The organism is Corallococcus sp. AS-1-12 (genome assembly GCF_020036995.1).
Classification (GTDB): domain Bacteria; phylum Myxococcota; class Myxococcia; order Myxococcales; family Myxococcaceae; genus Corallococcus.
Genome location: NZ_JAIQDD010000042.1, coordinates 1 through 55,315 on the forward strand (window position 1 = coordinate 1; position 55,315 = coordinate 55,315).

Sequence of the window (55,315 nt, forward strand, 5' to 3'; positions counted from 1 at the left end):
TGCAACTGGCTGAACGGCACCATCACTCCCTTCGGCTTGCCCGTGGACCCCGACGTGTACATCAGGCACGCCAACTGACCGCTCGCGGGCCTCGCGGCCTCCTCCCCGTCGGCCTCCACGTGGGGCTCGTCCAGCCACACGTCCACGCGCGTGCCTTCCGCATGGCCCCTGCGGCCCAGCACCACCTGCGGCGTCGCATCCGCCAGGATCTGCTCGATGTAGCTGCGGGGGTACGCGGGGTCCACCGGCACGTAGCAGCCGCCCGCCTTGAAGATGGCCAGCATCGCTACCAACAACTCCGGCGAGCGCTCACTCAGGACCGCAACGCGCGTCTCCGCTCCCACTCCCAGCGCCCGCAGCCTCCGGGCCACCTGGTTCGCTCGCGCATTCAGTTGCCGGTACGTCAGTTGCCGGTGCCCGCCACCCGCGTCCACTCCGATGCACGCCACCGCGTCCGGCGTCGCTCGCACCTGACGCTCGAACGTCTCCGCCAGGCTCCACGTCTCCTCCAGCGGCAACGACGTGTCATTGAGCTTCTCGTAGAGCCCCTCCTCCTCCTCCGTCAGCAGCCGCACCTCGGGCTGCCCCTCCACCAGCGCCTCCAGCACCCGCTGGTGGTGCTCCACCATCCTCCTCACCGTCTTCTCGCTGAAGAGGTCCGCCGCGTACTCCAGCACCAGCTCCAGCGAGGACCCATCTCCGTAGAACTGCCAGTCCTGCTCGCTTGCTGTCGTCCGCTCTCCCGAGCGCTCACCCTCCGACGTCGGGGAGCGCTGGTGCCTCACGATGATGGCCCCGAAGGCCGTCTGGCTGTTGTCCCGCTGCCGCCTCGGCGCTTGCTCGGACGGGGTCGTCTGGCGCTCCACCGCCGCCTTCGTCCGCCGCAGCACCTCGCCCAGGCTCGGCGCTCCCGACAGGTCCAGTCGCAATGGCAGGATGTCGGCGGAGGTCCCGTTCAGGCCCCCCAATGCCCCCTCTTGTCCGGGGCTCGCCGTTGTCGTCCCGACGCACACGTCCTCTCGGCCCGTGTACCGGTTCAGCACCACCGCGAGGCCCGCCACCAGGCTCGTGAACAGCGTCGTCTGGTGCTCCCAGCCGAGCTCCGCCACACCCCTCACCACCGATGACGGATAGCGGTAGTGCAACGTCGCCGCACGCCAGGTCTGGCTCGACGTCCGCAGGTAGTCGGACGGCAGCTCCAGCCCGTCCGCATACCCGTCCAGCCTGGCCTTCAGCAGCGTCGAAACTCTGGACAAGGAACTCCTCCAACTGTTTGCGCAACGCCGACAGCGACGCCACCACCCGGGCCGGCCCTAGAAGCTCGCCGCCCTCGCGGAAGCGCGCTGCCGGAGCTCCGAATACGGCTCCGCCATGCAGACCAACACCCGCCGGCTGCCTTCGAACGGATCCCTCCCGTGCGACACCAGCATGTTGTCGATCAACAAGACGTCGTCCTTCCGCCACTCGAAGGAGACCTTGTTCCGGTCGAAGGCGGAGCGGATGGGTTCGAGCACGTCGCTCCCGATGGGCGACCCGTCTCCGAAGTACGAGTTGCGCGGCAGCCCGCTCTCCCCGAAGAACGACAGCATCATCTTCTGGGAGCCCGGGTCCAAGGCGGAGAGATGGAACAGGTGGGCCTGGTTGAACCAGATCCTCTCTCCGGTGAGCGGATGGGCCGCGAAGGCCTGGCAGACCTGGATCGTCCTCAGGCCCCCCTCGGTCCACTGGCATTCCATGTCGTGGTCGGCGCAGAACTTCTCGACCTCGGCCTTGCTGCTCGTTCCGAAGACCTCCTGCCAGGGCAGGTCCACGCCCGCACGGTAGTTGCGCACGTACCGGACCTTCTTGCGCTCGAACTCCTCCTGGACTTCGGAGGGGATCATCGCCGTCACCCGGCTCATGTCCGCCAGGGGCGTCCGGCCTCCCCGGCTCGCCGGCTCCACGCAGTTGAACAACAGCCGCATCGGCCAGTCGCGCTGGTAGGCGTTCTCGCAGTGCTGCGGGATGGGCAACTGCTTCGGGTACTCCGTCGCCGTGTAGAGGTTCTGCCCCAGGTCCGTCCGAGGCGTTGACCGGTAGGTGTAGTTGAGGCGCCGGTCGAAGAAGCTGTTGGCGATGCTCTCGAAGCCATTCCTGCTGCCGAAGCCTCGGAAGAGCAGGGCCTTGTGCTCGGTCAGCCGCTGCTCCAGCCCGTCACGGTTGGCCGCGACCCAGTCCTCCAGCAGCATTGACTGCTCGCCGGGCGTGATGACCACGGGCCACGTCGCGTTATCCAGGTTGCCGGTCATTGCGTCCTCCACGGAGTCTCAAGAGGGTCGGGCGGCCTCAAGGTCCGAGGTCGCCACCGCCCAACTGCATCGCGAGCGCGCTGATGGTGGGCGACTGCGAGAACTCCACGATGCTGATCGTCTTCTGGAACTGACTGTCGATCTTGTAGAGCAGCATGAGCGCGGGGAGCGAGTGCCCGCCCAGCGCGAAGAAGTTGTCGTGGACCCCGACCTTGTCGATCTGCAGCACTTCCTTCCAGAGCTCCGCCAACTGCTGCTCCACGGGCGTCCGGGGCTCCGCGTGCGCGCCGGTGTCCGCCGTCCGTTGCAGGTCGGGCTTGGGCAGGGCCTGACGGTTGACCTTGCCATTGGGCGTCAGCGGAAGGCTGTCCAGTTGGACGAACGCCCGGGGCACCATGTAGTCCGGCAGGCGCTCCGCCAGGAACCGCCGCAGGTCGGCCGCGGGGATCTCCTCGTCCGAAACGCAGTACGCGACGAGCTGCGCTTCCGCCGAGCCCACCACCTGGTCGTTCAGCTCGTAGCCGAGGTCGTGGATGATGCCTTCGACCTTCGCGATCTCGATGTCCGCCGAGTCGTCGAGCTCCCGCATCGCCTCTTCCCGGCTGATGTGGCCCATCCGCACGTCCCAGCTATAGGGCAGCGAGTAGTTGTGGTACCGGCGCTCCTTGTTGTGGACGTAGATGCCCACGTCGTTGAGGAGGCAGTTCGTCGACCGCCCGGTGTCCGCCGGCCTGGACCACTCGACCGTCTTCTCGATGTAGTCGTACATCTCCTGCCGGCTGGCGTGGCAGTACCGGTAGAAGTCGACGAAGCGGATGTTCTCGATGACCTTGTCGTCCTTGACGTGGGTCGTGTCGAGCAGGCGGCTCACGGCGTCGTCGATGCGGTGGTAGATCTTCCGCGCATCCACCAGGCTCTTCTCGAAGGCGTCGTTGGCGAAGGTCGACGCGCGGAACAGGGCCGACAGGCGCGTCTCGAACAACTGGCCCTTGGACAACCCCATCACCACGTGCCTGACGCCGAGTTCCTGCGCCAGGTTGATGGCGAACGTGTAGATGGTCTTGAAGCAGCCGTTGCACACGTTGCTGTGGCGCTTCAGGCTGTCGACGAAGATCTCGTTCATGTGGCGGGTGGAGAGGTAGCGGTGCTCCACTCCCAGCCTGGCCACGACCCGGTTGATGTTCTGCTTCGCCTCTTCCGAGATGTAGCCGTTGTCCAACGTGAAGGCGTACACCCGGGCGCCGAGGTCGATCATCCGGCAGAGGGCGTACGTGCTGTCCTTGCCGCCGCTGAGCGCCACGATGCAGTCGTACTTCGCGTGGCCGCGGTCCTTCATCTCGGTGACGATCGCCTTCAGCTCATCCATGGTGCTGAAGTAGTCGTCGACGACGCCGCGATACCTGTCGAAGGCCTCGCAGTGGTTGCAGACGCCCTCGGCGGAGTACGTCGTGTTGGGGAAGTTCGACGCGAGCCCACACCGGGTGCAGTAGGTGAGCTGGGCGGCGGCGGGGTTCTGCGCCGTCTTCGTCGAATCGACGGTGCACTCCTTGACGCCCGGATAGGCGAGGAGCGCGCTCTCGATCTCTCCCAGCTCGATCCGGTATCCCCGCAGCTTGATCTGCAGATCCTTCCGGCCCAGGAAGACGAGGTCGCCGCGCTCGTTCACCCGGCCCAGGTCTCCGCTGACGTACAGGCGCTCCCCCACCACGAACGGACTGGGGATGAAGTGCTCCTCGGTGACCTGGGGCTTGCCCTTGTAGCCCAGCGTCACCCCGGCGCCGCCGATGTAGAGCTCCCCGATCTCCCCCGGCTTGACGGGACGCCGGCGCCCGTCGAGCAGGTAGATGCGGACGTTGTCGATGCCCGTTCCAATCGGCACCGACCCGTGCAGGTCCACCGCGGGGTCGTAGCGGTGGATCATGCACCCCACGACGGTCTCCGTGGGGCCGTACTCGTTGTAGAGCACCGCCCGTCCCTCCAGCCGCTTGTGGACGTCCCCCGCCACCTCCGCCCGGAGGTCCTCTCCTCCCAGGATGAGCACCTTCAGCCGGCTTCGCGACAGGTCCGTGTTCCGCAGCAACGCGAGGTGGGCCGGCGTGAGCTTCACGACGTCGACCTGGTTGTCCTCCAGGACCCGGTGGATGACGGGCACGTCGTCCCCCAGGTCCGGGTACACCTGGATGCAGCGCCCGGAGATCAACGGCACGAAGATGGAGGTGACCGTGAGGTCGAACGACAGCGAGGAGTAGAGGGCGAAGCTTTCGACCGCGTCGGTGACGTACTGCTTCTTCGCCCACCAGACGTAGTTCATCAGCGCGCGGTGCTGGACCATCACGCCCTTGGGCAGCCCCGTCGAGCCCGAGGTGTAGATGCAGTAGACCTGCTGGTCGGGTGCGACCGGGAGCCCCAGGTCGTGGCCCTCCCCCGCATAAAGGGCGGGGTCATCCACGTCGATGACGCGCGCCGAAGCCGACCGCGCCGCGTCCAGGCGGGAGCGCGATTCCCGGTCGGTCAGCACGCACGTGGCGCCGCTGTCCGTCAGGATGTAGTCCACCCGCATGGCGGGCAGTCCCACGTCCACCGGCACGTACGCCGCGCCTGCCTTGAGGATGGCGAGCAGCGAAACCAGACACGCGGGGGTCCGGTTCATCAGCACGGCCACCGTCCCCCCCGGGACCACGCCGCTCGCCACGAGGTGGCGGGCGAGCTGATTGGCCCGGCGGTTGAGCTCGCGGTAGGTGAGGGATTCGGCCCCCGACCTCACGGCGACGGCCTCCGGGAGCCGGTCCGCCTGCTGCTCGAACAACTGGTGCACGCCGACGTCCGACGGGAACTCGGCCTTGACCTGGGGGACCGCCGCATACGCATCACGCATGCGCGCCGGCGGGTTGGATGCGAACGCTCGATTGTCCATCTGCGCGGAGTTCCTTTTGCCGGTGGGTTGCGGAAGGGTCACGAAGCCCGGGTCCTCGCCGCCGCCGCGCTGCCGGGCGCGGCCAGGACCTCGGAGATCCGCCCCGCCAGTCGCAGCGCGTTCTCCCCCTGCAGGACGGTGTAGTGATTGCCCGGCACCTGCACGACGTTCGCCCGCGGCGCCCTCCACCCGCTCGCGCCGTCGTTCGAGGGAAGCGCGGCCCGCTCCGCCGCCTCATAGAGGTAGAGGTCCGTCTTCGGCCCGAGCGTCTGCGGCGTGAAGCCAGCGAACAGCGACAGGTAGTACTTCGCGGTCTCGAGGCGGGCCAGGAGGTACTCCGACGAGCCCTCGGAGAGGGAGATGCCGAAGTGACGCGCCAGCTCCTCCAGCGCCTCGGGCCCCTCCTCCGAGACGAAGACCTCCTCGCTCCAGCCGCGCGACTCGAGGAACGTCCGGGCGGCGTCGACCTCCGGGATGGAGAAGCCGCGGCCCCGCGTCGTGCCCAGGATGTGGGTCGCCGCGATCAACGGCGCCCAGCCACGCTCACCCGCCAGCTTCGGGATGGGCGCTGAATCCACCAGGCCCACGTACTCCACGGCGCAGCCCCGGTGCTCCAGTTCGCGGGCAATCGCCAGCGCGATGAGCCCGCCGGAAGACCACCCGAGGAGCCGGTAGCCGCCGTCGGGCTGGGCCTTGAGGATCGCGTCCGCGTAGAAGCGCGCCAGGGGCTCGATGGCGCTGAACTCACGGGCCCCCTCCGACTGGAGCGCGTACACCCGCGCGTGCTTCCCCATCGCCAGGGCCAGCTCGCGGTAGGCCGTGACCTGCCCGCCCACGGGGTGGACGCAGAACAGGTTCGGCAGCGTCCCGAGGGTGGCGAGCGGCACGATGACGGAGTCCTCCGCGCCGGCCCCGTGCACGACACCCGCGCCGTCCCCTTCCGGCGACTCGGGCGAGAGCGCCTTGTCCACGGTCGCCGCGAAGTCCTTCAGCACCGGCGAGTCGAACAGCGACTGGATGCCCAGGTTGACGCCGAAATGCCGGTGCACCTGCGACAGGACCCGGTGCGCCAGCAGCGAGTGCCCACCGAGGTTGAAGAAGTTGTGCAAGCGGCCCACCTGCGGCGCGGGCATGTCGCCCTGCTTGAGGCACTCGGACCACAGGCCCGACAGGGTCTTCTCCGTCGGCGTCTGGGGGGCGACGTAGTCACCGCCCTCCTCGATGCTCTTGGGCTCCGGCAGCCCCAGCCGGTCGAGCTTGCCGTTGGGCAGCCGCGGCAGGGCCGGCAGGAACAGGTAGAGCGTAGGCACCATGTACGTCGGCAGCCGGGCCGACAGGTACTCCCGCATGTCCTCGATGGACAGGGTGTGCCCCGGCTTCGTGACGATGTACGCGAGCAGTTGGGGCGTCTTCGCGCCCCGGGGCCAGCCGAGCGCCGCCGACTCGAGCACCTCCGGGTGGCCCGCCATGCACTTCTCCACCTGGCGGACGTCCACGCGGTGGCCGCGGATCTTCACCTCGTAGTCCCGGCGCCCCAGGAACTCCAGCGAGCCGTCCTCGAGGACCCGCGCCATGTCGCCGGTGCGGTAGAGGCGGCTGCCGGGCTCGCCGAACGGGTTCGGGATGAACCGCTCGGCCGTCAGCTCTGGCTGCCCCCAGTAGCCCCGCGCCGTCCCCGGGCTCTCGACGTGGAGCTCGCCCATGATGCCCACCGGCAGCGACCGCAGCTCGTCGTCGAGCACCATCGCCCGGGTGTGCTGGATGGGCCGGCCAATGGGCACGAAACCGGAGCTGTGGAACTGCTCGTTCGGGGCGCAGTAGGTGATGTCGTTGACCTCGGTGCAGCCGTAGTTGAGCCACGCCGTGCACGACGGCAGCGTCTCCCGCAGCTTCTCCACCAGCTCCACGGGGCACGGCTCGCCCGCGAGGATGACGTGCCGCAGGGAGCCCAGGCGCTCCGCCACGCCGTGGACGTGGGACAGGATGGACTCCAGGTGCGACGGGAGCGTGAACAGCCGGGTGACGCGCCACCGCTGCAGGTGGCTCACGAAGGCCTCCGCGTCCTTGACCACCGCCCCGTCGATGAACGCCAGGGGCACGCCCGCCAGGAGCCCCGAGAACAGCTCCTTCATCGAGACCGCGAAGGCCGTGGACGTCTTCTGCGCCACGACCTCGTCCTCCCCGAAGGGCACCCGCTTCCACAGGGGGTACAGCCAGTTCAGGATCTGCCGGTGGGGAACGAGCACCCCCTTCGGGAGGCCCGTGGAGCCGGACGTGTACATGACGTACATGAGCTGCTCCGGGTCGGTGGCCTCCAGGAGCTCGCTGACGTCCGTGGACGCGGCCAGGACGTCATCGAGGTACAGCCGCTGCCCGGCCGCCCTGGACAGGCGCTCCCCCAACGCGCGGCCCGACAGCACCAGGTGCGGCCGCGCGTCCGCGACGATGGTGTCGAGGTACTCCTGCGGGTAGCCGGGATCGAGCGGGACGAAGCAGCCCCCGGCCTTGAGGATGCCCAGGAGCGCGACCAGCAGGTCCGGCGAGCGCTCGAACAACAGCCCCACCCGCGTCTCCCGCTTCACCCCGCGCGCCCGCAGGTGGTGGGCGACCTGGTTGGACCTCCGGTCCAGCTCCCGGTAGGTCAGGCTCCCCTCCACGCCCATGCACGCGACCGCGTCCGGCGAGGCCTTCACCCGCTCGTTGAAGAGCGCGATGGGGCTCTTGGACAGGTCGAGCCTGCCGCCCTTCGCCCCGGACGCGCCGCCCTGATGCACGTCCTCGGTCACCAGCGGGAAGTCCGTCAGCCTGCAGTCCGGCTTGTCCACGAGCGTCTGCAGCACCTGCTGCAGGTGCGTGATGAGCCGCTGGACGGTCCGCTCGGAGAACAGGTCCTTCGCGTACTCGACGACCACCTCCAGCGAGCTGCCGTCGCCAGCGAACTGGAGGTCGAGCTCGTTGGGCGTCGTCCGGTCCCCGAACTCGATCTCCCCCGCCCCCAGGTCGCGCCCCAGGTCGCGCGAGGTGACCGTGGGGAAGTTCTGGTGGCGCATCACCACCGGCACCAGCGGAATCTGGCTGCTGTCGCGCTGCTTCTGCAGCGCCGCGAGGATGTGCTCGAACGGCAGCTCGCGGTGCTTCATGCCCTCCAGCATCTGGGCACGCACCCGCTGGAGCACCGTCTCCGCGGTGGGGTTGCCGCGCAGGTCGACCCGGATGGCGAGGATGTTGACGAAGAAGCCGATCAGGTTCTCGAGCTCGAGGTGATCACGCCCCGCCACCGTGGTGCCGACGCACAGGTCCTCGCGGCCCGAGTACCGGTTGAGCAGGATGGCCGTGCTGGCCATCAACGTCATGAACAACGTCGCCTGGTGGCTCTTGCTCACCTCCGACAGGCGGGCGGCGAGCTCGGCCGGGAACGCGTGCCGCACGCTCGCGGCGCGCCAGGCCCTGTTGGGCGGGCGGGCGTAGTCGTACGGAAGCGACAGGCCCTCCTGATAGCCCTCGAGCGTCCTCTTCCAGTAGTCGAGCTGGCCGCCGAGGTCCTGCTTGCGCTGCCACACGGCGTAGTCCGCGTACTGGAGCGGCAGGGGCGGCAGGTTCGGCTGCGAGCCCGTCTCCGCCGCCATGTAGAACTCGTAGAGGTCCCGCAGCAGCAGGTCGATGGACCACCCATCACAGATGAGGTGGTGCATGTTCAGCATGAACACGTGGTGCTCGGGCGTCACCCGCAGCACCGAGACCTTGAGCAGCGGACCCTTCGCGAGGTCGAACACATGGCCCGCGTGGGCCGCCATGCGGGCCGCGACGCCTGACGCCTCGACCTCGATGAGGGGGACTTCGATCCAGAGCGAGTCGGCGATCCGCTGGACGGGGTATCCGCCGCCCTCGGGCACGACGAACGTCGTCCGGAAGGTCTCGTGGCGCGCCACCAGCCCGTTGATGGCGGCGCGCAGCGCGGGCAGCGACAGCCCCTTGCCGCGCATGTGACAGGCGAAGGCGACGTTGTAGCTGGTCCGCTGCTCGACCATGTGCTCGTGGATGAACCAGAGCCGCTCCTGGACGTACGACAGCGGGAGCGCCTCGCCCCGGTCCGTCATGCTGATCAACCCCTGGGTGGGGCCGTTGCGCCCGGCGAGCGCCGCGTCCACCGCGCTCGCGAAGCCCTCCAGCACGGGCGTCTCGAACAGGGTGTTGATGGGCAGCTCCAGGTCGAACTTCTGCCGGATGCGAGAGAACATCTGCGCGGCGAGCAGCGAGTGGCCGCCCAGCTCGAAGAAGTTGTGCGTGACGCCCACCTCCACCGGGGCCCGGCCCTGGCTGAGGACGTCGCTCCATATCTCCGCCAGCGCCTTCTCCGTGGCCGTCCGGGGCGGGACGTACCCTTCGCCCTGCGGCTCCACCTTCGGCTCCGGCAGGCTCAGCCGGTCCACCTTGTCATTGGGCAGCCGTGGCAGCGCCTCCAGGACCTGGAAGAGCGTGGGCACCATGTAGGCCGGCAGCGAGGCCGACAGGTAGTCGCGGATCTCCTGGATGGGAGCCGCCCCCTTCACCCTCGGCACGACGTAGGCGACCAACTGCGGCTGGGTCCCCCCGAGCGGCCAGCCCACCACCGCCACCTCGTGGAGGTCGGGATGCGAGCCGAGGACCTTCTCCACCTGGCGCACGTCCACGCGGTAGCCGCGGATCTTCACCTCGTAGTCCCGGCGCCCGAGGAACTCCAGGGAGCCATCCGGCAGGTAGCGGGCGAGGTCGCCCGTCTTGTAGAGGCGCGAGCCGTCGTTGGCGTGAGGGTTCGCGATGAACCGCTCCGCGGTCAGCTCGGGCAGGCCCCAGTAGCCCCGCGCGAGGCTGAGGCTCTCCACGTACATCTCACCCATCGCGCCGACGGGCACCTTGCGCAGCTCTTCGTCGAGCACGAACACCCGCGTGTTGCGGATGGGCCGCCCGATGGGCACGAAGCCCGTGTTGCTCGTCTGGTCCGCCGGGTCGCAGTACGTGACGTCGTTGATCTCCGTGCAGCCGAAGATGTACCAGGGCGTGACCCACGGCATGGCGGCCCGGACCTTCGCCAGCAGCTCCGTCGGGCAGGGCTCGATGGAGATGTACAGGTGGCGCAGCGAGCGCAGGCGCTCGTAGGCGCCATGGACGCTTGAGAGCAGCTCGGCGAGCTGCGAGGGGAAGGTGTACAGCCGCGTGACGCGCGACTGCTCCAGCTCCCGGATGAAGCCGGCGACGTCGCGGACCGTGGCATCGTCGATGAAGACCTGGGGCACCCCCACCACCAACCCGGCGAACAGCTCCTTCACGGAGATGGCGAACGACGTGGAGGTCTTCTGGGCCACGACCTCGTCCTCGCCGAACGGCACCCGCGCCAGGACCGCGTGCAGCCAGTTGAGGATCTGGCGGTGCGGCACCATGACGCCCTTGGGCAACCCGGCCGAGCCCGACGTGTACATCACGTACGCGAGCTGCTCCGGCGACACCCGCACCCCGGGGTCGTGGGACCCGCGCGCCAGGAGCTGGGCGTCATCCAGGTGGATGCGCTGGTCCACGCCCCAGAGCATGCGCTCGCCGAGCCGCCGGTCCGCCACCACCATCCGGGGCCGGGCGTCCGTCAGGACCTGCTGCACGTAGTCGGAGGGATACTGCGGATCCAGCGGGACGTAGCACCCGCCCGCCTTGAGGATTCCCAGGATGGCGATGAGCTGCTCGGCGGAGCGCTCGAACAGGACCCCCACGGGGACATCCGGCCCGACGCCCAGCGACAGCAGGTGATGCGCGACCTGGTTCGCCCGCCGGTTCAGCTCCGCGTACGTCACGCGCCCCTGGCGGCCGAGACACGCCGCGGCTTCAGGCGTCTTCCCGGCCTGGAGGTTGAACAGGTCCACCACGCTCCTGGACAGGTCCAGCGACATCCCCGTCTCGTTCGAGCGGGAGATGACATCAGCGTCTTCGGAGTCGAGGAGGGCGAAGTCAGACAGTTTGGTGGCCATTCGAGATTCCCAGGAGGTCCTGTTACGAGATGTGGCTCGGAGCTACGCCTTGCCCTTCGTCGAGACGACGACCTTCTCCATCGCGGGAGGGATTGCCCTCAGCTCGACCTGGCCGTAGCCCGTGTTCTTGAACATCCGCTCCAGGTCGGAATAGGCATACGCCTCACCTCCCGGCGTGGTGCCGAGCATCATCATGCTGAACGTGGAGGCGAGCGGCGGCGACGTCCGGTCCTCGTTCGCGATGAACTCGAACGTCAGCACCCGGCCGCCCTCCTTCAGCGCGGCGTGGGCCTTCCGGAGGATCGCCTCACAGCCCGCCTCGTCGAAGTGGTGCAGGAAGTTCGTGAGGAGGATGACGTCCAATCCCTCGCCGAAGTCCACGGTGAAGGCATTCCCGGGGCGGAACTCCACCCGGTCGAGCACCCCGGCCTTCGCCGCGTTCTCCCGCGCGACCTGGAGCACGTTCTCCCAGTCGAGGAACGTCACGTGCGCCTTGGGATTGCGCTGCGCGATGGCCAGGCCGAAGAGGCCGTGGCCGGCGGCGACATCCAGGACCTTGAGCGGCTGGTGGGCCTGGCGGTCCGCCAGCTCCGCGAGGAGGTACGACGGCAGGGCCATCATCGGCGCCATCGCGCGCGCGAACTTCACCCACTGCGGATGGTCCGGCGCCACCACCCCCTGCTCCGGGAGGGTCAGCTCCCCCGTCCGCACCACGGACGCCAGGTCCTTGAAGCCATCCATGATGTACGGAGACAGCAGGAAGTCGATGCTGCCGCCCAGATAGCCGGGCGACTTCTTGTCCAGGAAGAGGCCCATCTCCCGCGTGAGGAAGAAGAGCTCACCGGCGTTCTTGAGGAAGCCGATGGACACGAGGAACCGGCAGAGGATGCGGATGCCACGCGGCGACGCGTTGCAGGCCTTCGCGATCTCCGCCAGGGTCTTTCCCTTCTCACCGACGACGTCGAACACGCCGAGCTCGATGGCGGCCTTGACCGCGGCGGTCCGGTAGTACGCATTGACCGTCGTGTAGAAGAGATCGAAAGAAAACGCGGGGGCTGGATTCTGGGCGTTCATCTGTCAGTCCGGGGTCTTGGCTACGGATCAGGAAGCGACCGCGGTCCCCTGGCCACGGAGGACCCTTCGCGGCTGCTCCTCCAGGCGCAGGAGCCGGTCGTGCAACTGGGGTTCGAAGGAGACGCCGGGCTCGCTGATGTACTGCCAGATGGGCCGCAGGATGGACTCCGCCTTGAGCAGGATCTCCTGAAACTCCCCCTCTGACTGTGACAGGTAGGTGATGGCACCGCCCGCGCCGAACCGCACGGTGGTGCCGTCATAGGACAGCGTGCGGATGGCGATGTTCAGGTCCGCGACCCGGTTGTACCCGAGGTACCCGATCGAGCCGCAGTAGATGCCACGGGGGCTCTTCTCCAGCCGGTCGATGATCTCCATGGTGCGGATCTTCGGAGCCCCGGTGATGGAGCCTCCCGGGAAGACCGCGCGCAGCAGGTCGACGAGGCTGCACTCGGGCGTCAACGTCGACTCGACGGTGCTGACCATCTGGTGGACCGTCTTGAAGCTCTCGATGTCCATCAGCTTGGACACATGCACGCTGCCCGGCACGGACACCCGCCCCAGGTCGTTGCGCATCAGGTCCACGATCATCAGGTTCTCCGCGCGGTCCTTCTCCGACGCGGCCAGGTGGGCGGCGTTCGCGCGGTCGGTCGCGGGGTCCTCGGAGCGCGCGCAGGTCCCCTTGATGGGCTTCGTCTGGACGCGCCCGTCCTCGTCCACCTTCAGGAAGCGCTCCGGCGAGGTGCTGAGGACGCACGTCCGCCCCGTCTTGATGAAGGCGCCGAACGGCGCGGGGTTGCCCCGGCGCATCGCCAGGTACAGCTCCACGGGGTCGAGCTTCAGGTCGAACGAGAAGCCGTTCGTGAGGCAGACCTCGTAGGACTCCCCGTCGACGATCTTCTCCTTGCAGCGCGCGATGGCGGCGAAATAGTCCTCGCGGCCGCGGTCCATGGCGACCGAGATGGACTTGCGCCCCAGGGCCTGGGGCGGACGGACGCCCGGCCCCAGCGACCTCACGGCCTCCGCGGTCTCGTCCATCCAGCCCTGGACGCTCTCGCGCGACTCGGGCTCCGCGACGGCGACCAGCCACACCTCCCGCGTCACGTGGTCGAACGCCAGGAAGCGCTCCACGTGCATCCACAGGGAGTCGGGGATGGTGTTCTTGTGCGTAGTCGCGGCCCCGAACGCGGCCTTCATCTCGTAGGTCATGAAGCCGATGTGGCCGCCCAGGAACTCGAACGGCAGTCCCTCCACGGGGGGCACCACGGTGCGGCTCTCCAGCGTCCGCTCCAGCTCCGCCAGGTGCCGCTCGGCGCCTCGGTCCACCGGCGCCTCGGAGATGCTGTACGTCAGCAGGGCCCTCTCCGGCACGCTGCCCATGAAGGAGAAGCGCGACATGCCCTCCCTCACGGACTGGCTGTCCAACCAGAAGCAGTGCTCCTGGCCGGCGTACAGCCCCAGGAAGAGCGTCTCGGCTTCGAGCGAGGTCGCCAGCCGCCGGGTGAAGGTCTGGAGCTCCCGCTTGCCGTCCTGCGCGCGCCTGGCGTCGCCGGTGCCGGCGGAGACCTGGGGACGGCGGGCCGGGACGTCCTTCCCCGCGTGGCGGTACGCCTCGTCACGGAAGTTGGAGATGAGCTGCATCCCGTGCGCGGTCAGGATCGATTCGGGATGGAACTGCACGCCCCACTTCGGGCGGCTCACATGGCGCAGCCCCATGATGAGGCCACACTCCGTCCGGGCGGTGACGCGCAGGCTCGCGGGGAGCGACTCCGGACGGACCACCAGCGAGTGGTAGCGCACCGCGGAGAAGCTCGGCGGCAGGCCCTTGAACACGCCCGTGCCGTCATGGTGGACGGGGGTCGTCCTGCCGTGGAAGGGGACCGGGGCGTGCGTGATTTCTCCCCCGTAGACGTAGGCCAGCCCCTGATGCCCCAGGCAGACGCCGAGCACCGGGAACGCATCCTGCTCCAGCGCGTCCCGGGAGACATTGAAGTCCTCCGGCCGGGTCACCGAGCCCGGGCCCGGTGAAACCACGATGCACCCGAAGGAGCTCAGGGCCTTGAGCTGCGCCCAGGTGTACTGGTCGTTGCGGACGACCAGCGGCTCGCTCCCGAACGTCTGCGCAACGTAGTCCGCCAGGTTCCAGGTGAACGAATCGTAGTTGTCAATGATGAGGCAACGCATGTGATGAGGCCTCTCCCCAGGCGTCGGCTGCGTGAACCCACAACAGTCACCCTGCTCCGGCTCAGTCCGCGCCCCGGCCCTGGACCCGCGAGCTCAGCCGCGTCGCCGACGGGGAGATCCACGAGGAGAACTGGCCGGGCGTCAGCTCCCGCTGCATCAGCGAGCGGACGTTCGCGAGCTCGCGAGACGTCGGGAAGTACTCCGAGACCTTCGACGCCGAGCCGCGAGGCAGGAGCTTCCCATCGATGTCGAAGGGCAGACCGGCGCACGGGCCGTAGGCCCTGTTGAAGCGCTCGTGGGGCAGGTGCAGTTGGAAGTCGATGCCCAGCGCTCTCAGGCTGGCATTCCAGCGGTCGACCTGCGTCTGGACCTCGGCGACGAACTGCCGCCGCATGATGGCGTTGGTCGCCCACTCCCCGGCGACCTCCGTGGTGGCCACCCGGTCGCCCACCCGGGCGTCGATGGGGACGATCTGCGATTCGCCCCCCGCGAAGTTCCTCGGCCGCCGGAGCCCCGCCCGGAACAGCTCGTGGGAGCGTTCGGAGTCGTCATTGCCGAAGAGGTCGTAGACCTTGGGCGCCCAGTAGTTGAGGTACTTCTGGAAGACGGGGAGGGGGATCGCCCCCGCGGGGAACGTCTCCAGCGTCCCCTCGCGAAGGGTGACCTCGGCGGTCCTGGCCAGCACGCGGTCCAGGCCCACGGCGCCGAAGGAGATGTGGAGGGGCTCCTCGAACATCATGAACCTCGCCGCCCGGGCCAGCGGGGCGAACGAGGACTCGGTCACGGCCTGGATCTGGTACTTGCCCACGCGGTCGGCCAGGAAGCACCACATGAAGTGGGACAGCCAGTCCTCGGTCGGGTAGTTGAACGCCTCCAGCAGGCGGGGGTTCTTGGGATCGCCGCTCATCCGCTCCAGCAGCGCCTCGGCTTCCACGACCCCGTCCTCGCCGAAGTGGGCCAGCAGCAGGTGGACCATGGACCAGGTGTGGCGCCCCTCCTCGAGGAAGAACTGGAAGACGTTCTCCAGGTCCGGGTCGCTCGGCGCCGTCTGCGTCAGCGTCCGGCTCTGCTCGACGGCGGCGTTCTCCACGTCCGCCTGCACGCAGATGTGCTGCAGCAGCAGCGTGCGGTACTCGCCGGGGACCTCCTCCCACACCTTCTTGCCCTGGTGGTCACCGAAGGCGATCGCGTCCTGCCCCGTGGGCACCATGAAGATGCCCCAGCGATACTCGTCGGGACGCATGGCGCTGTACTCGGCCCAGTCCACGCCGTTGACCGACCCGGTGGGCCGGCGGATGCGCATCTGGCGGTCGAGGAACTCGGTGGGGCCCCGCTCGCGCCACCACTTGTAGAACTTCGTCTGGTAGGAGGCGATCTGCCGTGCGAGCAGCGACTGCTCGTCGAGGCCGATGTTGTTGGGCAGTGGCATGGTGTCTCCTACCCGCCCATCGCCGGGGAGAGGGCGCGCTGTGACGCCCTGGCGTCCATGAAGCCAAGAACGTGCTCCGCCAGCGTGGCGGGTTCGTTGAAGACCTGCAGGTGGCCGCCCTGTCCGAGCAGGCGGAGCTCGAGGGACGGGTGCCGCTTCGCGAGCTGGACCGACTCCGAGAAGTGGCTGTAGGTGTCGTCCCGGCAGTGGATGGAGAGCGTCGGAACCGCCTCGAGCGCGGGCGAGACGAACTCCCCGGCGATGCGCCGGTGGTCGTCGTACGCCTTCATGTACCTGGAGAAGACGTGCGTCATCTCCGGGTCGGAGAGGTGGACCATGGTCAGCTTCTCCGCCGCGTTCTTCGGCGTCGCGGGGACCCCGTTGTATTTGTTCAGGATTTTGCCGAGCTTCCCGGCGTGCGCCACGCCATGCCTTGCAATCTCCAGGTAGATGGGCAGCGCGCAGCGATCGAACTCGGACTTGACCAGCGAGTACCCCAGCCCCGCCGGCGCGATCCACGACAGGGTCCGCGGCTTGATGAGCCCATGGGCGGTGGCATGGACGGCCAACTGCGCGGCCTGACACCAGCCGACGAAGTGGAAGGATTCAATGCCCGCCTGCGCGAGGACCTCGGAGAAGTGCCGCGACTGGTCGGCGAGTTCGAAGTCCGTGTCGCGCAAAGGCGTGGCCGGGTCCGGGCACGCCCGTGACTCCCAGATCAAGACACGGAAGCGCCGCGCGAGGAGCCGCGCGAGCCGCGCCACCGTCAGGAAGGTCATCCCATAGGGCGGCAGGAGGACGACCGGCTCCGCGTCCTTCTGGCCAAACTCATAGAGGGTGGACTGGCGTCCGTCGCCGCACCCCACCGTGAGGTAGCGAACCTCCTCCAGCTCGGGTTCGACCATCACCGTCTCAATGCCTGCCAGATAGGACGGCTTCGCGCCCGCGGTGCTCGTGCTCATGATGGGGACTCGCGGTCAGCGGTCGTTCCGCGCCAGGGCATCTCGCAGCGATTTCGGCCGCATGTCCGTCCAGACCTCCTTGAGATAGGCCTGACACGCTTCCTTGCTGCCCCTGGGGCCTACCTGCTTCCAGCCTCCGGGGATGTCGCGGTGCGCGGACCAGAGCGAGTACTGCTCCTCGCCGTTGATCAAGACGACGTAGTCGGCTTCGTCCCCATGGATGCTCATCGTCGTCCCTCCCCCACTTGATCCACGATTACCTCTTAGGCAGATCTATCATGTACTTGACCATGATTGGCGACGAAAGGTCAATATACAGTTCATACGGTCAGTCAAGACCCGCCGGCGGCCCTGCTCCAAATCGTCACGCGGATTTGACGTCCGCGCGTCTGTCTGAACCCGATGACGCAGGCAGACTCGCCGTATGAGGTGTCCATCATGACTTTGCAATGGACATCCGACCTTCGCACCGGCAGATCAGTCCGCTCTGACGTCCATCCCCAGCGGTTGAGAGGTGAAGTGGAATGAAGCAGTTCTTCCGGCTCCAGTTGCGCACCACCAACGTTCCCGCGGCACGCGATTTCTACACGGCGCTGCTCGGCGAGGGCGCGGCCAACGCGGACATCGTGCCGCTCCCCGAGCAGGCGGCGGCCCGCGGCGCCCCCGCCCACTGGCTGGGCTACGTCGGCGTCGAGGACGTGGATCAAGCGGTGCGCGCGTTCACGGAGCGCGGGGCGGTCCAGTTGGGTCCGACCCACCCGGCGCCGGGCGGCGGACGGGTCGCCATCCTGCGGGATCCGGGCGGGGCCATCATCGGCGTGGCGACCGCGCCCGTCCCGGAGCGGGCGCCGCAGCCGGAGGTCGCCTGGCAGCAGCTCTACGCGGCGAACGCGCAACAGGCGGCCACCACCTATTGCGACCTGTTCGGATGGCGGCTCGCGGACCGCCGCGACCTCGGCGGCCTGGGCGTCCACCAGGAGTTCGTCTGCCGCCCTGACGCGGGGAGCACCGGCTCGGTCGTGGACGTGGCGGGGCTCACGGGGGTGCACTCCCACTGGCTGTTCCACTTCCGCGTCGCCGCGCTCGCCCCCGCGCTGGAGGTCGTCCGCAAGGCGGGAGGGACCGTGGTGGGACCCATGGAGCTGCCGAACGGCGATCGCATCGCGGTGTGTGAGGATCCGCAGCGGGCGGCGTTCGCGCTGCGCGAAGGGAATGCTCGCTAGGCGTTGCAATTTTGTCGTGGGACTTCACGGGCCGCACCCTTGATTGGCTTCACGGCGAGTGTTATCCACGAGCGCAATGCAAGAAATTGGCGAAACGGCACTGTGGGTGGCAGGAATGCGCGCGCTCGAGACCGAGCGCCCCAATCCGCTGTTCCGGGATCCCTTCGCCCGCCGTCTTGCCGGTGACTCACTGGTCGAGGAATTGAAGCGGCGCAACGTCGGTGAGAATGCGATGCCGCCCGCCATCGAGGTGCGCACGCGCTGGCTGGATGACCAGATCAACCTGGGGTTGGGACGCGGCATCCGGCAGATCGTCATCCTCGCCGCGGGAATGGATGCCCGCGCCTACCGGCTGGCCTGGCCGGGAGACACGCGGCTCTTCGAGCTCGACCATGGCGCCGTGCTCGAGGACAAGGAGGCCAAGCTCTCCGGCATCACGCCGAAGTGCCAGCGGCACGCCGTGGCGGTGGATCTGGCGGAGGACTGGCCCGCGGCGCTGAAGAAGAGCGGCTTCAATCCCGAGGCGCCCACGCTGTGGCTCATCGAGGGATTGCTCGTCTACCTCACCGAGGAGCAGGTCGCGCTGCTCATGGCCCGGGTCAACGCCTTGAGCGCCCCGGAGAGCGTCGCCCTGATCGACGTGGTGGGCCGCTCCATCCTGGACTCCTCGCGCGTCAAGCTGATGCACAACCTCGCCCGCCAGTTCGGCACCGACGAGCCGGAGGCCCTCCTGCAGCCGATTGGCTGGGCGCCCCACGTCTACACCACCGCTGCCATTGGCAAGCAGTTGGGACGCTGGCCCTTCCCCGTGGCGCCGCGCGGCACCCCTGGCGTGCCCCAGGGATATCTGGTGCATGGGGTCAAACGCTGAGCGGCCGTGTGCTTCGCGAGGTCGGGGGCTCCGCGAAGGACTGTTTTGCCTGATTTACAATATTGTACTGTTTGAGATAGACTATAGCGGCGTGGCTGGGACCTGGGGAGGACCCTGTTGATGGCTGAGCGGCCGAGCGCGATTTCTCCGAGGGATTACAAGACCAAGGAGCTGGTTTGGAATTCGCTCGCCGCCACGCGCAGCAAGCCGCGGCGTGTGCTGCCAGAGGGCGACGTGGTGGGCCATCTGTATCCCCCGGCCAAGGCGGCGCTGCTCACCCACCCGCTGATGAAGAGCCTTCCGCCCGACAAGCTGCGGCTGTTCTTCATCCACTCCGCCTACAAGTTCATGGGGGATATCGCCATCTTCGAGACGGAGACGGTCAACGAGGTGGCGATGAAGATCTCCAACGGGCACACGCCCATCGCCTTCCCTGACGACATCCGCCACGACGCGCTCACCATCATCATCGACGAGGCCTACCACGCCTACGTGGCGCGCGACTTCATGCGGCAGATCGAGCAGCGCACGGGGGTCAAGCCGCTGCCCATGGGCACGGAGACGGACCTGTCCAGGTCGATGGCTTTCGGCAAGCAGCGGCTGCCCGAGTCGCTGCACGGGCTCTGGGAGATCATCGCCGTCTGCCTGGGTGAGAACACGCTCACCAAGGATCTGCTGAACCTGACGGCCGAGAAGACCTTCAACGAGGTGCTGCACCTGGTGATGGAGGACCACGTCCGCGACGAGGGCCGCCACGCGGTCCTCTTCATGAACGTGCTCAAGCTGGTGTGGAGTGAGATGGACGAGAGCGCACGGCTCGCCATCGGCCAGGTGCTGCCCGGGTTCATCCGCGAGTACCTCGACCCGAAGGCGCTGGCGGGCTACGAGCGCGTGGTGCTGGAGCAGCTCGGGCTTCCGGCGGAGCACATCGAGCGGATCCTCTCCGAGACGTACGTGGAGCCGGCGCTGGAGGACTTCCGGGCGCGGTATCCGCTCTCCGGGTACCTCGTCTATGTCCTGATGCAGTGCGACGTCCTGGCGCACGCGCCGACGCGCGAAGCGCTCCGCCGCTTCAAGCTGCTCCCCCAGTGAGTCTGGGAGGCAGCCGGGGGGAGCTGTCAGCCAGCCTGTCTGCCGTCACGTTGACGCTGTACCACCACAACCAACGCGCAAGATGGGTGCCATGGTCAACCGACGGGTCGCTTTCATTGAATTGACGGTCTTCGCGGGCGTGTATCCGTTGGCCTCTGGCTACATGCGTGGCGTGGCCGAGCAGAACGCCGCCATCAAGGCTTCGTGCAGCTTCGAGATCCACTCCATCTGCATCAACGACAATCGGTTCGAGGACCGGCTCAACGCCATCGACGCCGACGTCTACGCGATCTCCTGCTATGTGTGGAACATGGGGTTCGTGAAGCGGTGGCTCCCCACCCTCACCGCCCGAAAGCCCCATGCGCACGTCATCCTGGGCGGCCCGCAGGTGATGAACCACGGGGCGAAGTACCTGGACCCGGGCAACGAGCGGGTGGTGCTCTGCAACGGTGAAGGTGAGTACACCTTCGCGAACTACCTGGCGGAGCTCTGCTCCGAGCAGCCCGACCTGGGCAAGGTCAAGGGGCTGACCTTCTACCGGAACGGAGAGCTCATCACGAGCGCGCCCCAGGAGCGCATCCAGGACCTGAACGCGATCCCGTCTCCGTACCTGGAGGGCTACTTCGACAGCGAGAAGTACGTCTGGGCGCCCATCGAGACGAACCGGGGTTGTCCCTACCAGTGCACCTATTGCTTCTGGGGGGCGGCGACCAACTCGCGCGTCTTCAAGACGGACATGGACCGGGTGAAGGCGGAGATCACCTGGCTCAGCCAGCGCCGGGCGTTCTACATCTTCATCACCGACGCGAACTTCGGGATGCTGACGCGGGACATCGAGATCGCCCAGCACATCGCCGAGTGCAAGCGGAAGTACGGCTACCCGCTCACGGTGTGGTTGAGCGCGGCGAAGAACTCCCCGGACCGCGTGACGCAGATCACGCGCATCCTGAGCCAGGAGGGCTTGATCTCCACCCAGCCCGTCTCGCTCCAGACGATGGACGCGAACACGCTGAAGAGCGTGAAGCGCGGCAACATCAAGGAGAGCGCCTACCTGAACCTCCAGGAGGAGCTGCGGCGCAGCAAGCTCTCCTCGTTCGTGGAGATGATCTGGCCGCTGCCCGGCGAGACGCTGGAGACGTTCAAGGAAGGCATCGGGAAGCTCTGCAGCTATGAGGCCGACGCGATCCTCATCCACCACCTGCTGCTCATCAACAACGTCCCGATGAACAGCCAGCGCGAGGAGTTCAACCTGGAGGTGTCGAACGACGAGGACCCGAACAGCGAGGCCCAGGTCGTCGTCGCGACGAGGGACGTCACCCGCGAGGAGTACAAGGAGGGCGTTCGGTTCGGGTACCACCTCACGAGCCTGTACAGCCTGCGCGCGCTCCAGTTCGTCGGGAAGTACCTCGACAAGCAGGGGCTGCTCGCCTTCAAGGACCTGATCTCCTCGTTCTCCGAGTACTGCAAGCGGTTCCCCGACCACCCCTACACGCAGTACATCAGCAGCATCATCGACGGGAGCAGCCAGTCGAAGTTCAGCGCCAACGGCGGCATCTTCCACGTCACCCTGCACGAGTTCCGCAGGGAGTTCGACCAGTTGCTCGCCGGGTTCATGCAGTCGCTGGGCATGATGAACACCGACCCGCTGGAGTTCCTGTTCGACCTGGACCTGCTCAACCGCCCGCACGTGTACAGCAACACGCCCGTCACCAACGGCGAGGGGTTGCTGAAGCACGTGACGGTGGTGTCGAAGGAGAAGGATGCCCTGGTCGTGCACATCCCGGAGAAGTACGCGCAGCTCGCGTGGGAGATGCTCCGGCTGGACGGCGCCCCCAGCACGCGCATGCGCGTGAAGTACCGCGGGGCGCAGATGCCGTTCATGGCGAACAAGCCGTACGAGGACAACCTGTCCTACTGCGAGGCGAAGCTCCACAAGATGGGGAGCATCCTCCCGGTCTGGGAGCCGGCCCTCCCCTCCATCGCCCCCGTCCGGCGCCCCCAGGTGGCCGTGGCGAGCTGAGCAGCCGCCTGCCGCCGCGAAGAGCGTGTTGTTGCTCGTCATGTGGACGTAGGCGGCCTTCGGATCCAACTGGAGCTCGGCCTGGAGGGATCCGCGTGAAGCGCTTGTCCTTGTCCACCGTGTTCGCGGCGATGCGCGGCGTGCCTTGGTAGCGCGCCTCGTCCACCGCCTTCTCGCTCCAGCCTCCCGTCACCACGTAGTCCGCCGAGCCGCCGGGGGGCAGGAAGTTCATGGGCACCTGCGCGAACTGCTGCGACGCGCCGCCCTGAGCTCGTGCCCCTGGACAACAACGCCACCGAGAGGCCCTGCGCGGGCCGGTGGTGGGCCGAAGGAATCACTACGGCAGCCGCAGCCGCCGGGGCACCGAGGTGGCCGCCATCCGCTATAGCCTGCTGGAGTCGGCGAAGCGCTGCGGCGTCGAGCCCAAGGCCTACCTGCGCGCGGCCGTGAAGGCGGACGGCGAAGTCTCCCTCTGGGCCGAGGCTCGCGCCACGTCGCGCTGAGACGACGCACCCAGCACTGATTCGCAGAACCTCTTCGTCAACCTCGCTCTCGACGGGCTCGGGCGAGGACTTACGGAGATGCCGTGGTCTGGTATTGCCTGACCTTGCGCCACCGATACGCTCCTGAGCAACGAGCGCCAGCGCCAGGAAGGCTCCGCATGCCGCCACGATGGTCGATTCCTCTACTGATCGTGATGCTGGCCGGATGCAGCGGCACCACGAAGTCCGTGCGCCTGCACACGGGCCACGGCGACCCCATCGTCCTCGCCCCACGCACCGGCGATGCCGCGCCGGTGGAGTTGGACGAAGACGACTTCGTTGAAGCCGTAGCAGCACTCGCCCAGCGCGTGCGGACGTCCACACGTCCCCAGGAAACAGCCCGGCGGTTGTTCGAGGTGGAGCCGCGCAGCGGTTCGTACCTGTACGAGCCGCGCAGCCACCGTGTCATCCCGCTGGGACCGGGCGAACACCTGGAGGGCGAACGCCCCTCAACAGAGGTGGAGTTGACGCGCGCATACCTGCGCTGGTGCGGGCGCACGAACCAGCCCGGCGATTGCTTGAGCCTCCTGGTGGAGAGCGCCACTGTCACCGGGGATGGCCGCTACGCCCTGGCCATGGCCCTGGCCCAAGGCGTCGTACGGAACGAGATGATGGACGCCTTCAAGGACATGGCCAACCCCCAGGCCATGATGGCGGCGGTCCTCTGGACATGGACCACGTACTGCATCTTGCTCGCGGTGCCCGAGCCTTTCTCGAAAGGCGTGGCAGCCGTGATGACCGCCTCCCTCATTGCCTACGTAGGGATCGATACCTTCTGGAGCCTCATCGTGGGCTTCAAGCGGTTGGTGGAGGAGGCGGAGCGGGCCACCACGTTTGACGAACTCCGCGAAGCGGGCGAGCGCTACGGCAAGGTCATGGGCCGCAACGCGGCGCGCGCGTTCGCCATGTTGGCGACGGCCGCCCTTGGGAACACGGCGGCGGGGCTGGGGTCGAAGGTGCCAATGCTCCCCGGCGCCGCGCAGGCGGCGGTGCAGGCCGAAGCGCAGATGGGCATCAGGCTCGCGGCGGTCGCGGACGTGGGAACGGTGGCCGTGAGCGCCGAGACCGTCACCATCGCCCTCGCGCCCGGTGCGGTGGCCATGGCGGCCAAAGCCACGGGCGGCAATGCCTCCGCCAAGGCGCGTCCCTCGGGCTACCGGGCCCGGGCCCCGTTCAGTGGATTCAAGAAGGCCATGGGCCCGGCGGGCAAGAACAAGGAGTGGCACCACATCGTCGAGCAGACCCCGGGCAACGTGAAGCGCTTCGGTCCCCAGGCCCTCCACAACACCGAGAACCTCATCCCACTGGACAAGAGCCTACACAACGATGTCAGCGCGTTCTTTTCATCGATTCGACGCGATATCACCGGCTCGCCATTGACCGTACGGCAATGGTTGAGCACGCAGTCCTACGAGGCCCAACGTGACTTCGGGCTTCTGGCCATTGAGAACGTCGGAAAGGGGCTCTGGTGATGAAGTTGCAGGACCTTGTCGAGCAGTTCGCCGAGAACGTGGTCGCGCAGAACGAGGCCATCTTCCGGGGAGACGCCAAGACTGGAAACAAGCACGCCAGGAAGTACGGCGCCGCCGTCGATAAGCTCCTGGCCCACGGCAATGCCGGACGTGACGCGCTCTGCGTACTGCTCAAGCATGAGCGCATGGACGTGCGCGTGATGGCTGCCGCGCATTTGCTCCGCTATCGGACGGCCGAAGCCAAAGCGGTCCTGGAGGAAGCTGCCAAGGGGCAGGGCTTGGTCCCGTTCGGAGCGCAGCAGGCATTGAAACGCTGGGAAGAAGGAACCTGGGCGCTCGATCCGGAGTAGCCTTGCTCGCAGCCGCTGGCCCTGGCGAGTTCGATTCCCGTGCCCTACCGCCACACTCCACTGCCCAGTTCAGGCATGGCGAGCACGAGCCCCACTGGCAGGAACCGCTCCCCCAGGACCGCCGCGTAGCGTACCAGCATCGCGGGGTTCCTCACCGCGAGCGACAGACACTCCCCCCAGCGTCCGGCGTGCAAGGGCTCACGGAAGCTCGCATCCCCCAGTTCGTCCCGCTTGCGCCGCCGGTAGCCTTCCAGCGCTTCGACAATCTCCGCGTGCGTCTTCGCATCCACTTCACGGATGAGCGCGTCTGTCATTTCAAGGATTCGCGAAAGACAGTACACGGGGCTGGCGATGAGCGAGTCCCTTCGAGCCCTGTAGAAATACATGGCCTCGTGTGACACCACCATCCTGCCGGAGGCCAGCAGGCAGCGGAGCAGCATCTCGAAGTCCTCACCCGCCCGGGACGCGGGGTTGTAACGCACGCCACTTGTCACCAGGAACTCACGCCGGAAGAGAGGCTTCAGGATGCCATAGTCATCCATCACCATCTTCAGCGCCGAGACCTCGAACGGACCGTCCATCCGTCCCAACCGCGCGGCGTGTACCGTGAACAACGTGGACTCCGGCTCATGCGTGCCCTCCGGGACCAGGAGCAGGTCATCACAGACGATGTCGGCGCGGCGCTCCTCCGCCAATGCCAACAGCCGCTCCAGCCGGTCCTCCTTCCACCAGTCATCCGCGTCGAGGATGGCGATCCACTCCCCCCTCGCCTGCTCGATGGCCACGTTCCGGCTCCAGGAAGGCCCCTGGTTGCGCGCGTTCTCGAAGACCCGCACCCGGGCGTCGCCATGGCCCCTGGCCACCGCCACCGTGCCGTCCGTCGAGCCGTCGTCCACCACGACGACCTCCACGTCCTCCACCGTCTGCCCCAACGCCGAGTCCAGGGCGGCCCCCAGATAGCGCTCCACATTGAAGGCAGGAATGACCACGGAGACTCGGGGCCTCATTGGATCCATATTCCTCATCTTGCGGGGCTTCCTATTCTGCCTGTCTGATAACGTTCCAGGCCATGGCGAAAATCGTCTTTCTTCCGCTTCCGGAGGCGGGACACATCCACGCAACGTTCGGCCTGGCCAGGCAGCTTGCGTCGCGCGGGCATGAGATTGGTTACATGGCGCCCCCGGACGGCGAGGCCTACCTGCGCCGCCAGCCGTGGCCCTTCACGCCCATCCTCGAGGACGTGCTTCCCCGGGGATATCAGGCGGAGCTGCACTCGCGGCTGGCCGACCCGGACCTCACCTCCTCCGCCCACCGCGAGCTGACGCGGGAGTTCATCCGCAGACGCGGTGAGCGCAACCGGGAGATCCTCTTCGGCTCCGCCTTCGAGTCACGGTTGCGTGACAGCGGGGCCGACCTGCTGCTCGTGGATGCCACGTTCACGCTTCCGGCGCTCGCGGCCCACAAGGTGGGCATCCCCGCGTTCCAGCTCTGCACCAACCTCGCGCTCCATCGCGACGCGGCCGTGCCTCCGCTGACGTCCCACCACATTCCCACGGGCAGCCTGCGCTCGCGGATCCGCATCCGCGCCGCCTGGGAGTGGCTCTACCTGCACACGTTCATGCCCGGCGGGGAACGGATGCGCGCCCCGGTGCGCGAGTTCTACCGCCGCCACCCCGACGCAAGCCCCGGGGACTTCCACGCCCACCTGCAGATTGGCCCGCATCTGAAGGTGCCGACCCTGGTGACGTGCACCCCCGGGTTCGACTTCCCCCGGGCGTCCGGCGGCATCCACTACCTGGGGCCCTGCGTCGACCGCGAGCGCACCGAAGCGCCCCTCCCTCCGGAGATCGCCTCCGGGACGGAGCCCCTCATCCTGTGTTCGCTGGGCAGCCATGGCGACCGCGTCCGCGCGCACCGCCCCTTCTTCCAGGCCGTCATCGACACCGTCGCGCGCCGGCCCCAATGGCGGCTGCTCATGGCGGTGGGCGGACAGGTGGGCTCGGAGGGCTTCGGCCCCCTGCCCCCCAACGTCACCGTGGTGGAGCGGGTGCCCCAGCTCTCCGCCCTGAAACGCGCCTCGGTGATGATCACCCATGGCGGCCTCAACAGCGTCAAGGAATGCATCTGCCTGGGCGTCCCGATGATTGTCCATCCGCTCGTGTTCGATCAGCCGGGCAACGCCGCCCGCGTCGTGCATCACGGACTGGGACTGCGTGGCGACATCCGCCAGGCCTCGGTGCAGTCCCTGAGCGCCCAGCTCGATGCGGTGCTGGGCGACGACGCCTACCGCTCCCGCGTCCAGGCCCTCCAGCGGGACTTCCTGGCCGCCGACGACTCCGGGCTCGGAGCCCGGACCATCGAGCAGCTCCTTCAGCCCTTCGAATCCCGCGCCACCCCGCAGCCCAAGCGAGCCATCCCATGACCCGTCGCGCGACCCTGCTCATGGAGGCGGCGCCGTACGCGAACGCCTCGGGCTACATCAACGCCCTGCTCGCGGAGGAGCTGGCCCGGTTGGGCTACACTCCCGAGGCGCACTTCGGGCAACACCCCGTCGCGGGCGACATCGTCACGCCCCTGGCCACCGCGGACAGGCTCCGGCGCATGCGGGCGGCCGCGAAGGCCGACCTCGCCGTCTACTGCGACCGCGCGCTCGCCATGCGGCTGCCGACCCGCGAACAGGCTCGCAAGACGCTGGTGCTGTTCCACGGGCTGATGGGCGCGCCGTCCACGTGGCTCGAATCCCCGGTCATCGACGGACACTGGGTGCTCTCTCCTTATATGGAGCGCGCGCTGACGTCCCTGCTCGCGCTGCCGGACTGGCGCCGGCGCCAGTGCCTGCACCCCCGGGCGTTCCAGACCGTGTCCCTCCTCACGCCTCCCCTGCCCTGTGTCGATGAAGCCCGGGGCCACCCCGAGCTGAAGGGCGCGGAGCTTCCGCCGCATCTTCGCGAGGCCTTGGAGTCCGGGGACGTCATCGGCCATGCCGTCCAACCCGGCAAGCCGGACTGGGGCGCCGTCACCGCCATCCTGCTCAACCTCAATGCGCTGGCGCAGGAACATGGCCAGCGGCGCCGCTTCCGGCTCGTCATCGAGGCGGAGGACTTCGCGCTCGTGCGCCACGCGTTCGCCCGGGGCGACGGGAGCGCCGAGGCCGCGCGGATGGGCCTGGACGCGCTCGGGCTCACCCTGGAGGACGTGCTCGTCCCGGTGGAGAAGCTCAGCCAGCCGGCCCTGTTCCAGGTGTTCCGCGCTGCCCGCTTCGGCCTGGCCTACAACGGCTTCCCGGAGCCCTTCGGCTTCTACGTGCTCGAATCCGTGTTCAACGGCTGCCCCGTCTACACCAATGGCAGCGGGAACAACCGGTTCGCCCTGCCCCCGGACCACGGCATCCACGTCCACGAGACGCCGGGCATGGCCTGGGGGGATGTGGGCGCGTACGCGGAGGTGGCCTCGCGCATCTTCGCGGACCTGGATGCCCCCGAAAGGCAGGCCGCGGCCTGCCTCCGCGGCCGCGAGCACATCCAGCGGACCTTCACCCGCGCCGCCTTCGCCCGCTCCGTGGAGACGTGCCTCCTGCGGCTGGAGGGCCCCGCCGCCGACCCCATTCCCTTCGAGGCCCTGGAGGTCGCGCCCGGACCGCTCGTGCGCTGCTTGGACGAGGAGGGACAGGTCGTCTCCGACTTCGAGCCCACCGCCCTGGAGCCCGACGCGCTCCAGCTCATGCGGGAGCTGACGGGGTGCCGCGCCGGGGAGGCCGCGGCCAGGCTGCCGCCAGAGAAGACAGACATGTTTCAGGAACTCTTCTCACGCGGGGTGCTGACCCTGCGGGCCCCCGGCTTGTGACATTTCAGGCTACAACCCTTCTCAAACACCGAGAATCGCAGCCGACTTGTTTCTCAGGTTTGACCAAAAATCCTTGACCCGAAACAGTTCACTGGCGGTAAATCCCCCGGAGGAATGGCGACCTTCGTACTCTCACCGCTGGATGACCATGGGCATGTCAATCCGACGTTCGGGATTGCCAGGACCCTGCGGTCGAGGGGGCACCGGGTCGTCTATTGCGGCATTCCGGACCTGGAGACGCTGGTCGAGCCCGAAGGCTTCGAGTTCCTTCCCGTCCTGGAGGAGCTCTGTCCCAAGGGGTTCCAGGCGGAGATGCTGGCCCGCGCCAGCGAGCTGCGTGGACTGAAGCTGCTGCGCTTCCTGCGGGAGGTTCAGCGCCACGAAGATCGCTACCACGCGGCCGTGCTGGCGGGCGCCTTCGACAAGCCATTCGCCCTGCTGCGCCCGGACCTGCTGCTGTGTGACGTGCTGCTGCCGGAGCCGCCGCTGGCCGCGTACGGGGCCGGCGTGCCGTGCCTGCTCCTGAATACGACGCTGCCGCTGCGGCAGGAGGCGGGACAGCCCCCGCTGACGTCGCCGCTGGTGCCTGACGAAGGAGCCGTCTCCCGCGTCCGCCTGCGGCTCGCGTGGTGGCGCGCGACGTACCGCCACCGGCTGGGGCGCTGGTTCCGCTCCCGTTCGGTCACCCACCTGCTGCGGCTGGCCCGGCACCATGGCTTTCCCCGCGAGCGGCTGGACTTCGACGGCATCACGATCAAGCCATGGGGGCCGGAGCTGGTGCTCTGCCCGCGCGAGTTCGCGGAGCTGACGCCCGCGCGGGGAAAGCTGCGCGGCGAGTACCTCTACGCGGGCCCTTCCGTGGACCTGGAGCGACAGGAGCCGGACTTCCCCTGGGAGCGGCTGCGCGACGGCCGGCCGCTCGTGCTCGCGTACCTGGGGACCCTGCCCTACGTGACGGACCTGGACGCGCGCCTCTTCCGCGCCGTGCGCGACGCGGCGGCCCGCAGGCCCGACTGGCAGTTCGTGCTGGGCGTGGGCCGCAAGCTGGATCCGGCCGCCTTCGACGCCAGCGCTCCCAACGTCATCGCCGTGCGGCGCGCGCCCGTCGTGTCGCTCTTGCGGCGGGCCACCGCGATGATCACCCACGGCGGCTTCAACAGCGTGAAGGAGTGCATCAGCCTGGAAGTGCCGATGGTGGTCCTCCCCATCCAGTACGACCAGCCCGGCATCTCCGCCCGCGTGGTGCGCCATGGCCTGGGCGTGCGCGCTTCTCCCGCGAGCGTCACCGCGGAGACCCTGCTGTCCCTCCTGGACGAGGTCGTCACCGTCCCCCGCTACCGCGAGAACCTCCGCCGGTTCCGTGCCCGCTTCGAAGCGGCCGAGCGGGAGCGGCCCGCGGCCGACGTCATCGAGGACTTCCTTCACCCATCACGTCCGGCCGCGCTGTCCGCCGGAGCGCCTTCCCCTTCTTCCGTCCCCACCGCCCGAGCCCTGCCATGAGCCCCCAGCCCGCCGCCTCCACCGACGCCGCCACGACGGTGTTCGAACAGCGTGAGTCCAACGTCCGCCTGTACTGCCATTCCTTCCCGGCGGTCTTCACCCGCGCCAAGGGCTCCACCCTCTTCGACACGCAGGGCAAGCGCTACCTGGACTTCTTCGCGGGCGCGGGCGCGCTCAACTACGGCCACAACCCGGAGCCCATCAAGCGCAAGGTGATGGAATACCTGGAGTCCGACGGCATCGTGCACGCGCTGGATGCGTACACGGCGGCCAAGCGCGACTTCCTGACGCACTTCGAGAAGACGGTGCTCGCCCCGCGCGCACTGGAGCACAAGGTCCAGTTCTGCGGCCCCACGGGCACCAACGCGGTGGAGGCCGCGCTCAAGCTGGCGCGCAAGGTGACGAAGCGCACCGGCCTCTTCGCCTTCACCGGCGCGTACCACGGCATGACGCTGGGCAGCAGCGCGGTGACGTCCAGCCGGGGCGTGCGCGCGGCCGCGGGCGTTCCGCTGGGCCACACCACCTTCATCCCCTACCCGGAGGGGCCCAAGGGCGCCTTCGACTCGCTGGCATTCATGGAGCGGATGCTGGAGGACAACTGCTCGGGCGTGGACGTGCCCGCCGCCGTCATCGTCGAGAGCGCGCAGATGGACGGTGGCATCTACGTGGCCAGCGCCGAGTGGCTGCGCGGCCTGCGCAAGCTGACGGAGAAGCACGGCATCCTGCTCATCGTCGACGACATCCAGGCGGGCTGCGGCCGCTCCGGGCAGTTCTTCTCCTTCGAGCGCGCGGGCATCGTCCCGGACCTGGTGACGCTGTCCAAGTCCATTGGCGGCTACGGCTTCCCCATGTCCCTGTTGCTCATGAAGCCCGCGCTGGATCAGTGGCGGCCGGGCGAGCACACGGGCACCTTCCGCGGCAACCAGGTGGCCTTCGTCGCGGCCACCGCGGCGCTCGACTACTGGGCGCAGGAGGACTTCACGCACGGCCTGACGGCGAAGTCCCAGTTGCTGGGAGAGCTCACGCGCCAGGCGGCCCCGGGGCTGGAGGTGCGCGGACTCGGCATGGCGTACGGCATCGACCTGAACGGCCACGGCGGCCATGAGCGCGGCCAGCGCGTCCAGCAGCGCTGCTTCCAGCGCGGGCTCATCCTGGAGCTGTGTGGCCGCGACGACACGGTCATCAAGCTGCTGCCGCCCCTCACCACCTCCGTGGACGAGCTGCGCGAAGGCACCGCCATCCTGGCGGGGGCCCTCTCGGAAGCCTGAGGCCGCTCTTCTTCGCGCGGTCCCACCCGCGAAGCGCATGGCCAGGGGGCCTTCCTCCCGTGGGAGGCCCCGAGGCTGGCGCCATGTCCGTTCTCACGCGAGCGCGCCGGTCCTCCCGGCGGCTTCGCGCTCCATTCCCCGGCGGCGCGCTCCCAGCGCCCCGGCGCACTTCTTCGCGGTCCCCCCGGAAGGTCCCCAATGGCACCGGCCCCGTCCAGCGGCTCCCTGGAAATCCCCACGCTGATCGACATGCTCCAGCAGCGCGGCGAGCAGCGCTTCGGGGAGGAGGCGTACATCTTCCTGGAGGACGACGGCCCGCTGCCGGTGACCTTCGGGGAGCTGGACCGGCGCGCCCGGGCCGTGGGCGCCCTGCTCCAGCAGCAGTCCGCCGTGGGCGAGCGCGCCATGCTCCTGTACCCGCCGGGGCTGGACTACGTGGCGGGCTTCTTCGGGTGCCTCTACGGCGGCGTCATCGCCGTGCCCGCGTACCCGCCGGATCCCTCGCGCCTGGAGCGCACGCTGCCCCGGCTGATGGCCATCGTGCGCGACTCGCAGGCCACGGTGGTGCTCACGACGTCCTTCATCCTCTCCATGGCGGAGGGGCTGTTCGAGATGGCCCCGGAGCTCGCGAAGCTGCGCTGGGTGGCCACCGACGACGTGGCGGCGGGCATCGAGTCGGCCTGGAGCAAGCCCGGCGTGGGCCCGGACTCGCTGGCCTTCCTGCAGTACACGTCCGGCTCCACTGGCACGCCCAAGGGCGTGATGCTCAGCCACGCCAACCTGATGCACAACCTGGAGGCGGCCCGGCAGAAGATGGGCGGCCACGCGGGAACGCGGTTCGTGTCCTGGCTGCCGCCCTACCACGACATGGGGCTCATCGGCGGCATCCTGTCCCCCATCCGGTGGGGCTGCGAACGCGCCGCCGTGATGATGTCCCCCTTCACGTTCCTCAAGCGGCCCCTGCGCTGGCTGGAGGCCATCTCCGAGTACAAGGCGACGCTGTCGGGCGCGCCCAACTTCGCCTTCGACCTGTGCGTGCGCAAGAGCACGCCCGAGCAGCGGCGGGCGCTGGACCTGAGCACCTGGGAGGTGGCGTTCAGTGGCGCGGAGCCCATCCGCGCGGAGACGCTGGAGCGCTTCGAGGAGGCCTTCGCGCCCTCGGGCTTCCGGCGCGAGGCCTTCTACCCCTGCTACGGGCTGGCGGAGAACACGCTCATCGCCGCGGGCGGCGTGAACGTGGAGGCCCCCATCGAGCGGACGGTGGAGGTGGAGCCCCTGGAGCGCGGGCACGCGGTGGCCTCCAGCGCGCAGGGGCCCGGGACCCGGCGCCTGGTCAGCTCCGGACGCACCCTGGCCGATCAGCGGCTGCTCATCGTGGATCCCGAGTCGCTGACGGCTCGCGCCGACGGCGAGGTCGGGGAGATCTGGCTGAAGAGCCCCAGCGTGGCCAACGGGTACTGGCGGCGGCCGGAGGAGAGCGAGCGCACCTTCCAGGCCCGCGTCGCGGGCACCGGCGAGGGGCCCTTCCTGCGCACCGGAGACCTGGGCTTCGTCCTGGACGGGGAGCTCTTCATCTCCGCGCGGCTCAAGGACCTGGTCATCCTGCACGGGCGCAACCACTACCCGCAGGACCTGGAGGCCAGCGTCGAGCAGAGCCACCCGGCGCTGAGGCCCGGCTGCAACGCCGCCTTCTCCGTGGAGGAGGCGGGCCAGGAGCGGCTGGTCGTGGTGCAGGAGATGGACACGCGCCACGCCTTCGACGTGGAGGAGGTCGTCCAGGCCGTGCGCGCCGCCGTGGCGGAGCGTCACTCGGTGCAGTTGCACGGGCTGGCGCTCATCCCCGCGGGCAGCATCCACAAGACGACCAGCGGGAAGATCCAGCGCCGCGCCACCAAGGCGGCCTGGCTGGAGGGGACGCTGGAGCCCCTGCACCAGTGGCGCGCGGAGGCCGTCACGGAAGCGCCTCCGGCGCCGGTCGCGCCCACGCCCACCCCCGTGGCGCCTCCGGCCGCCGGGGCGACGCGCGTCTCCGCTTCCGTGCGACAACTGGAGGCGTGGATCCTGGACGCGCTCGCGCGGGCCATGAACGTCCCGGTGGAGCGCCTGGACGTGGCCGCGCCCTTCGCCCAGCTCGGCGTGGACTCCGTGGCGGGCGTGCAACTGGCGGGTGAGCTGGAGGCGAAGCTGGGACGCAAGCTGCCTCCCACGCTGGTGTGGGACTTCCCGTCCATCGACGCGCTGGCGCGGCACCTGGCGGACGCGGTCCCGGGAGCGATGGACGCGGGCGCACCGGCCACGCCCCGGGAGCTCGCCGCCGAGGAGCCCATCGCCATCATCGGCCTGGGGTGCCGCTTCCCGGGGGCGGAGAACCCCCAGGCCTTCTGGCGCCTGCTCCTGGAGGGCCAGGACGCCATCCGCGAGGTGCCCGCGGATCGCTGGGACCTGCGCGAGTACTACGATCCGGACCCCACGGCCGAAGGGAAGATGACCACGCGCTGGGGCGGGTTCCTGGAGCAGGTGGACCGCTTCGACCGGAGCTTCTTCGGGCTGTCGCCGCGCGAGGCCTCACGCATGGATCCGCAGCAGCGGCTGCTGCTGGAGGTGGCGTGGGAGGCGCTGGAGGACGCGGGCCTGCCGGCCGAGCGGCTCGCGGGGAGCCGGACGGGCGTGTTCGTCGGCATCTCCACCAGCGACTTCGGCGCGATGCAGCTCAGCCGCCGCGGGCTCGCGGACGCCTACGCGGGGACGGGCGGCGCGCTGAGCATCGCGGCCAACCGCATCTCGTACGTGATGGATCTGCGCGGCCCCAGCATCGCGGTGGACACCGCGTGCTCGTCGTCGCTGGTGGCGACGCACCTGGCGTGCCGCAGCCTGCGCGCCGGTGAGTCCACGGTGGCCCTGGTGGGCGGCGTCAACGTGATGCTGTCCCCCGCGCTCACCGTCAACTTCAGCAAGGCCGGCTTCATGGCGCCGGATGGCCGCTGCAAGGCCTTTGACGCCAGCGCCAACGGCTACGTGCGCGGCGAGGGCGCGGGCGTCATCGTGCTCAAGCCGCTGTCGCGCGCGCTGGCGGACGGCGACACCATCCACGCGGTCATCCGGGGCAGCGCGGTGAACCAGGATGGCCGCTCCAACGGCCTCACCGCGCCCAACCGCTTCGCGCAGGAGGCCGTGCTGCGCGCCGCCTACCGCGACGCGGGCGTGGCGCCGTCCCAGGTCCAGTACGTCGAAGCGCACGGCACCGGCACGTCGCTGGGCGACCCCATCGAGGCGCAGGCCCTGGGCGCCGTGCTGGCCGAGGGCCGGGCGGCGGACGCCCCGTGCGCGCTCGGCTCGGTGAAGAGCAACATCGGCCACCTGGAGGCCGCGGCGGGCATCGCCGGCATCATCAAGGTCGCGCTGTCGCTGCGCCACGGCATGGTGCCGGCCAGCCTCCACTTCCAGACGCCCAACCCGCACATCCCCTTCTCCGAGCTGCCGCTGCGCGTGCAGGACCGGCTGCTGCCGTGGCCCGTGACCGCCGGTCCGCGGCTCGCGGGCGTGAGCTCCTTCGGCTTCGGCGGCACCAACGCCCACGTCGTGCTGCAGGGCCACGAGGCGGGGAGCGCCCGCCGTGAGCCGCCCCCCGCTCGCGCGCAGCTCGTGCCCCTCTCCGCCCGAAGCCCGGAGGCCCTGCGGGCCCTGGCTCGCGGCCACCTCGCGCTGTCTCCCCGGGGGGAGTCGCCCCTGGAGTCGCTCGGGTTCTCCGCGGCCACCCGGCGCGGCCACCAGTCCCACCGCGCGGCCGTGCTGGCCTCCACCTGGGAAGAGCTCCAGGCCCGGCTCCAGGCGCTGGCGGACGGACAGCCCCACCCCGGCGTGCTCACGGGCCCGGCCGTCCCCGGGGCACGTGCGCGCATCGCGTTCGTGTTCTCCGGCCAGGGCCCCCAGTGGTTCGGCATGGCCCGTTCACTGCTGGCCCGGGAGCCCGTGTTCCGCCAGGTCGTGGAGCAGTGCGACGCGCTCCTGAAGCCCCTGGCGGGCTGGTCCATCCTGGAGGAGCTGGCGGCGGAGGAGGGCCGCTCGCGGCTGGCGCAGACGGAGTTCGCGCAGCCGGTGATGTTCTCGCTCCAGGTGGGGCTCGCCGCGCTCTGGCGTTCGCTGGGCGTCGAGCCGGATCAGCTCGCCGGCCACAGCGCCGGCGAGGTGGCCGCCGCGTGCGTCGCGGGGGCCCTGTCGCTGCCCCAGGCCCTGGAGGTCATCCTCCACCGGGGCCGCGTCACGCAGCAGGCCTCCGGGCGGGGTCGCATGGCCCTGCTGGAGATGGCGCCGGACGAGGCCGCGCGAGTGCTCACGGCCTATGAGGGCCGGCTGGCCATCGCCGCCCGCAACGGTCCCACGTCCACCATCGTCTCCGGTGATGTGGACGCGCTCACGGAGCTGCTGGGCGCGCTGGAGCAGCGGCAGGTCCACGCGCGGCTGCTCGCCGTCAACTTCGCGTCGCACTGCCACCACATGGAGCCCGCGCGCGACGCCATGCGCGCGGCGCTCGCCCACCTGCGGCCCACCGCGCCGGGCGTGCCCATGGTGTCCACCGTCACCGCCCTGCCCGTGGAGGGCGCGGTGCTGGACGGCGAATACTGGGCCCGGCAGTTGCGCGAGCCCGTGCGCTTCGCGGACACGATGGAGCGCCTGGTCGATTCGGGCTGCGGCCTCTTCGTGGAGGTGGCGCCCCACCCGCTGCTGCTGGCGGACATCGCCCAGTTGCTGCGCGTGCGCGGCGTCGCCGGCGTGGCCGTGCCCTCCATGCGCCGGGGCGAGGACGAGCGCTCGGTGCTGCTCGGCTCGCTGGGGGCGCTCTACGCCCAGGGCGTGGACGTGCGCTGGAGCGAGCTGTTCGCGAAGGACACGCCGGTCGTGCCGCTGCCCACGTACCCGTGGCAGCGGGAGCGGTGCTGGATTGCCCTGCCCCAGGGGGGCGCGGCCCCGGCCGCCGAAGCCCCCGAGCTGTCCGAGGACTGGTTCTACGGCACGCGCTGGGAGCCCGCGGGCGAGGCCACCGCCGCGCCGGAGTCCGCGCGCTGGCTGCTGTTGGGTGACGCCGGCGGCACGGGCGCCGCGCTCGCGGAGCGCCTGCGCGCGCAGGGCCAGCCCGTGGTGCTCGTGGAGCCGGGCGAAGGTGGCCTGGACATCGCCCATGCGCCGGAAGAGGCGCTGACGCGGGCGCTGGAGCCGGTGCTGGGGCAGGCCCCCGGGACGCCCCTGCGCGTCGTCTACCTGCGCGCGCTGGACGGCGTGCTCCCGGAGAGCTCGGACCTGGACGCGGTGGGCGCGGCGCTGGCGCTGGGCTGCGTGCCGGTGGTGTCCGTGCTGCGGGCCCTGCTGGCGCGGTCCGTGGACGCGCGGCTGTGGCTCGTCACCCGTGGCGCGCAGCCCGTGGGCGAGGGCCCCCATGCGCTGGAGGCCGCGCAGGCCACGCTCTGGGGTCTGAGCAGCACGCTCGCCGCGGAGCACCCCGAGCTCTGGGGGGGGCTGGTGGACCTGGACCCCACCGCGTCCCTGGAGGCGTCCTCGGCGGCGCTGTGCGGGGCGCTCCAGGCCGGTGACGGCGAGGACCGGGTGGCGCTGCGCCAGGGCCGCCGCTTCGTGGAGCGCATGGTGCGCCGCCAGGAGCTGGCTTCGTCGCGCGCGCCGCTTCGCGTGCGGGCGGACGGGACGTACCTGGTCACCGGCGGTCTGGGCGGCCTGGGCGCGCACGTGGCGCGCTGGCTGGTCCAGCAGGGCGCGCGCCGGCTCATCCTCCTGGGCCGCACGCCGCTGCCTCCGCGCTCGAAGTGGAAGCGCCTGGAGCCGGATGCCCCGCAGGCCCGGCAGGTGGGCCTGGTGCGTGAGCTGGAGGCGCTGGGCGCCAGCGTTCACGTCGCCTCCGTGGACGTGGGCGACGCGGCGGCGCTGGGTGGATACCTGGAGTCCTTCCGCGACGAGGGCTGGCCGGAGCTGCGCGGCGTCATCCACGCGGCGGGCGTGCTGCTGCCGCGGGAGATGCCCGTGGCCCGGATGGACGCGCGGCCATTCGACACGCTGCTGCGGCCCAAGGCGCTGGGCGGCTGGCTGCTGCACCGGCTGCTGCGCGACGCGCCGCTGGACTTCTTCGTGTCGTTCTCCTCGGTGTCGGCCTACATCGGTTCGCCGGGCCAGGCGCCCTACTCCGCGGCCAACGCCTTCCTCGCCGCCATGGCCCACCTCCGCCAGTCGGCGGGGCTGCCGGCGCTCACCATCGACTGGGGCACCTTCGCGGAGGCCGGCATGGCCGCGCGGCTGGAGCAGGGCCGGAAGATCACCGGACGCGGCCTGCGGCTGATGGAGCCCGAGCAGGCGCTGCCCGCCATCGCACCGCTGCTGGCGTCCGGCACGCCCCAGGCCGGTGTCATGGACATCCGCTGGTCCGTGCTGCGCCAGGTGCTGGAGACGCGCGGTGAGCGCAAGGTGCTCGCGCGCCTCACGGATGCAGGCTCCGACGCGGCGCTCCCGGGCACGTCCTCCGGCCACCCGCTGCGCGCCACGCTGCTCGCGCTGGACGCGGCGGCGCGCGCCGAAGCGTTGATGGCCTTCCTGCGGGGTGAGGCCGGCGCGGTGCTGGGCATCGCTCCGGAGAAGCTGGACGGAGGGCAGCCCCTGGGCACGCTGGGGTTCGACTCCATCATGTCGGTGGACCTGCGAAACCGCATCCAGGCCCGCCTCCAGGTCACCCTCCCCATCGTCGAGCTGGTCAAGGGTCCCAGCCTCACGGCGCTGACCGCGCGCCTGCTCACGCTGCTCGCCACCGACCCGGGCGCCGCGCAGGGGCCGGGCTCCGGGGCGCCGCCGCTGCGGCGGCTGCCGGACGAAGGGCGGACCCACCCGCTCTCCTACGCGCAGGAGCGCATGTGGTTCATCCAGCAGTTGGAGCCGGGCAACATCGCCCTCAACGTGCCCCTGCTGGCGCGCTTCCGGGGCCTGCTGGAGCCCGAGCCGCTGGGCCGCGTCTTCACGGAGCTCTTGCGCCGTCACGAAGCGCTGCGCACCACGTTCGCCACCGTGGACGGCCGGCCGCTCCAGGTGGTCGCGGAGCCCTTCGACGTCCAGGTGCCCTGCTTCGATCTGCGCTCCCTGCCCCCCGAGGCCCGCGAGGCCGCCGCGCATGAGCGGGTGATGGAGCTGTCGCGCCAGACGTTCGACCTGGAGAAGGGCCCCATCCTCCGGCTGGCCCTCTTCCAGTTGGCGGACGACACGTCGCACGTGCTGATGGTGATGCACCACATCATGACCGACGGCTGGTCCCTGGTGGTGCTCGCGAGCGAGCTGGGCGCGAGCGTGGAGGCCGCCACCGGAGGCCGCGTCGCGCCGCTGCCCGAGCTGCCGGTGCGCTACTCCGACTTCGCCCGCTGGCAGCGGCAGTGGTTGCAGGGGGAGGCGCTGGAGTCGCAGCTCGCGTGGTGGAAGACGCGGCTCGCGGGCGTCCCGGACGTGCTGGAGCTGCCGACGGACCGGCCCCGGCCCACCGTCCCCTCGCGCCGGGGTGAGCGCTACGCACTGCGCCTGCCGCGCCCGCTCACGCAGGGCCTCAAGGCGCTCAGCCAGCAGGAGGGCGCCACGCTCTTCATGACGCTGCTGGCGGGCTTCCAGGTGTTGCTGCACCGCTACTCCGGGCAGGACGACTTCTGCGTGGGCTCGCCCACCGCGGGCCGCAGCCGTTCCGAGCTGGAGGGGCTGGTCGGCTTCTTCCTCAACACGCTGGTGCTGCGCGCCAGCTTCCACCCGGCGCTCACCTTCCGCGAGCTCGTGGCCCAGGTGCGCGAGGTGGCCCTGGGGGCCTACGCCCACCAGGACGTCCCGTTCGACCGGCTGGTGGAGGCGCTCAAGCCCACGCGCACGCTCAGCCACGCGCCGCTCTTCCAGGTGCTCTTCATCCTGCACCGGGCGCATGACGCCTCCATCCTCACGGGCGCGCTCACGGACGTGGAGGACATCCACTTCGGCGCCACGCTGTACGACCTCAACCTCTCCTTCATGGAGGACGAGCACGGCCTGAAGGGCTGGCTGGAGTACAGCACCGACCTCTTCGACGAGGGGACCATCGCCCGCATGGCGGCGCACCTCCAGGTGGTGCTGGAGGGCGCGGTGGCGGACCCGGGCCAGCGCATCACCCACCTGCCGCTGCTCACGCCGCCCGAGCACCAGCAGTTGCTCGTGGACTGGAACGCCACGCGCGTGGACTACCCCACCGCCGCGTGCTTCCCGCGGCTCTTCGAGCAGCAGGCCGCCCGCGTGCCGGACGCCGTGGCGCTGGTCTGCGAGGAGCAACAGCTCACCTACCGCGAGCTGAACGCCCGGGCCAACCGGCTGGCGCACCGGCTGGTGGCCGAAGGCGTGGGCCCGGACATGCCCGTGGGCCTGCTGGCGCCCCGGAGCATCGACTTCGTCACCGCGATGCTGGCCATCCTCAAGGCGGGCGGCACGTACCTGCCCATGGACCCTTCGCACCCGCCGCACCGCATCGCGCAGGTGCTGGAGCAGAGCCTGGCGCCGCGCGTGCTCGTGGCCTCGGAGCTGGCCTCCACGCTGGAGCGCGCGGGTGAGCTGCTGCCGTCCTCCGTGGCGAAGCCCCGGGGGCTCGTGCTGGAGGAGGCGCTCGCCGCTCCGGGCTCCGGAGCGGACCTGCCCGCGCGCGCGGGGCCGGGACACCTGGCGTACATCATCTACACGTCGGGCTCCACGGGCGTGCCCAAGGGCGCGATGCTCGAACACGCGGGCCTGCTCAACCACCTGTACGTCCTCATCCAGGAGATGTCGCTGGGTGAAGGCGACGTGGTGGCCCAGACGGCGTCCCAGTCCTTCGACATCTCCGTCTGGCAGTTCCTCACCGCGCTGATGATGGGAGGCCGGACGCACCTGCTGCTCGACGACGTGGTGCGCAGCCCCCCGCGCCTGCTGCGGGAGATGCAGACGCAGGGGCTCACCATCGTCCAGGTGGTGCCCTCCGTGCTGCGCGTGATGCTGGAGGAAGCCGAGGCGCTGGGCCCTTCGCGTCCGTCACTCCAGGCCCTGCGCTGGATGATCCCCACCGGGGAGGCCCTGCCTCCGGAGGTCAGCCGCAAGTGGTTCTCGCTGTACCCGCGCATCCCGCTGCTCAACGCGTACGGCCCGGCGGAGTGCTCGGATGACGTGACGCTCCACGTGCTGCGCCAGCCGTCCACCACGGTCAACACGCCCATCGGGCGCGTGGTGCCGAACCTCCAGTTGTACCTGCTGGACCGCGCGGGCCAGCCGGTGCCCATGGGCGTGCCCGGTGAAATCCACATCGGCGGCGTGGGCGTGGGCCGCGGCTACCTGAACGACCCCCGTCGCACGGCGGAGAGCTTCGTGCCGGATGCGTTCCGCGGCGTTCCGGGCGCGCGCCTCTACCGGACGGGCGACCTGGGGCGCTTCCTGCGCGACGGCACCATCGAGTTCCTCGGCCGCGTGGACCACCAGGTCAAGGTGCGCGGCTTCCGCATCGAGCTGGGGGAGATTGAACTGGCGCTGGAGCGGCACGCGGCGGTGCTGGAGGCCGTCGTCGTCGCGCGCGAGGACGTGCCCGGCGGCGTGCGGCTGGTGGGCTACGTGGCGCCGCGCGCCGGGCAGACGCTGGACTCCGGCGAGGTGCGCGCGTTCATCAAGGAACGGCTGCCGGAGTACATGGTGCCGCCCGTGCTGGTGGTGCTGGAGGCGCTGCCGCGCTCGCCCAATGGCAAGGTGGACCGCAAGAACCTGCCCGCCCCCACGGCCGGCGCCGTCCGCGAGCGTGAGTTCGTCGCGCCGCGCACGGAGCTGGAGCAGCAGGTCGCCGGGATGTGGGCGGAGGTCCTGCGCGTGGAGCGCGTGGGGCTGCATGACGACTTCTTCGAGCTGGGGGGCCACTCGCTGCTCACCACCCAGGTGCTGTCGCGCATCCGCAAGGCGTTCCAGGTGGAGCTGCCCCTGCGGGAGCTTTTCGATGCGTCCACGGTCGCGGCGCTCGCGGCCCGGCTCGAAGGGGCGGTGCGCGACGCGCGGACGTCGCGCCCGACGCCGCTCACGCCGGTGTCCCGCGAGGGGCGCCTCACGCCGTCCTTCGCCCAGCAGCGGCTGCTCTTCATCGACCAGCTCCAGCCGGAGAGCCCGCTCTACAACATCCCCTCCGCGGTGCTGCTGGAGGGCCCGCTGGACGCGGACGCCCTGACGCGGGCGCTCGCGGAGGTGCGCCGCCGCCATGAGTCGCTGCGCACCACCTTCCACGTGGACGACGCGGGGCCGTTCCTGCGCATCGTCCCTGGCGCGGACCTGGTGCCCGAGCGGCGGGACCTGCGGCACCTGCCCCCTTCCGAGCGCATGTCGGAGGCGCTGCGGCTGGCGTCCCGCGAGGCCCAGCGCCCCTTCGCGCTGGACCAGGGCCCGCTGGTGCGCGCCGCGCTCCTCCAACTGGAGCCCGAATGCCACGTGCTGACCGTGACGATGCACCACATCGTCTCCGACGGCTGGTCCATGGGGCTGCTCGTGCGGGAGGTGGCGGCGCTCTACGAGGCGTTCCGCGCGGGCCAGCCTTCGCCCCTGCCGGAGCTTGCCGTCCACATGGCGGACTTCGCGCACTGGCAGCGGCAGTGGCTGCGGGGCGGCGCGCTGGAGTCCCAGCTCGACTGGTGGCGCCAGGAGCTCAAGGGCGTGCCCCAGTCGCTGGAGCTGCCGACCGACCGGCCCCGGCCCGCGACCCAGTCCTTCCGGGGCGCGGCCATGCCCATCCACTACCCGCGCGCGCTGTCGGAGTCCGTGCGGGCCTTCAGCCAGCGCGAGGGCGTGACGCCCTTCATGCTGCTCATGGCCGCGTTCCAGGTGCTGCTGCACCGGTACTCGGGCCAGGATGACTTCTGCGTGGGGTCCCCCACCGCGGGCCGCAACGTGGCGGAGACCGAGGGGCTCATCGGCTTCTTCGTCAACAACCTGGTGGTGCGCGCGCGGCTGGGCGGTGACCCCACCTTCCGCGAGCTGCTGGCCCAGGTGCGGGAGACGACGCTCGGCGCGTTCGCCCACCAGGAGCTGCCCTTCGAGCGGCTGGTGGAGGCGCTCCAGCCCGTGCGCGACCTCACGCGCTCGCCGCTCTTCCAGACCGTCTTCGTCCTCCAGCAGGACGTGCTGCCGGAGCTCAAGCTCCCGGGCCTGACGCTGCGCCCGCTGACGCTGGAGCAGCACACCGCCCGGTTCGACCTGCTGCTGTCGCTGACGGACACGGCGGACGGGCTGGTGGGCTCGCTGGAGTACGGCACGGACCTGTTCGACGGCGCCACCATCGCGCGCATGGTGGAGCACCTGCACCACCTGCTGCTGGGCATCGTCGCGGACCCGTCACGGCGCATCTCGCGGCTGCCCCTGCTGTCCCAGGCCGAGCGCCACCGGCTGCTGCGCGAGTGGAGCGGGCCGCGCGCCTCGCATCCGGCCACCGCCTGCGTCCACCACCAGTTCGAGGCGCAGGCCGCCCGGACGCCGGACGCCGTCGCCGTCACCTTCGAGGACAGCCACCTCACCTACGGCGAGCTCAACGCGCGCGCCAACCGGCTCGCGTGGCGGCTGCGCGGCCTGGGCGTGGGCCCGGAGACGCTCGTCGGCCTGTGCGTGGAGCGCTCCCTGGAGATGGTGGTGGGCATCCTGGCCATCCTCAAGGCCGGAGGCGCCTACGTGCCGCTGGACCCGGCCTACCCCCGCGAGCGCCTGGCCTTCATGCTGGAGGACTCGCGGGTGCCCGTGCTGCTCACGCAGCAGTCCCTGGCCAGGACCCTGCCGGAGCACGACGCCGCGGTGGTGTGCCTGGACCTCGCGCCGGAGCCCGCGTCCGGACGGCAGGACAACCCGGACCCGGGCGTCACCTCCGAGCACCTCGCCTACGTCATCTACACGTCCGGCTCCACGGGCAAGCCCAAGGGCGCGCAGCTCACGCACGGGCGCATCACCCGCCTGTTCTCCGCCACGCAGCACTGGTTCCACTTCGGCGCGAACGACGTGTGGACGCTGTTCCACTCGTACGCGTTCGACTTCTCCGTCTGGGAGCTGTGGGGCGCGCTCATCCACGGCGGCAGGCTGGTGGTGGTGCCCTACTGGGTGAGCCGTTCCCCGGAGGCCTTCCACGCGCTGCTGCGCAAGGAGCGCGTCACGGTGCTCAACCAGACGCCGTCCGCCTTCCGGCAACTGGTGCAGGTGGATTCGGACGTGCAGGGCCCCAGCGGCCTGTCGCTGCGCACCGTCGTCTTCGGCGGCGAGGCGCTGGAGTTCGCCAGCCTGCGCCCGTGGTTCGCCCGGCATCCGGACACCCGGCCCCGGCTGGTCAACATGTACGGCATCACCGAGACCACGGTGCATGTCACCTACCGTCCCCTGCGCGCCGAGGATGCCCAGGGAAATGCTGGCAGCATCATCGGCGTCCCCATCCCGGACCTGCAGCTCTACGTGCTGGACGCGCGGCTGCAGCCCTCGCCCATGGGTGTTCCCGGCGAGCTGTACGTCGGCGGCATGGGCCTGGCCCGCGGCTACCTGTCGCGGCCGGCGCTCACGGCGGAGCGCTTCATTCCGGATCCCTTCAGCGACACGCCGGGGGCCCGGCTCTACAAGTCGGGGGACCGGGCGCGCTTCCGGGCCGACGGCAGCCTGGAGTACCTGGGCCGCGGCGACTTCCAGGTGAAGCTGCGCGGCTTCCGCATCGAGCTGGGAGAGATTGAAGCGGCGCTCGAGCAGCACGGCTCGCTGCGCCAGAGCGCGGTGCTGGTGCGCGAGGACACGCCGGGCCACAAGCGGCTGGTCGCCTACGTCGTCCCGTCCAGCGGGGAGTCGCCGGACGTGGAGGCCCTGCGCGTCCACCTCAAGGCGCGCCTCCCCGAGTACATGGTGCCCGCCGCCTTCGTCTCGATGGCGGAGCTGCCCCTCACGGACAACGGCAAGCTGGACCGGCGCGCGCTGCCCGCGCCCGAGCAGTCCGTCGCGGAGGCGGCCTTCGTCGCGCCCGTCACGCCGGTGGAGCAGACCCTGGCCGCGCTGTGGGCCCAGGTGCTGGGCGCGCCGCGCGTGGGCCTCTCGGACAACTTCTTCGCGCTCGGCGGCGACTCCATCCTCAGCCTCCAGGTCATCGCCCGCGCCCAGCGCGCCGGGCTGCGGCTCACGCCCCGCCAGCTCTTCCAGCACCAGACGGTGGCGGAGCTGGCGCGGGTGGTGGAGACCACGGCCGCGCCCGGGGCCGAGCAGGGGCTCGTCACGGGCGAGGTGCCGCCCACGCCCATCCAGCGCGCCTTCCTCGACGCGGAGCTCCCGGAGCCCCACCACTACAACCAGGCCGTGCTGCTGGAGGCCCACGAGCCGCTGGACGCCGAGGTGCTGGAGCGCGCGTTGAACGCGCTGGTGGAGCACCACGACGCCCTGCGCACGCGGGCCACCCGCGACGGCCAGGGCTGGACGCTGTCGCAGGTGGGGCTGGAGTGCCCGGTGCGGCTGGAGCGCCTGCCCCCTGGCGCCCCGCTCGCGCGCGAGACGGCCCGGGCGCAGGCCCGCCTGTCCCTGGAGTCGGGCCTGCTGCTGGGCGCCGCCCTCTTCGAGCCGGACGCGGGACAGCCCCAGCGGCTGCTGCTGTACGTCCACCACCTCGCCGTGGATGGCGTGTCGTGGCGCGTGCTCCTGGAGGACCTAGAGGCCGCCTACGGCCAGCTCGCGCGCGGTGAGCGCGTGGCCCTGCCTCCGAAGACGACGCCCTTCGTGGAATGGGCCCGGCGGCTTCAGCGGCACGCGCGGACGCCCGCCGTGGAGCAGGAGCTCGCCTTCTGGCGCACGGAGGGCCGTCGCGCCGTGCCGGCCCTCCCGGTGGACCACGAGGGGACGGGGAACAACACCCAGGCCACCGCGCGGCGCGTGGCGGTGAGGCTGGACGCGGCGGAGACGCGGGCGCTCCTGCAGGAGGTGCCCGCCGCCTACCGCTCGCGCATCGACGAGGTGTTGCTGGGGGCGCTGGCCCGCGTGCTCACGCGCTGGACGGGCTCCGAGAGCCTCCGGGTGGACCTGGAGGGCCATGGCCGCGAGGACCTCTTCGAGGACGTGGACCTGTCGCGCACCGTGGGCTGGTTCACCGCGCTCTACCCGGTGGTGCTCCAGGTGCCCGCGAGCGCCAGCCCCGGCACGGCGCTGCGGGCCGTGCGGGACTCGCTGCGGCGCGTTCCGGGACGCGGCCTGGGCCATGGGCTGCTGCGCCACCTGGGTTCGGACGCGGCGCGGGAACACCTGCGGGCCCTGCCCGCGGCGCCGGTGGCCTTCAACTACCTGGGCCAGTTCGACGCGGTGGCCTCCGGTGCGGCTCGCATGCGGGCCTCGCGCGAGTCCGCCGGGCCCACGCGCTCCGGGCTCGGACAGCGCAGCCACCTGCTGGAGGTGAACGGGCTGGTGCTGGGCGGCGAGCTGGAGCTGGAGTGGCTCTACAGCGAGGCCGTGCACACGCACGCCACGGTGGAGGCGCTGGCCGGGGAGCTTTTGACGGCGCTGCGCGAGCTCATCGCCGGCCGCGACTCCGAGGACGCGCGGCGCTACACGCCGGGGGACTTCCCGCTGGTGGACGTGAGCCCGTCGGTGCTGAGCGCCGTGCTGCCGCCGGGAGAGCCGGTGGAGGACGTCTACCGCCTCACGCCCATGCAGCAGGGCATGTTGTTCCAGACGCTGCTGGAGCCGGGAGCCGGCGCGTACGTCGAACAGCTCTCGTGGTCCCTCCACTCGGGGCTGGACGTCGCGGCCTTCCGTGAAGCGTGGCAGGCGGTGGTGGACCGGCACCCGGCGCTGCGCACCCGCTTCCACTGGGAGGGGCTCGCGGAGCCGTTGCAGGTGGTGCTCCCCCGCGCGGAGCTGCCCTGGAGCGAGGTGGACCTGCGGGGCCTGCCTCCCGGAGAGCAGCAGGCCCGGCTCGCGGCGTGGCTGGAGGCGGACAGCGCGCGCGGGTTCGAGCTGTCGCGCGCGCCGCTCCTGCGGCTGACGCTGCTGCGCCTGGACGAGCAGGTGTACCGCTGCGTCTGGAGCTTCCACCACCTCATCCAGGACGGGTGGAGCATGGGGCTGCTGCTCCAGGACGTGTTCGCCGCCTACGCGTCGCGCCTCGCGGGCCAGCCGCCCCGGTGGGGCCGCGCGCCGGCCTTCCGCGACTACGTGGAGTGGCTGGGCCGCCAGGACCTGGCGCGCACCGAGTCCTTCTGGAGGAAGACGTTCGCCGGTGTCGCGGCCCCTACACCGCTGCCCGGCGATGAGCGCGCGAGCGCCCTCCGGGACTCGCGCCAGGGCAGGAGCGGCAGGGTGGAGCTGGTGCTCCCGGCCGCGCTGACGGAGGCCCTGCAGGGCTTCGCGCGGCAGCACCAGCTCACGCTCAACACGCTGGTGCAGGGCGCATGGGCGCTGCTGCTGGGCCGGCACACGCACCTGACGGACGTGGTGTTCGGCGCCACCGTCGCGGGCCGGCCTCCGGGCCTGTCCACCGCGGCGGACACGGTGGGCCTGTTCATCAACACGGTGCCCGTGCGCGTGACGCTGCCTCCGGAGGAGCGGCTGCTGCCGTGGCTGCGGCGCATCCAGGACTGGCAGGCCGAAGCGCAGGAGCACGAGCACAGCCCGCTGGTGCGGGTGCAGGGATGGAGCGGCGTGCCCCGGGGCACGCCCCTCTTCGAGACGCTCCTTGTCTTCGAGAACTACCCGGTGGACGACTCCGTGCGCGCGCGGGCCGGCGGCCTGGACGTGCGCGACGTGCGCTTCGACGAGCGGCCCCAGTACGCCCTCAACGTCACCGTCATCCCGGACGGGCCACTGCGGCTGACGCTGGCCCACGACACCTCGCGCCTGCGGCGCGCCACCGTGGAGCGGCTGGCGGGCCACTGGCGCACGCTGCTGGAGGGCATGGTGGCGCGCCCCTCGCAGCGGCTGGGCGACCTGCCCCTGCTCACCGACGGGGAGCGCCGGCAACTGCTCACCACCTGGAACGACACCCACGCCCCCGTCCCTCCGGGCTGCATCCACCACCTCTTCGAGGCGCAGGTGGAGCGCACCCCCGGCGCGGAGGCCGTGCGCCAGGGCGACACGCGGCTGACGTTCCACGAGCTGGAGCGCCGGGCCAACCAGCTCGCGCACCACCTGCGCGCGCGGGGCGTGAAGCCGGGCGTGCTGGTGGGCCTGTACGTGGAGCGCACGGTGGAGATGGCCGTGGGCCTCCTGGGCATCCTCAAGGCGGGCGGCGCCTACGTGCCGTTGGATCCGGGCTACCCGGTGGCGCGGCTGGCCTCCATGCTGGAGGACTCGGCGGTCCCGGTGCTCGTCACGCAGGAGCGGCTGGCGGACGAGCTGCCCGCGGGCGCGTTCCTGACCGTGTGCCTGGACGCGGACCACGCGCTCATCTCGCGTGAGCGCGACGCGCGGCCCGTCAGCGGCGTCACCGCGGACGACCTGGCGTACGTCATCTACACCTCCGGCTCCACGGGGCGCCCCAAGGGCGTGCTCATCGAGCACCGGGGCGTGGTCAACTACCTGGCGTGGTGCGCCCGGGCCTACCCGGCCGCCGAGGGCGCCGCGCCCGTGCACTCGTCGCTCGCGTTCGACCTGACGGTGACGAGCCTGCTGCTGCCGCTGACGGTGGGACGCGCGGTGGTGCTGGTGGAGGAAGGCGGCGGCGTGGAGGGGCTGGCGCGGGTGATGCGCGAAGGCGGCGGCCATGGCCTGGTCAAGCTGACGCCCTCCCACCTCCAGTTGCTGGCGCGCCAGTTGAGCCCGGCCGAGGCCCGCGGCGGCACGCGCGCCTTCGTCATCGGCGGCGAGGCGCTCACCGCGGAGCACCTGACGTTCTGGCGCGAGCACGCGCCGGACACGCGGCTCATCAACGAGTACGGCCCCACGGAGACGGTGGTGGGCTGCTGCGTGCACGAGGTGACGGGCGACGAGGCCCCGGGGAGCGTCGTCTCCATTGGCCGGCCCATCGCCAACGTGGACCTGCACGTGCTGGACGCGGACCTGCGGCTGGTGCCGGTGGGCGTCACCGGAGAGCTCTACATCGGCGGCGTGCAGTTGGCCCGGGGCTACTGGCGCAGGCCGGAGCTCACGGCGGAGCGCTTCATCCCGCACCCCTTCAGTTGGAAGCCCGGCGCGCGCCTGTACCGCACGGGAGACCGGGTGCGGCGCAACGCGGACGGCACGCTGGAGTTCCTCGGCCGCCTCGACTCGCAGGTGAAGGTGCGCGGCTACCGCATCGAGCTGGGGGAAGTGGAGGCGCACATCGCGGCCTGCGCGGGCGTCCGCGAGGTGGCGGTGCTGACGCGCGAGGACACCTCCGGCGCGGCGCAACTGGTGGCGTACGTCACGGGTGACGTGGACCCGGCGGGCCTGCGCCGGACGCTCACGGAGCAGGTGCCCGGCTACATGGTGCCCGCCGCGTTCATCGCGCTGGACGCCCTGCCCCTCACGCCCAACGGCAAGGTGGACACCCGGGCGCTCGCCGCGCTGGGGCTGGAAGCGGGAGGAGCCCGCGAGCCCGCGGACACGTTCCGCGCGCCGCGCACGCCCACCGAGCAGTTGCTCGCCGGCATCTGGGAGCAGGTGCTGCGCGTGGAGCGCGTGGGCCTGGCGGATGACTTCTTCGAGCTGGGCGGCCACTCCCTGCTGGCCACGCAGCTCGTGTCGCGCGTCCAGGGCACCTTCCAGGTGGACCTGCCGCTCGGTGACATCTTCGAGGCTTCGTCCCTGGCGGCGCTGGCGGAGCGCATCGACGCCCGGGCCCACGGCGTCCGGCCCCCCGCGATGGAGCCCCTGCCGCGCACGGGCGACCTGCCGCTGTCCTTCGCGCAGCAGCGGCTGTGGTTCCTGGACCAGTTGGAGCCGGGCAGCGCCGCGTACAACATCTCCAGCGCGCTGCTGCTGGAAGGCACGCTGGACACGGCCGCGCTCGGCAAGGCCCTGGGGGCCGTGCTGGCGCGCCATGAAGCCCTGCGCGGGGCGTTCCCCGAGTCCGACGGCCGGCCGGTCCTCCGGCTCTCCCCGTCGACGCTGGCCTTGCGCGAGGAGGACCTGGGACACCTGCCCGCCGACGCGCGGATGGAGGCGGCGCTCCGCCGGGCCGCGGATGACGCGCGCCGTCCCTTCGTGCTCGCCGAGGCGCCGCTGCTGCGCGCGCTGCTGCTGCGGCTGGAGGGCGGACGTCAGGTGCTGGCCCTCACCGTCCACCACATCGTCGCGGACGGCGCGTCCATGGCGGTGCTGGTGCGGGAGCTGTCCGAGCTCTACCAGGCCTTCCGCGAGGAGCGGGCCCCGGTGCTGCCCGGGCTGCCCGTGCAGTACGCGGACTTCGCGCACTGGCAGCGCCAGTGGCTCCAGGGCCCTGTCCTGGAGGCGCAGCTTGGCTGGTGGCGTGAGCAGCTCCACGACCTGCCCCCGGCGCTGGAGCTGCCCACCGACCGGCCCCGGCCCGCGGTCCAGTCCTTCCGGGGCGCGGCCGTGCCGGTCCGCCTGCCGGTGGAGCTGACGCGGGAGCTGCACGCCTTCTGCCGGCGCGAGGGCGTCACCCCCTTCATGGTGATGCTGGCCGCCTTCCAGGTGCTGCTGCACCGCCACTCCGGCCAGGACGACGTGGGCGTCGGTTCGCCCATCGCGGGACGCACGCGCGCGGAGACCGAGGGCCTCATCGGCTTCTTCGCCAACACGCTGGTGCTGCGCGCACGGATGGGCGCGGACCCCACCTTCCGCGAGCTGCTGGCCCAGGTGCGGCGCACCGCGCTGGGGGCGTACTCGCACCAGGACCTGCCCTTCGAGCAACTGGTGGACGCGCTGCGGCCGGAGCGCGACCTGAGCCGCTCCCCGCTCTTCCAGGTGATGTTCGTCCTGGACCAGGACGCGCTCGCGGACGTGGCGCTGCCGGGCCTGTCCCTCAAGCCGCTGGTCCTCGAACGGGACACGGCGAAGTTCGACCTCACGCTCGCGCTGGCGGACACGGCCGAGGGACTGGTGGGCTCGCTGGAGTACAGCACCGACCTGTTCGACGCGGCGACCGTCACGCGGCTGGGGCAGCACCTGGAGACGCTGCTGAGGGGCAGCCTCGCCACGCCGGACGAGCGCCTCTCCCGGCTGCCGCTGATGTCCCAGGCCGAGCGGCACCAGCTCGTCTCGGAGTGGAACGACACGCGCCTTGCGCGCGAGGCGTCCCTCACGCTGCACGGGCTCATCGAGGCCCAGGCCGAGCGCACGCCCGACGCGGTGGCGGTGACGTTCGACGAGGAGGCCCTCACCTACCGGGAGCTGGACGCGCGGGCCAACCAGGTCGCGCACGCGCTGCGCGAGCGCGGCGTGGTCCCCGATTCGCGCGTGGCCGTGCTGATGGAGCGCTCCGTGGAGCTGGTGGTGGGCCTGCTGGGCATCCTCAAGGCCGGCGGCGCCTACGTCCCGCTGGAACCCACGCTGCCCCAGGAGCGGCTGCGGTCCATGCTCCGTGACAGCGAGGCGCGGTGGGTGCTCACCCAGGCGCGGCATGCCTCGCTGCTCCCGGCGGAGGCGCCCGAGGCGCTGAGCCTGGACGCGGACTGGCGCACGTTCGCGAAGCACACGCGGGCCCGTCCAGACGTGACGGTGCACGGCGGCGGGCTCGCCTACGTCATCTTCACGTCCGGCTCCACGGGTCAGCCCAAGGGGGCGATGAACACCCACGAGGCCATCTGCAACCGCCTGCTGTGGATGCAGGACGCCTACGGGCTGACGGCGGACGACCGCGTCCTGCAGAAGACGCCCTACGGCTTCGACGTGTCCGTGTGGGAGTTCTTCTGGCCGTTGATGACCGGAGCGCGGCTGGTGGTCGCGCGGCCCGGTGGCCACCAGGACAGCGCGTACCTGACGCGCACGCTCGTCGAGCAGGGCATCACCACCCTGCACTTCGTGCCGTCCATGCTGCGCGCCTTCCTGGACGAGCCGGGCGTCGAGTCCTGCACCGGCCTCCAGCGGATCATCTGCAGCGGCGAGGCGCTGCCCGCCGACCTCCAGGCGCGCTGCCTGGCGCTGCTCCCGGCGGAGCTGCACAACCTGTACGGCCCCACCGAGGCGGCCGTGGACGTCACCGCATGGGCCTGCGCCCGGGGCGACACCCGGGCCAGCGTCCCCATTGGCCGGCCCATCCACAACGTGTACCTGCGCGTGCTCGGGCCGCGTCTGGAGCTGGTGCCCGCGGGGGCCGTGGGCGAGCTGTACCTGGGCGGCATCGCGCTGGCGCGGGGGTACGCGGGCCGTCCCGGCCTCACCGCGGAGCGCTTCGTGCCGGATCCGTTCGGTGACGCACCGGGGGCCCGCCTCTACAAGACGGGCGACCGGGTCCGCTACCTCGCGGACGGCAGCCTGGAGTACCTGGGCCGCGGCGACTTCCAGGTGAAGCTGCGCGGCTTCCGCATCGAGCTGGGGGAGATCGAAGCCGTCCTGGGCTCGCACGCCTCCGTGCACGAGTCCGCCGTGGTGGTGCGCGAGGACGTCCCGGGCCAGAAGCGGCTCGTCGCCTACGTCGTCGCCGCCAGCGGCGCGGGGGTGGACGAGGACGCCCTGCGCGCCGTGCTCAAGGCGCGGCTGCCCGAATACATGGTGCCCTCGGCCTTCGTGAGCCTGCCGGCGCTGCCGCTGTCCTCCAACGGCAAGCTGGACCGGCGCGCGCTTCCCGCCCCCGGGCGCCTGGCTTCCGGCGAGGGCTTCATCGCGCCGCGCACGTCCGTGGAGCGCACGCTCGCGGACATCTGGGCCCAGGTGCTGGGCCTGGAGCGCGTGGGCACGGCAGACAACTTCTTCACGCTCGGCGGTGACTCCATCCTGGGCCTCCAGGTCGTCTCGCGTGCGCGGCGCGCGGGGCTGCGGCTCACGGCCCGGCAGCTCTTCCAGCACCAGACGGTGGCGGAGCTGGCTCGCGCCGCGGGCGACGCGCCGGTGCTCCCGTCCGAGCAGGGCCCCGTCACCGGCGAGGTGCCGCTCACGCCCATCCAGCACTGGTTCCTGGAGCAGCCCCGCTCCAGGCCCCAGCACTTCAACCAGTCGGTGCTGCTGGAGGTCCTCCAGCCGCTGGACACCGGGCTGCTGGAGCGCGCCCTGGGACACCTGCTGCTGCACCACGACGCCCTGCGCATGCGCTTCGAGTCCCGGCAGGGGCGTTGGACGCAGCACCTGGGAGGCGCGGAGTCCGCGACGCCCGCGCTGAAGCACGAGGACCTGTCCGCGGTGCCTCCCGAGGCACAGCACGCGGCCCTGGAGCGCATCGCGGCCGAAGCGCAGGCCTGTCTGGACCTCACCCACGGTCCGCTGCTGCGCGCCGTCCGCTTCGACCTGGGCCCCTCGCGGCCCGGCTACCTGCTGCTCGTCATCCACCACCTCGTGGTGGACGGCGTCTCCTGGCGGGTGCTGCTGGAGGACCTGGACGCCGTGTGCTCGCGGCTTCGCGAGGGTCTGGAGCCCGCGCTGCCGCCCAAGAGCACGTCCTTCAAGGCGTGGGCGGAGCGGCTGCACGCGCATGCCCGGACCGACGCCTTCGCCCGGCTTCCGGCCTGGCTGGACCTGCCTTCGCCCACGCCGCTGCCCGTGGACGTGGCCGGGGGGAGCAACACGCTCGACTCGGAGAAGCGCGTCCTGGCGTCTCTCGGCGCCGAGGAGACCCAGTTGCTGCTCCAGGAGGTGCCCGGCGCGTACGGGGCACGGCTGGAGGAGGTGCTGCTCGCGGCCCTGACGCACACGCTCGCGCGGTGGTCCGGCGCTTCCCACCTCATGGTGGACCTGGAGGGCCACGGCCGCGAGGACCTCTTCGAGGACGTGGACCTGTCGCGCACCGTGGGGTGGTTCACCACGCTGTTCCCGCTGCTCGTGAACGTGGATGCGTCCCTCGCTCCGGCATCAGCGGTGCGGCAGGTGCGGCACGCCCTGCGCGCGGTGCCCGACAAGGGCCTGGGCTACGGACTGCTGCGCTACCTGCGCCCGGAGCACGGCTCCCGTCCGCGCTCCTCCGCGTCGGGGGCGCCCGTGCTGTTCAACTACCTGGGACAGCTCGACTCGGCCCTGCCCGCGTCGTCCCGGTTCCGCCTCTCGCGCCTGCCCACCGGGCCCGTGCAGGGCGGCGAGGGTCCGCGCACGCACGTGCTGGAGGTCAACGCCTTCATCCTCGGGGGGCGCCTGGAGGTCGCGTTCGCGTACAGCCAGAACCTGCACCACGAGGCCACCCTCCAGGGCCTGGGCCAGCGCTTCACGGAGGCCCTGCGCGCGCTCATCACCGGGCGCCACTCGCCCCAGGCGCTCGCGCGGACCGCCGCGGACTTCCCGCTCGCTGGCGTGCCCGCGCATTTCCTGGACGCCCTGCTCCAGGACCAGCCCGCGCTGGAGGACGTCTATCCGCTGGCGCCCATGCAGCGCGGCCTGCTCTTCCACGCGCTGCTGTCACCGGGCTCCAGCTCCTACTTCGAGCAGCTCTCCTGGGCGTTCTTCCACACCCAGCTCGATCCGGTCGCCCTGCACCGCGCCTGGGAACACGTGGTGGCCCGGCACCCGGTGCTGCGCACGGGCTTCCTCTGGGAGGGCCTGGAGCAGCCCGTCCAACTGGTGCACGCCCGGAGCGAGCTGCCCTGGCAGGAGCTCGACTGGTGCACGCTCCCGGAGACGGAGCGGGAGGCCCGCTTCCAGGCGTTCCTCGCGCAGGACCGCGCCCTGGGCTTCGACCTCACCCGGCCGCCGCTGATGCGGCTCACGCTCATCCAGTTGGGACAGGACGCCTGGCGGCTGGTGTGGAGCTTCCACCACCTGCTGGTGGACGGCTGGAGCATCGCGCTGCTCCTCAAGGAGCTGTTCGCGACGTACACCCGGCTCGCCTCGGGTCAGCCGCTCGCGGCCGTCACGCTGTCGCATGGCTACCGCGACTACGTGGCGTGGCTCCAGGGCCAGGAGCCCTCCAGGACGGAGGCCTTCTGGCGTGCCTCGCTCGCGGGGGTGAGGGCGCCCACCGCCCTGCCGGAGCCGCTCGCGGGTGAAGCCGCCAGCGACTCCGCCGAGGGCAGCGAGCGCGAGGTGACCCTGTCCGAGCAGGACACCACCGCGATGCAGTCCTTCGCGCGCCAGCACCAGCTCACGCTCAACACGCTGGTGCAGGCCGCGTGGGCGCTGGTGCTCGCCCGGCACGCGGGCGAGGACGAGGCCGTCTTCGGGGCCACGCGCTCCGGCCGTCCCGCCGGGCTCGCGAACGTCGAGTCCGCGGTGGGCCTGTTCATCAACACCCTGCCCGTCCGCGTCCGGCTGCCCGCGCATGCCCGGGTGGCCACGTGGCTGAAGGAGCTGCAGGCGAACCAGCTCGAGCTGGCCGACCACGAGCACACGCTCCTGTCCGACATCCAGGCCTGGAGCGAGGTGCCGCGCGGCACCTCGCTCTTCGAGAGCATCCTCGTCTTCGAGAACTACCCCGTGGACGCGGCGCTGAAGGAGGGCGCGCGGCACCTGGACATCCGCGATCCCCAGAGCTTCTCGCGCACCCACTACCCGCTCACGGCGGTCGCCATCCCGCGGCAGGAGCTGCGGCTGCGGCTGGTCTCCGGCGTCCAGCGCCTGGGGCCCGCCACGCTGGAGCGGTTGCTCGCGCAGTGGCGCGCCGCCCTGTCCGGCCTCATGGCCGCGGCCGACGGCCGCCTGTCCGACGTCACCGGACTCTCGCCCGGCGAGCGCCAGCGCATGCTGGTCGACTGGAACGACTCGCACGTCGCCTTCGTCCAGGACACCCGCGCGCACCACCTCTTCGAGGCCCAGGCCGCGCGCACCCCGGACGCTCCCGCGCTGGAGTGCCAGGGCACCACGCTCACCTACCGGGAGCTGGACGCGCGCGCCAACCAGCTCGCGCACCACCTGCGCCTGTCCGGCGTGGGGCCGGACGTGCGTGTCGCGCTGTGCTGCGAGCGTTCGCCGGAGCTGATCATCGGCATGCTCGGCATCCTCAAGGCCGGCGGCGCCTTCGTTCCGCTGGAGCCGTCGCATCCGGCCGAGCGGCTCGCCTTCGTGGTGGAGGACAGCGGCGCTTGCGTGCTGCTCACGCAGAAGGCCCTGGCACCTCCAGGGGCCGCACCGCGGCTCACGCGGGTCCTGCTGGATGAGGACTGGGGCGTCATCGCCCGTCAGCCCACGCACGCGCCCGCCACGCGCGTGCTGCCGGACCACCTGGCCTACGTCATCTACACCTCCGGCTCCACCGGCAAGCCCAAGGGCACCCTCCTGCACCACCGGGGCCTGTGCAACAC

The 55,315-nt window shown here is 70.7% G+C and carries 22 protein-coding genes and 1 pseudogene; 12 read left to right on the forward strand and 11 right to left on the reverse strand.

The window, feature by feature from the left end:
• From K8556_RS36480 to K8556_RS36525, 9 genes are all read right to left on the reverse strand, one after another.
• Positions 1-1,256 (reverse strand): AMP-binding protein (locus K8556_RS36480; protein WP_223744745.1); only part of this gene is annotated, 1,256 nt, incomplete at its 3' end.
• A gap of 57 nt (positions 1,257-1,313) precedes the next feature.
• On the reverse strand, positions 1,314-2,288 hold the full coding sequence (locus K8556_RS36485; protein ID WP_223744746.1) for a TauD/TfdA family dioxygenase: 975 nt from the start codon (positions 2,286-2,288) through the stop codon (positions 1,314-1,316).
• Between the two features lie 37 nt (positions 2,289-2,325).
• On the reverse strand, positions 2,326-5,202 hold the full coding sequence (locus K8556_RS36490; protein ID WP_223744747.1) for an amino acid adenylation domain-containing protein: 2,877 nt from the start codon (positions 5,200-5,202) through the stop codon (positions 2,326-2,328).
• A 38-nt stretch (positions 5,203-5,240) separates the two neighbouring features.
• Positions 5,241-11,195 (reverse strand): non-ribosomal peptide synthetase, encoded by a 5,955-nt coding sequence (locus K8556_RS36495; protein WP_223744748.1) that lies wholly within the window; start codon positions 11,193-11,195, stop codon positions 5,241-5,243.
• A gap of 42 nt (positions 11,196-11,237) precedes the next feature.
• Entirely contained in the window at positions 11,238-12,269 is a 1,032-nt protein-coding gene (locus K8556_RS36500; protein WP_223744749.1) for a class I SAM-dependent methyltransferase, read from the reverse strand.
• Between the two features lie 27 nt (positions 12,270-12,296).
• Positions 12,297-14,450, reverse strand: a complete 2,154-nt coding sequence (gene pabB / locus K8556_RS36505) for an aminodeoxychorismate synthase component I (protein WP_370640026.1) — start codon at positions 14,448-14,450, stop codon at positions 12,297-12,299.
• A 61-nt stretch (positions 14,451-14,511) separates the two neighbouring features.
• Entirely contained in the window at positions 14,512-15,879 is a 1,368-nt protein-coding gene (locus K8556_RS36515; protein ID WP_223744750.1) for a benzoyl-CoA 2,3-epoxidase subunit BoxB, read from the reverse strand.
• Between the two features lie 8 nt (positions 15,880-15,887).
• Complete coding sequence (locus K8556_RS36520) at positions 15,888-16,841, reverse strand: alpha/beta fold hydrolase (RefSeq protein WP_223744751.1); 954 nt, start codon at positions 16,839-16,841, stop codon at positions 15,888-15,890.
• 15 nt (positions 16,842-16,856) lie between these two features.
• Positions 16,857-17,069 carry an MbtH family NRPS accessory protein gene (locus tag K8556_RS36525; RefSeq protein WP_223744752.1) on the reverse strand — a complete coding sequence of 71 codons (213 nt, stop codon included), beginning with the start codon at positions 17,067-17,069 and terminating at the stop codon, positions 16,857-16,859.
• Between the two features lie 296 nt (positions 17,070-17,365).
• On the opposite strand from K8556_RS36525, the gene K8556_RS36530 reads away from it, so the two are divergent.
• The 4 genes from K8556_RS36530 to K8556_RS36545 all read left to right on the forward strand — a co-directional run bounded on the left by K8556_RS36530 (position 17,366) and on the right by K8556_RS36545 (position 22,047).
• Positions 17,366-18,064, forward strand: coding sequence for a VOC family protein (locus tag K8556_RS36530; RefSeq protein ID WP_223744753.1), 699 nt, complete (start codon positions 17,366-17,368; stop codon positions 18,062-18,064).
• 76 nt (positions 18,065-18,140) lie between these two features.
• Positions 18,141-18,935 (forward strand): SAM-dependent methyltransferase, encoded by a 795-nt coding sequence (locus K8556_RS36535; RefSeq protein WP_223744765.1) that lies wholly within the window; start codon positions 18,141-18,143, stop codon positions 18,933-18,935.
• 120 nt (positions 18,936-19,055) lie between these two features.
• The gene (locus tag K8556_RS36540; protein WP_223744754.1) at positions 19,056-20,027 is read left to right on the forward strand and encodes a diiron oxygenase; all 972 of its coding nucleotides are present in this window, start codon (positions 19,056-19,058) and stop codon (positions 20,025-20,027) included.
• Between the two features lie 91 nt (positions 20,028-20,118).
• Positions 20,119-22,047 carry a B12-binding domain-containing radical SAM protein gene (locus tag K8556_RS36545; RefSeq protein WP_223744755.1) on the forward strand — a complete coding sequence of 643 codons (1,929 nt, stop codon included), beginning with the start codon at positions 20,119-20,121 and terminating at the stop codon, positions 22,045-22,047.
• Between the two features lie 18 nt (positions 22,048-22,065).
• On the opposite strand, the pseudogene K8556_RS36550 reads toward K8556_RS36545, so the two are convergent.
• A pseudogene (locus tag K8556_RS36550) lies at positions 22,066-22,312 on the reverse strand (3-phosphoserine/phosphohydroxythreonine transaminase); the annotation flags it as partial.
• Between the two features lie 52 nt (positions 22,313-22,364).
• On the opposite strand from K8556_RS36550, the gene K8556_RS36555 reads away from it, so the two are divergent.
• The 3 genes from K8556_RS36555 (at position 22,365) to K8556_RS36565 (ending at position 24,411) form a co-directional block, all read left to right on the forward strand.
• Positions 22,365-22,550, forward strand: coding sequence for a hypothetical protein (locus tag K8556_RS36555; RefSeq protein ID WP_223744756.1), 186 nt, complete (start codon positions 22,365-22,367; stop codon positions 22,548-22,550).
• Between the two features lie 158 nt (positions 22,551-22,708).
• A complete protein-coding gene (locus K8556_RS36560; protein ID WP_223744757.1) occupies positions 22,709-24,061 on the forward strand; it encodes a hypothetical protein in 1,353 nt (450 codons plus the stop codon).
• Positions 24,061-24,411, forward strand: coding sequence for a DUF2019 domain-containing protein (locus K8556_RS36565; RefSeq protein ID WP_206884523.1), 351 nt, complete (start codon positions 24,061-24,063; stop codon positions 24,409-24,411). The genes K8556_RS36560 and K8556_RS36565 overlap by 1 nt, the downstream gene beginning before the upstream one ends.
• A gap of 44 nt (positions 24,412-24,455) precedes the next feature.
• Here the strand turns inward: K8556_RS36565 and K8556_RS36570 are convergent, their stop codons facing one another.
• The gene (locus tag K8556_RS36570; protein ID WP_223744758.1) at positions 24,456-25,418 is read right to left on the reverse strand and encodes a glycosyltransferase family 2 protein; all 963 of its coding nucleotides are present in this window, start codon (positions 25,416-25,418) and stop codon (positions 24,456-24,458) included.
• 164 nt (positions 25,419-25,582) lie between these two features.
• On the opposite strand from K8556_RS36570, the gene K8556_RS36575 reads away from it, so the two are divergent.
• The 5 genes from K8556_RS36575 to K8556_RS36595 all read left to right on the forward strand — a co-directional run.
• Positions 25,583-26,833: a glycosyltransferase gene (locus tag K8556_RS36575; protein WP_223744759.1), complete on the forward strand. Its 1,251-nt coding sequence runs from the start codon at positions 25,583-25,585 to the stop codon at positions 26,831-26,833.
• The gene (locus tag K8556_RS36580; protein ID WP_223744760.1) at positions 26,830-28,254 is read left to right on the forward strand and encodes a glycosyltransferase; all 1,425 of its coding nucleotides are present in this window, start codon (positions 26,830-26,832) and stop codon (positions 28,252-28,254) included. The genes K8556_RS36575 and K8556_RS36580 overlap by 4 nt, the downstream gene beginning before the upstream one ends.
• A 114-nt stretch (positions 28,255-28,368) precedes the next feature.
• Positions 28,369-29,754, forward strand: coding sequence for a nucleotide disphospho-sugar-binding domain-containing protein (locus tag K8556_RS36585; RefSeq protein ID WP_223744761.1), 1,386 nt, complete (start codon positions 28,369-28,371; stop codon positions 29,752-29,754).
• Positions 29,751-31,022, forward strand: a complete 1,272-nt coding sequence (gene ectB / locus K8556_RS36590; RefSeq protein WP_223744762.1) for a diaminobutyrate--2-oxoglutarate transaminase — start codon at positions 29,751-29,753, stop codon at positions 31,020-31,022. The genes K8556_RS36585 and ectB overlap by 4 nt, the downstream gene beginning before the upstream one ends.
• Positions 31,023-31,220: 198 nt before the next feature.
• On the forward strand, positions 31,221-55,315 hold a 24,095-nt coding region (locus K8556_RS36595), incomplete at its 3' end, for a non-ribosomal peptide synthase/polyketide synthase (RefSeq protein WP_223744763.1).

Coding starts and splice junctions, on each gene's coding strand:
- K8556_RS36485 (WP_223744746.1), bottom strand. CDS start 2,288: ATGACCGGCAACCTGGATAACGCGACGTGGCCCGTGGTCATCACGCCC.
- K8556_RS36490 (WP_223744747.1), bottom strand. CDS start 5,202: ATGGACAATCGAGCGTTCGCATCCAACCCGCCGGCGCGCATGCGTGAT.
- K8556_RS36495 (WP_223744748.1), bottom strand. CDS start 11,195: ATGGCCACCAAACTGTCTGACTTCGCCCTCCTCGACTCCGAAGACGCT.
- K8556_RS36500 (WP_223744749.1), bottom strand. CDS start 12,269: ATGAACGCCCAGAATCCAGCCCCCGCGTTTTCTTTCGATCTCTTCTAC.
- pabB (WP_370640026.1), bottom strand. CDS start 14,450: ATGCGTTGCCTCATCATTGACAACTACGATTCGTTCACCTGGAACCTG.
- K8556_RS36515 (WP_223744750.1), bottom strand. CDS start 15,879: ATGCCACTGCCCAACAACATCGGCCTCGACGAGCAGTCGCTGCTCGCA.
- K8556_RS36520 (WP_223744751.1), bottom strand. CDS start 16,841: ATGAGCACGAGCACCGCGGGCGCGAAGCCGTCCTATCTGGCAGGCATT.
- K8556_RS36525 (WP_223744752.1), bottom strand. CDS start 17,069: ATGAGCATCCATGGGGACGAAGCCGACTACGTCGTCTTGATCAACGGC.
- K8556_RS36530 (WP_223744753.1), top strand. CDS start 17,366: ATGAAGCAGTTCTTCCGGCTCCAGTTGCGCACCACCAACGTTCCCGCG.
- K8556_RS36535 (WP_223744765.1), top strand. CDS start 18,141: ATGCAAGAAATTGGCGAAACGGCACTGTGGGTGGCAGGAATGCGCGCG.
- K8556_RS36540 (WP_223744754.1), top strand. CDS start 19,056: ATGGCTGAGCGGCCGAGCGCGATTTCTCCGAGGGATTACAAGACCAAG.
- K8556_RS36545 (WP_223744755.1), top strand. CDS start 20,119: ATGGTCAACCGACGGGTCGCTTTCATTGAATTGACGGTCTTCGCGGGC.
- K8556_RS36560 (WP_223744757.1), top strand. CDS start 22,709: ATGCCGCCACGATGGTCGATTCCTCTACTGATCGTGATGCTGGCCGGA.
- K8556_RS36565 (WP_206884523.1), top strand. CDS start 24,061: ATGAAGTTGCAGGACCTTGTCGAGCAGTTCGCCGAGAACGTGGTCGCG.
- K8556_RS36570 (WP_223744758.1), bottom strand. CDS start 25,418: ATGAGGCCCCGAGTCTCCGTGGTCATTCCTGCCTTCAATGTGGAGCGC.
- K8556_RS36575 (WP_223744759.1), top strand. CDS start 25,583: ATGGCGCCCCCGGACGGCGAGGCCTACCTGCGCCGCCAGCCGTGGCCC.
- K8556_RS36580 (WP_223744760.1), top strand. CDS start 26,830: ATGACCCGTCGCGCGACCCTGCTCATGGAGGCGGCGCCGTACGCGAAC.
- K8556_RS36585 (WP_223744761.1), top strand. CDS start 28,369: ATGGCGACCTTCGTACTCTCACCGCTGGATGACCATGGGCATGTCAAT.
- ectB (WP_223744762.1), top strand. CDS start 29,751: ATGAGCCCCCAGCCCGCCGCCTCCACCGACGCCGCCACGACGGTGTTC.